Annotated in this window: 52 protein-coding genes (1 of these 52 running past the window's edge); 38 read left to right on the forward strand and 14 right to left on the reverse strand. The window is 71.3% G+C overall.

The features are described 5' to 3' along the window. The 6 genes from HQ603_RS15085 to HQ603_RS15110 form a co-directional block, all read left to right on the forward strand. Positions 1-293: hypothetical protein (locus tag HQ603_RS15085; protein WP_222685475.1), on the forward strand; the 293-nt coding region annotated here is incomplete at its 5' end. Positions 294-424: 131 nt separating this feature from the next. After that, complete coding sequence (locus HQ603_RS15090; protein WP_222685476.1) at positions 425-1,444, forward strand: hypothetical protein; 1,020 nt, start codon at positions 425-427, stop codon at positions 1,442-1,444. 255 nt (positions 1,445-1,699) lie between these two features. After that, entirely contained in the window at positions 1,700-2,857 is a 1,158-nt protein-coding gene (locus tag HQ603_RS15095) for a S1 family peptidase (protein ID WP_308126556.1), read from the forward strand. Then, positions 2,854-3,894 carry a S1 family peptidase gene (locus HQ603_RS19145; protein ID WP_222685478.1) on the forward strand — a complete coding sequence of 347 codons (1,041 nt, stop codon included), beginning with the start codon at positions 2,854-2,856 and terminating at the stop codon, positions 3,892-3,894. Before HQ603_RS15095 ends, HQ603_RS19145 begins: the two co-directional genes overlap by 4 nt. Then, positions 3,891-4,079: a hypothetical protein gene (locus HQ603_RS15105; RefSeq protein ID WP_222685479.1), complete on the forward strand. Its 189-nt coding sequence runs from the start codon at positions 3,891-3,893 to the stop codon at positions 4,077-4,079. The genes HQ603_RS19145 and HQ603_RS15105 overlap by 4 nt, the downstream gene beginning before the upstream one ends. 287 nt (positions 4,080-4,366) lie before the next feature. Then, the gene (locus HQ603_RS15110) at positions 4,367-4,735 is read left to right on the forward strand and encodes a hypothetical protein (protein ID WP_222685481.1); all 369 of its coding nucleotides are present in this window, start codon (positions 4,367-4,369) and stop codon (positions 4,733-4,735) included. 208 nt (positions 4,736-4,943) lie between these two features. Here the strand turns inward: HQ603_RS15110 and HQ603_RS15115 are convergent, their stop codons facing one another. After that, the gene (locus tag HQ603_RS15115; protein ID WP_222685483.1) at positions 4,944-5,615 is read right to left on the reverse strand and encodes an ammonium transporter; all 672 of its coding nucleotides are present in this window, start codon (positions 5,613-5,615) and stop codon (positions 4,944-4,946) included. A 454-nt stretch (positions 5,616-6,069) separates the two neighbouring features. Between HQ603_RS15115 and HQ603_RS15120 the strand changes: the two genes are divergently transcribed. Next, positions 6,070-9,324: a (Fe-S)-binding protein gene (locus HQ603_RS15120; RefSeq protein ID WP_222685484.1), complete on the forward strand. Its 3,255-nt coding sequence runs from the start codon at positions 6,070-6,072 to the stop codon at positions 9,322-9,324. Positions 9,325-9,456: 132 nt separating this feature from the next. Here the strand turns inward: HQ603_RS15120 and lhgO are convergent, their stop codons facing one another. From lhgO to HQ603_RS15140, 4 genes are read right to left on the reverse strand one after another with little or no spacing between them, the layout of a single operon-like run. Next, positions 9,457-10,635 carry an L-2-hydroxyglutarate oxidase gene (gene lhgO, locus HQ603_RS15125; RefSeq protein ID WP_222685486.1) on the reverse strand — a complete coding sequence of 393 codons (1,179 nt, stop codon included), beginning with the start codon at positions 10,633-10,635 and terminating at the stop codon, positions 9,457-9,459. Positions 10,636-10,649: 14 nt separating this feature from the next. Continuing rightward, positions 10,650-11,117 carry an SRPBCC family protein gene (locus HQ603_RS15130; protein WP_222685488.1) on the reverse strand — a complete coding sequence of 156 codons (468 nt, stop codon included), beginning with the start codon at positions 11,115-11,117 and terminating at the stop codon, positions 10,650-10,652. 55 nt (positions 11,118-11,172) lie between these two features. Beyond that, the gene (locus HQ603_RS15135; RefSeq protein WP_222685489.1) at positions 11,173-11,586 is read right to left on the reverse strand and encodes a hypothetical protein; all 414 of its coding nucleotides are present in this window, start codon (positions 11,584-11,586) and stop codon (positions 11,173-11,175) included. After that, the gene (locus tag HQ603_RS15140) at positions 11,583-12,263 is read right to left on the reverse strand and encodes an SOS response-associated peptidase (RefSeq protein WP_222685491.1); all 681 of its coding nucleotides are present in this window, start codon (positions 12,261-12,263) and stop codon (positions 11,583-11,585) included. The genes HQ603_RS15135 and HQ603_RS15140 overlap by 4 nt, the downstream gene beginning before the upstream one ends. Before the next feature lie 87 nt (positions 12,264-12,350). Here HQ603_RS15140 and HQ603_RS15145 point away from each other — a divergent pair, with 87 nt between their 5' ends. The 11 genes from HQ603_RS15145 to HQ603_RS15195 all read left to right on the forward strand — a co-directional run bounded on the left by HQ603_RS15145 (position 12,351) and on the right by HQ603_RS15195 (position 21,047). Then, the gene (locus HQ603_RS15145) at positions 12,351-12,788 is read left to right on the forward strand and encodes a phage holin family protein (RefSeq protein WP_222685493.1); all 438 of its coding nucleotides are present in this window, start codon (positions 12,351-12,353) and stop codon (positions 12,786-12,788) included. Continuing rightward, a complete protein-coding gene (locus HQ603_RS15150; RefSeq protein ID WP_222685494.1) occupies positions 12,785-13,093 on the forward strand; it encodes a DUF3618 domain-containing protein in 309 nt (102 codons plus the stop codon). Before HQ603_RS15145 ends, HQ603_RS15150 begins: the two co-directional genes overlap by 4 nt. Next, complete coding sequence (locus HQ603_RS15155; protein WP_222685495.1) at positions 13,090-13,362, forward strand: DUF4235 domain-containing protein; 273 nt, start codon at positions 13,090-13,092, stop codon at positions 13,360-13,362. The genes HQ603_RS15150 and HQ603_RS15155 overlap by 4 nt, the downstream gene beginning before the upstream one ends. Before the next feature lie 43 nt (positions 13,363-13,405). Continuing rightward, complete coding sequence (locus HQ603_RS15160; RefSeq protein WP_222685496.1) at positions 13,406-13,978, forward strand: hypothetical protein; 573 nt, start codon at positions 13,406-13,408, stop codon at positions 13,976-13,978. Further along, the gene (locus HQ603_RS15165) at positions 13,975-14,634 is read left to right on the forward strand and encodes a hypothetical protein (RefSeq protein WP_222685497.1); all 660 of its coding nucleotides are present in this window, start codon (positions 13,975-13,977) and stop codon (positions 14,632-14,634) included. Before HQ603_RS15160 ends, HQ603_RS15165 begins: the two co-directional genes overlap by 4 nt. 178 nt (positions 14,635-14,812) lie before the next feature. Beyond that, positions 14,813-16,003, forward strand: coding sequence for a pyridoxal phosphate-dependent aminotransferase (locus HQ603_RS15170; RefSeq protein WP_222685560.1), 1,191 nt, complete (start codon positions 14,813-14,815; stop codon positions 16,001-16,003). 3 nt (positions 16,004-16,006) lie between these two features. After that, positions 16,007-17,029 carry an adenosine deaminase gene (gene add, locus HQ603_RS15175; protein ID WP_222685498.1) on the forward strand — a complete coding sequence of 341 codons (1,023 nt, stop codon included), beginning with the start codon at positions 16,007-16,009 and terminating at the stop codon, positions 17,027-17,029. Positions 17,030-17,252: 223 nt separating this feature from the next. Then, positions 17,253-18,533, forward strand: a complete 1,281-nt coding sequence (locus HQ603_RS15180) for a YibE/F family protein (protein ID WP_308126557.1) — start codon at positions 17,253-17,255, stop codon at positions 18,531-18,533. A 130-nt stretch (positions 18,534-18,663) separates the two neighbouring features. Beyond that, positions 18,664-18,921, forward strand: a complete 258-nt coding sequence (locus HQ603_RS15185) for an acyl carrier protein (RefSeq protein ID WP_068145423.1) — start codon at positions 18,664-18,666, stop codon at positions 18,919-18,921. Between the two features lie 4 nt (positions 18,922-18,925). Further along, a complete protein-coding gene (locus tag HQ603_RS15190; RefSeq protein WP_222685499.1) occupies positions 18,926-20,098 on the forward strand; it encodes an acyl-CoA dehydrogenase family protein in 1,173 nt (390 codons plus the stop codon). Position 20,099: 1 nt separating this feature from the next. Continuing rightward, complete coding sequence (locus tag HQ603_RS15195) at positions 20,100-21,047, forward strand: amino acid--[acyl-carrier-protein] ligase (RefSeq protein ID WP_222685500.1); 948 nt, start codon at positions 20,100-20,102, stop codon at positions 21,045-21,047. Here HQ603_RS15195 and HQ603_RS19150 read toward each other — a convergent pair. From HQ603_RS19150 to HQ603_RS15210, 3 genes are all read right to left on the reverse strand, one after another. Then, on the reverse strand, positions 21,034-23,436 hold the full coding sequence (locus HQ603_RS19150) for a glycosyl hydrolase 2 galactose-binding domain-containing protein (protein WP_222685502.1): 2,403 nt from the start codon (positions 23,434-23,436) through the stop codon (positions 21,034-21,036). The genes HQ603_RS15195 and HQ603_RS19150 overlap by 14 nt on opposite strands. Further along, complete coding sequence (locus HQ603_RS15205; protein WP_308126558.1) at positions 23,433-24,413, reverse strand: DUF1839 family protein; 981 nt, start codon at positions 24,411-24,413, stop codon at positions 23,433-23,435. Before HQ603_RS15205 ends, HQ603_RS19150 begins: the two co-directional genes overlap by 4 nt. A gap of 84 nt (positions 24,414-24,497) precedes the next feature. Continuing rightward, positions 24,498-25,622 carry an Hsp70 family protein gene (locus HQ603_RS15210; RefSeq protein ID WP_222685503.1) on the reverse strand — a complete coding sequence of 375 codons (1,125 nt, stop codon included), beginning with the start codon at positions 25,620-25,622 and terminating at the stop codon, positions 24,498-24,500. A 495-nt stretch (positions 25,623-26,117) separates the two neighbouring features. Between HQ603_RS15210 and HQ603_RS15215 the strand changes: the two genes are divergently transcribed. The 8 genes from HQ603_RS15215 (at position 26,118) to HQ603_RS15250 (ending at position 37,113) form a co-directional block, all read left to right on the forward strand. Further along, positions 26,118-27,182, forward strand: coding sequence for a glycosyltransferase family 4 protein (locus tag HQ603_RS15215; protein ID WP_222685566.1), 1,065 nt, complete (start codon positions 26,118-26,120; stop codon positions 27,180-27,182). Continuing rightward, complete coding sequence (locus HQ603_RS15220; RefSeq protein WP_222685506.1) at positions 27,179-28,375, forward strand: glycosyltransferase family 4 protein; 1,197 nt, start codon at positions 27,179-27,181, stop codon at positions 28,373-28,375. The genes HQ603_RS15215 and HQ603_RS15220 overlap by 4 nt, the downstream gene beginning before the upstream one ends. 67 nt (positions 28,376-28,442) lie before the next feature. Then, a complete protein-coding gene (locus HQ603_RS15225; RefSeq protein ID WP_371831062.1) occupies positions 28,443-29,714 on the forward strand; it encodes a lipopolysaccharide biosynthesis protein in 1,272 nt (423 codons plus the stop codon). Beyond that, on the forward strand, positions 29,711-30,715 hold the full coding sequence (locus tag HQ603_RS15230) for a CgeB family protein (RefSeq protein WP_222685508.1): 1,005 nt from the start codon (positions 29,711-29,713) through the stop codon (positions 30,713-30,715). Before HQ603_RS15225 ends, HQ603_RS15230 begins: the two co-directional genes overlap by 4 nt. Then, positions 30,712-32,100, forward strand: coding sequence for a hypothetical protein (locus HQ603_RS15235; protein WP_222685509.1), 1,389 nt, complete (start codon positions 30,712-30,714; stop codon positions 32,098-32,100). The genes HQ603_RS15230 and HQ603_RS15235 overlap by 4 nt, the downstream gene beginning before the upstream one ends. Continuing rightward, complete coding sequence (locus HQ603_RS15240; protein ID WP_222685511.1) at positions 32,091-34,055, forward strand: Wzz/FepE/Etk N-terminal domain-containing protein; 1,965 nt, start codon at positions 32,091-32,093, stop codon at positions 34,053-34,055. The genes HQ603_RS15235 and HQ603_RS15240 overlap by 10 nt, the downstream gene beginning before the upstream one ends. Then, positions 34,052-35,758 carry an alpha/beta hydrolase gene (locus HQ603_RS15245; protein WP_222685513.1) on the forward strand — a complete coding sequence of 569 codons (1,707 nt, stop codon included), beginning with the start codon at positions 34,052-34,054 and terminating at the stop codon, positions 35,756-35,758. The genes HQ603_RS15240 and HQ603_RS15245 overlap by 4 nt, the downstream gene beginning before the upstream one ends. Beyond that, on the forward strand, positions 35,755-37,113 hold the full coding sequence (locus HQ603_RS15250; RefSeq protein WP_222685515.1) for a glycoside hydrolase family 55 protein: 1,359 nt from the start codon (positions 35,755-35,757) through the stop codon (positions 37,111-37,113). The genes HQ603_RS15245 and HQ603_RS15250 overlap by 4 nt, the downstream gene beginning before the upstream one ends. A gap of 7 nt (positions 37,114-37,120) precedes the next feature. On the opposite strand, the gene HQ603_RS15255 is transcribed toward HQ603_RS15250, so the two are convergent. Beyond that, the gene (locus HQ603_RS15255; RefSeq protein ID WP_261773904.1) at positions 37,121-38,341 is read right to left on the reverse strand and encodes a glycosyl hydrolase family 28-related protein; all 1,221 of its coding nucleotides are present in this window, start codon (positions 38,339-38,341) and stop codon (positions 37,121-37,123) included. Between the two features lie 258 nt (positions 38,342-38,599). Beyond that, positions 38,600-39,355: a GNAT family N-acetyltransferase gene (locus tag HQ603_RS15260; RefSeq protein WP_222685518.1), complete on the reverse strand. Its 756-nt coding sequence runs from the start codon at positions 39,353-39,355 to the stop codon at positions 38,600-38,602. A gap of 228 nt (positions 39,356-39,583) precedes the next feature. On the opposite strand from HQ603_RS15260, the gene HQ603_RS15265 reads away from it, so the two are divergent. Genes HQ603_RS15265 through HQ603_RS15275 form a run of 3 tightly spaced genes read left to right on the forward strand, consistent with a single transcriptional unit; the run spans position 39,584 to position 42,108 of the window. Then, positions 39,584-39,916 carry an acyl carrier protein gene (locus tag HQ603_RS15265; protein ID WP_308126559.1) on the forward strand — a complete coding sequence of 111 codons (333 nt, stop codon included), beginning with the start codon at positions 39,584-39,586 and terminating at the stop codon, positions 39,914-39,916. After that, positions 39,913-41,550, forward strand: coding sequence for a sugar transferase (locus HQ603_RS15270; RefSeq protein WP_222685519.1), 1,638 nt, complete (start codon positions 39,913-39,915; stop codon positions 41,548-41,550). Before HQ603_RS15265 ends, HQ603_RS15270 begins: the two co-directional genes overlap by 4 nt. Positions 41,551-41,556: 6 nt before the next feature. Next, the gene (locus HQ603_RS15275) at positions 41,557-42,108 is read left to right on the forward strand and encodes a YdcF family protein (protein WP_222685521.1); all 552 of its coding nucleotides are present in this window, start codon (positions 41,557-41,559) and stop codon (positions 42,106-42,108) included. 87 nt (positions 42,109-42,195) lie between these two features. Here HQ603_RS15275 and HQ603_RS15280 read toward each other — a convergent pair whose 3' ends face one another. Both HQ603_RS15280 and HQ603_RS15285 read right to left on the reverse strand, forming a co-directional pair. After that, a complete protein-coding gene (locus tag HQ603_RS15280) occupies positions 42,196-43,650 on the reverse strand; it encodes an Hsp70 family protein (RefSeq protein WP_222685523.1) in 1,455 nt (484 codons plus the stop codon). Positions 43,651-43,787: 137 nt separating this feature from the next. Then, positions 43,788-45,134 carry an NAD(P)/FAD-dependent oxidoreductase gene (locus HQ603_RS15285; RefSeq protein ID WP_308126560.1) on the reverse strand — a complete coding sequence of 449 codons (1,347 nt, stop codon included), beginning with the start codon at positions 45,132-45,134 and terminating at the stop codon, positions 43,788-43,790. A 192-nt stretch (positions 45,135-45,326) separates the two neighbouring features. Between HQ603_RS15285 and HQ603_RS15290 the strand changes: the two genes are divergently transcribed. The 6 genes from HQ603_RS15290 to HQ603_RS15315 all read left to right on the forward strand — a co-directional run bounded on the left by HQ603_RS15290 (position 45,327) and on the right by HQ603_RS15315 (position 52,501). Beyond that, positions 45,327-46,481: a GGDEF domain-containing protein gene (locus HQ603_RS15290; RefSeq protein ID WP_222685527.1), complete on the forward strand. Its 1,155-nt coding sequence runs from the start codon at positions 45,327-45,329 to the stop codon at positions 46,479-46,481. 22 nt (positions 46,482-46,503) lie between these two features. After that, on the forward strand, positions 46,504-47,019 hold the full coding sequence (locus HQ603_RS15295) for an arsenate reductase/protein-tyrosine-phosphatase family protein (RefSeq protein ID WP_222685529.1): 516 nt from the start codon (positions 46,504-46,506) through the stop codon (positions 47,017-47,019). A gap of 799 nt (positions 47,020-47,818) precedes the next feature. Then, positions 47,819-48,787 (forward strand): AurF N-oxygenase family protein, encoded by a 969-nt coding sequence (locus HQ603_RS15300; protein WP_222685531.1) that lies wholly within the window; start codon positions 47,819-47,821, stop codon positions 48,785-48,787. Further along, positions 48,787-50,400: an FAD-dependent oxidoreductase gene (locus HQ603_RS15305; protein WP_222685533.1), complete on the forward strand. Its 1,614-nt coding sequence runs from the start codon at positions 48,787-48,789 to the stop codon at positions 50,398-50,400. Before HQ603_RS15300 ends, HQ603_RS15305 begins: the two co-directional genes overlap by 1 nt. 15 nt (positions 50,401-50,415) lie before the next feature. Beyond that, positions 50,416-51,150 carry a TetR/AcrR family transcriptional regulator gene (locus tag HQ603_RS15310; protein ID WP_222685535.1) on the forward strand — a complete coding sequence of 245 codons (735 nt, stop codon included), beginning with the start codon at positions 50,416-50,418 and terminating at the stop codon, positions 51,148-51,150. A 43-nt stretch (positions 51,151-51,193) separates the two neighbouring features. Then, the gene (locus HQ603_RS15315; RefSeq protein ID WP_222685536.1) at positions 51,194-52,501 is read left to right on the forward strand and encodes an MCE family protein; all 1,308 of its coding nucleotides are present in this window, start codon (positions 51,194-51,196) and stop codon (positions 52,499-52,501) included. A 17-nt stretch (positions 52,502-52,518) separates the two neighbouring features. On the opposite strand, the gene HQ603_RS15320 is transcribed toward HQ603_RS15315, so the two are convergent. Beyond that, complete coding sequence (locus tag HQ603_RS15320) at positions 52,519-54,018, reverse strand: polysaccharide biosynthesis tyrosine autokinase (RefSeq protein WP_222685537.1); 1,500 nt, start codon at positions 54,016-54,018, stop codon at positions 52,519-52,521. 221 nt (positions 54,019-54,239) lie between these two features. Between HQ603_RS15320 and HQ603_RS15325 the strand changes: the two genes are divergently transcribed. The 3 genes from HQ603_RS15325 to HQ603_RS15335 are packed head-to-tail and all read left to right on the forward strand — an operon-like array spanning position 54,240 to position 56,971. Continuing rightward, positions 54,240-54,728, forward strand: coding sequence for an Lrp/AsnC family transcriptional regulator (locus HQ603_RS15325; RefSeq protein ID WP_068361101.1), 489 nt, complete (start codon positions 54,240-54,242; stop codon positions 54,726-54,728). Then, positions 54,725-55,834, forward strand: coding sequence for a GGDEF domain-containing protein (locus HQ603_RS15330; RefSeq protein ID WP_222685539.1), 1,110 nt, complete (start codon positions 54,725-54,727; stop codon positions 55,832-55,834). The genes HQ603_RS15325 and HQ603_RS15330 overlap by 4 nt, the downstream gene beginning before the upstream one ends. A gap of 9 nt (positions 55,835-55,843) precedes the next feature. Continuing rightward, positions 55,844-56,971 carry a hypothetical protein gene (locus HQ603_RS15335; RefSeq protein ID WP_222685541.1) on the forward strand — a complete coding sequence of 376 codons (1,128 nt, stop codon included), beginning with the start codon at positions 55,844-55,846 and terminating at the stop codon, positions 56,969-56,971. Here HQ603_RS15335 and HQ603_RS15340 read toward each other — a convergent pair. Then, positions 56,968-57,671, reverse strand: partial view of a GAF domain-containing protein gene (locus HQ603_RS15340; protein WP_222685543.1) — the 3' portion only. It continues 31 nt past the right edge of the window; 704 of the gene's 735 nt are visible here — the last part of the coding sequence; its start codon lies beyond the right edge, outside the window — the gene reads right to left on this strand; its stop codon occupies positions 56,968-56,970. The genes HQ603_RS15335 and HQ603_RS15340 overlap by 4 nt on opposite strands.

Genomic DNA, 57,671 nt, shown 5'->3' on the forward strand with positions numbered 1-57,671 from the left:
CCGCCCCGGCCGCACCGGCGCCTCCACCCGCGCCGGCTCCCGCCCCCGTCGTCCCCGCGCCGCCGCGGGTGTTCCCGGCGAGCCCGCCCGTCGACGCCTCGCCGCCGGACGAACCGGATCCCGTCGTGACCGATCCCGACACCGGCACCGGCACGGGCACGGGCACGGGCACCGGCACCGGCACGGACCCCGACAGCGACACCGATCCGGGCCCCGACGAGCCCGCGAATCCGGGCACCGAGACCGACGGCGAGTCCGAGACCGACGGCGGTTCGGGGGCGGCGGGCACCTGACGGCGAAGATCTCGGGAATGTTCCCGGGGCTGCCCCGTCGTTCGGCGGCTGTCGGTCCGAGCCGATAGGGTGGGCGTACCGGGCGTTCTGTTATCCCGGACCGAGACGACTCGCCGAGGGGGACGAGAGCTGTGACCAGGCGCCGAACCATCCACGAGGGCGGCGGCCTCGGCGCTTCCGCCCAACTGGCACTGGCGCTGGGTGAACCGGACACCGTGGTCGCGGCGCGGATCGACGGTGACGAGGCCCAGTTGTTCCGGTGCCCCACGGCGGCCGAGATCGACTCCGACGGCTCCGTGTCCGCCACATCGACGGGCCTCACCGGCTTTCTCTCGGACCTCGGCCGCGGCGCGGAATCCGTGCGTGGCCTGCGGGCGCGGCCGGAGGACGTCGCGGCGGGCTTCGTCGTCTCCGTCGTCGCCACGGTCACCGAACTGCACGTCCTCCCCCGCGACACCGCGGTCACCGTGCTGCACCCCGCATCCTTGCCGCCCGCCGCCGTCGACGCGTTGCGTGACGGCCTCGATCACTGGGGCTTCGTCGGAACGCTGCGTCCCGCGTCGTCCCCGATGCCCGAGATCGCGGCCCGATCCGCCCTGACCGCGCAGCCGCGCTCGTCGCGGTCCGCCGGGCGACGCCGCGCACCGGCGCCCACCCGCGCCGCCGTCGCCGCGGCGGCCGCCGCCCTGGTCGTCCTGATCGGTGGGGCCACGGCCGCGACGCACCTCGAGCAGTCGCGCGACGTCGAACCCGCCGGTGCCCGTGACGTCGTGCCGCCGGTCGACACCTCGCCCGTCGACGACGGCGCCGAGGTCGGCACCACCGACTCCACCGCACCGACCACGCAGCCCGGCCTCGTGCCCGAGCCCGCCCCCGACGCCGCGCCCGAGGAGACCCCGGAGCCGCAGGAGAGCACGACCGTCCCCGCGCCGCTGGGCCCGACGGATGTCCCGGCCCCCGTCGTACCGGACGTGCCCGAGCTGCCCGCGCTTCCCGACACGCAGTGGCCACCGCTCACCCTCCCGGAGCTGCCGGACCTGCCCGAGTTCCCGCTCCCGATCCCGCGGACGCCCGCCCCCAGCAGCAGCGCGACGCCGACCACCACGTCGGCGCCGGCCACCACCACGAGCCGGGTGACGGCCACACCCTGACCGACCTCACGGCTCACAGGGTTCGCTCATCTCGATGCCCTAGGCTCCTGTGCGCCCCGCGGCCGAGACCGGTCGCCGCGCGCACCCCCGAAAGGACTTCATGCGTCACTCTGCCCTGGTTCGGTTCTCCGCTCTGTTCGGCGCCTCCGTCGTCACGATGGGCCTCACCGGCGCTGTCTCGCCGGCGCGGCGCCCGCGAACGACGGGCCCGCCCAGCTGGAGGCGGATCGTCTCCCGGCGGAGTTGGTCGCGGCGGTGCAGCGCGACCTGAAGCTGAGTCCGCAGGAGTACCTGGACCGCGCGGCCGCGGCGCAGCAACTCCGCTCCTACGCCGACGATTTCCGTCGGCAGAACCCCGCCGACTTCGCGGGCGCGTGGATGGGTGACGACGGCGTCCCGGTGGTCGCGGTGACCACCACCGAGGCAGCGGCGCGGGTGGCCGACGACGGGTTCCGCAGCCGGCAGTCGCCCGTCTCCGCCGACAGCCTGGATGCGTCGCTGGCCGAGTTCGGTCGGTGGGTGTCGGCGTTGCCGCGCGAGGTGTCGTCGCAGATCAACTCCGCGGCGGTCGACGTGCTGCAGGGCAAGGTGGTGGTCGACATCGCCAACAGTCCCGTCGGGCGGGCGCTGAACCTCCCGACGGCCATCGCCAACCTGCAGGTGGTGCTCTCGCCGCCCGCACCGGCGCCCGGCGGCACTCCCGCGGTGACCGGCGGGGACGACTACGTCACCTCGTCGGAGAACCTGGCGACCGCTCCGCTCGAGAGCATCGAGATCTGCTCCTTCGGCTTCGGGGCCACCGACGCCGAGGGCCGCCCGGTCAGCCTCTCCGCCGGCCACTGCGATCCCGGACCCGGTCCGGACGGCGCAGCGCAGGTGTACCTCCCGTCCGGTACCGACGTGCGGGCGAGCGTGCCCGTGGGACGGTTCGACCGATCCGCCGTGGGCGGCCGCGACGGCCTGGACTGGTCGGTCATCGCGCTCGACGACGCGGGTGTGGCGGCGGGACTCGACCGGCCGGCCGTGCGCGGCGCCGGCGGTGCCACCCTCACCGTGACCGGTACCGCGGCACCGGTGATCGGGGCGCCCGTGTGCAAGTCGGGCCAGGCGTCCTCGTTCACGTGCGGCGTGATCGCGGCGGACCGGGTGGAGACGCAGCTCGTTCTCGGCGACGGCACCGAGGCCACCATCCGTGGATTCGCCAGCACCGCCTGCACTCTCGCGGGCGACAGCGGCGGCGCCATCGTCACCGGCACGCTCGCACTCGGCATCACCAGCGGCTCCAACAGCGGCGGTGCCCCAAGCTGCGGCGAGGCCAACCTTGCCCTCGCGCAGTACGGCGGCACGGCCAGCCTCGGCATTCCGATCGACGCGGTCGCCGCCGCCTCCGGCACCACGGTCCGGACGTCGTGACGGTGCGCGCCGCCGTCGTCGCGGCCGTCTTCGCGGGCGCGGCCCTCGTGTCCGCTCCCACCGCCGCCGCACAGGACGCGCCGCTGGCCGACGCCCTGCAGCGCGATCTCGGCCTGAGCGTCGCCGACTGGTCGCAGCGCTCCGCCGTGGCCGCGGACCTCGCCTCCTTCGCGGACCGCGCCCGCGCGGACTTCGCCGACAGCGTGGCCGGGGTGCATCTCGACCCGTCCGGCGTCGGGGTCGTGGACCTCGTTCCCGGTTCGGCTGCCGGTGCTGCGCGCGCCGCAGCGCAGCACGCGGGCTTCGCCGTGCGGGACGCCGTCACGGCCGCCGCCGCACCCGACACCCTCGCCGCCGGATCGATCGCCGACGCGGTGTCGTCGGGTGGCGACGGCATCGTCGCGTCGTCCGACACCGGTGGACTGCGGTGCTCGGTGGGCTTCAACGGCATCGACGCCTCCGGCGCTGCCGTGGTGGTGACGGCCGGGCACTGCGATCCGAACCTCGCCGCGGCGGGTACCGCCGGGGCCTCGCGGGTCGCCGGCCTCGACGGCTCCCCGGTGGGAACGGTCGCCCGAGGGTCGCTGGACGGGCACGACTGGTCGGTGATCCGCCTGGACGACGACGTCGCGGACCGGTTCCGCAACAACGACATTCGCGTGCCCGGCGCCGCACCGCTGGACGTCACGGGAGTGGTCGACCCCGTGGTGGGCATGCCGGTGTGCAAGGCCGGAGCCACCACGGGCTACACCTGCGGCACGGTGACCGCCGTCGGGCGGACCGTCGACGTCGGCTCGCGGGTGCTGCGCGACGCGTTCGTCACCGACATCTGCGCGCTGCAGGGCGACAGCGGTGGACCGCTGATGTCCGGCACGGCCGCCGTCGGCGTGGCCAGCGCCTCCAACGTCGGTCAGTACGGCCAGTGCGCGGTGGCCGACGCCGTGGCGTTCGTGTCCGGTACCGGGCCGCAACTCTTCGCGACGCCCGTGTCGAAGATTCTCGAGGACAATCCCGGGCTGCGCCTGCGCACATCGTGACCAAGCACGAGACCGATCGGAATGTGTTCGGTAAAGTACCGGCCCGAGGCACTCGCCTCCGCGCCCTCGGGGTGGTGCGCGACCGTTCGAGAGAAAGCGAATCCATGGGCGCCCTGTTAGGCCTCGGCTACACCGTCATCGCATACATCGTGCAGATCGTCAGCAACGCCGGCGTGCTGAGCTGATCGACGAACGCACAGCGGCCCCGCAACCACTCGGTTGCGGGGCCGCAGTCGTTTCGCGGTCAAAAACGTTGCGGCGCAGGGCTTACACTCCTCAACCGAGTCGAGGTGACCCGAACCACATCCGCCCCAGTGGTAACATCGAAATGCGCAGTCGCTCCGTCGTCCATCCGGCGTCGTCGAGCTTCGATTGTCCGCACACTCACGAGGAGGTGTTCTGCTGTGCTGCGCCGAGAACCACACCCGAGCCAGGTCGTCGGGTCGACCGTCACACCGGTCGGGGGTGCGTCGTGACCGTTGCCGACTCGGCCGTTCCGTTCGACCGCACCGTCTCCGACAGCGCCCCCACCGTCGACTACGCGCCGTCGCCGGACAGCGCCGCCGAGACGTCCGCCCAGCCGTCGACCCTCGTGCAGTGGTGGCGTCGACTCGACGGCCATCACGCCGACGCCTCGCTCCTGTTGGGCGCCCTGTCGGTGGTGACGTTCTGGGCGTTCGGACTCGGCCTCGTCCTGGGGGTCGGCGCCCTTGCTTTCGGCGCCGTCGCCCTGCGCACCGCGGACGCCGACCGAATGGACGCCGGTATCGGCGTCGCGGCGGGTACGGTGGGCATCGTCGCCGGCCTGATCTTCCTCAGCGCGACCCTGCCGTACTTCTGACCCTCCCACGCACCAACGATGCCCGGCCGCACGCGCGGCCGGGCATCGTCGTATCCGGACTCGTTCGATTGCGTCCGGCCGTCGACCGTGGTCGACCGTGGCCGTGGGCGAACACCCCGGAACGACGCGATCCCCGCACCTCCCGAAACCGGGCTGTGCGGGGATCGACGTGTCAGCCGTCAGACGACGGCCGGATGTGCTGGGTGAATCAGTTGGCGAACTTCGTGGTGCCGGGGGCAGCGTTGTAGGTGTTCAGCAGATCGAGACCCGCGACCACCAGGGTCGGTCCACCCGCAACGAGGGTGCCGATGAAGCCACCGGCAGCGCCGGCGATCGGGATCGTGATCACGGAGCCGGCGCCCAGCAGCGGCAGGCCGAGAACCGCACCGGCAACTGCACCGATGATCGTTCCGGTCAGACCACCGACGGCGGAGGCCAGTGCGAGCTGGCTCTGGAACGCCTGCTCGGCCTTGAGGTTCTCGGCCGGCGACGCGACGTTCTGCTCGAGGGCAGCAGGCTCGAGGCCGATCGGAGCCGCGAGGTTCGGGATCAGCTTCACGGTGCGGCCCTCGTCGGTGTACTCGACACCGTAGGGGAACTCGACACCGTTGAGGTTGAAGGACAGGGGCAGGCTCAGGACCTCGTTGCCCTCGTTGTCCTCGAGGACGACGGACTTGTCGTCGTCCGAGGCGCGGAAGAGACCGGCGTCGACCGTGGTGATCACGCCACCGTTTTCGACACGGGTGGCCCAGTTGATCGCCGAGTTCTCCTCGGTGGTGCTCGGAGCCGGAGTGGTGGGCTCTGCGTAGGCAGTTCCGGTCCACACCGCGAGGGAGGCAACAGCGATAGCGGAGGTCGCTACGAGTCGACGCAGGTTCATCTATGTTCCGTTCGTTCAAGGAGAGAGTGTCGGGCCCCGACCCGTGCACTGTAACCGTTACCGCCGACACAACCGAATCGACGGTTGGTTTCGAGCACATCAGCACGGCTGCAGTTCGAGCTTGGGAAGAATAACAACTAGTACGCGTCTGCGGCGTGTTTGTCCGCATTCGAGACCACATCCACTCTCGCGGGCGTGTTAGGTAGACCTTCGCACACCGCTGTCGTACCGCGCGCCTAACGTAGCCGTCGTCACACTCTCGTCGGCAACGGTCCACGGACCCCACCTGCGGGAACCCCTCTCGACCGAGAAGTTACCGGCCGGTAGCCTCGGGCTTGTTACTCTTCGGTAGCGAACGCCCACCGAACGCACGTCGCGAGACAGCCCCTCGCGTCGTCACGCGTCGGTCGGGAGAACACGACGGCGGCCACGCCGTCGAACGAAAGGCGGCGTCATGAACGCGTTGACGATCACGCTGGGCACCGTGGGTGCGCTGCTCAGCATCGTGTGTTGGGCGTACTTCTTCCGCGGCGCCATCCTCATGGTGCGCTCGATCGCGCTGGGCCAACCGGACCGCACACGCCTGCGGCCGTTCGTCCCGCGCTTCAAGCAGATGGTGGTGGAGTTCGCCGCACACACGCGGATGAACAAGTTCCGCTCCGTCGGCTGGGCGCACTGGCTGGTCATGGTCGGCTTCATGCTCGGCGCGATCGTCTGGTTCGAGGCCTACGGGCAGACGTTCGACCCGGAATTCCACTGGCCGCTCATCGGTGACACCGCCGTCTACCACCTGATCGACGAGCTGCTGGGCCTGGGCACCGTCATCGGCATCACCACCCTGATCGTCATCCGCCAGCGCAATCACCCGCGCTCCCCTGAGCGGCTGTCCCGCTTCTCCGGCTCGAACTTCCGTGCGGCGTACTTCGTCGAGGCCGTCGTCCTCATCGAGGGCCTCGGCATGATCTTCGTGAAGGCCGGCAAGATCGCCACCTACGGCCACTCGAACCCGTGGACCGACTTCTTCACCATGCGCCTCGCCGAGCTGCTGCCCGCGAGCCCGAACCTGGTGTCCGTCTTCGCTTTCGTCAAGCTGATGTCCGGCATGGTGTGGCTGCTCATCGTCGGCCGCAACATCACGTGGGGCGTCGCCTGGCACCGCTTCAGCGCCTTCTTCAACATCTACTTCAAGCGTGAGGACGACGGCGGCGTCGCACTCGGTGCCGCCAAGCCCATGATGTCCGGCGGCAAGGTCCTCGAGATGGAGGACGCCGATCCCGACGTCGACGCGTTCGGCGCGGGCAAGATCGAGGACTTCTCCTGGAAGGGCTGGCTCGACTTCACCACCTGCACCGAGTGCGGTCGCTGCCAGTCGCAGTGCCCCGCGTGGAACACCGGCAAGCCGCTGTCGCCGAAGCTGCTCATCACCTCGCTCCGCGACCACGGCAACGCCAAGGCCCCGTATCTGCTGGCCGGTGGCCGCAAGGACATGGGCGGCGACGAGGTCGGCCTGGTCGACGCCGACGGCACGCCGGACGAGGCCAAGCTGAACAAGATCCCGCAGTCCGCGCGGGACGAGGCCGAGCGTCCCCTGGTCGGCGAGACCTCCCTCGACGACGGCGGGCTCGGCGGCATCATCGACCCCGAGGTGCTGTGGAGCTGCACCAACTGCGGTGCGTGCGTGGAGCAGTGCCCCGTCGACATCGAGCACGTCGACCACATCCTCGACATGCGTCGCTACCAGGTGCTCATCGAGTCCGAGTTCCCGCAGGAGCTCGCCGGCCTGTTCAAGAACCTCGAGAACAAGGGCAACCCCTGGGGCCAGAACGCCTCCGCCCGCACCAACTGGATCTCCGAGCTCGAGTTCGACGTCCCCGTCTTCGGTCAGGACGCCGAGAGCTTCGAGGACTACGAGTACCTCTTCTGGGTCGGCTGCGCCGGCGCCTACGAGGACCGCGCCAAGAAGACCACCAAGGCCGTCGCCGAGCTGCTCGCGACCGCCGGGGTGAAGTTCATGGTGCTCGGCGCGGAAGAGACCTGCACCGGTGACTCCGCCCGTCGTGCCGGCAACGAGTTCCTGTTCCAGCAGCTCGCGATGCAGAACATCGAGACCCTGAACTCCGTGTTCGAGGGGGTCGAGGAGTCGCGCCGCAAGATCGTCGTCACCTGCGCGCACTGCTTCAACGCGCTCGGCAACGAGTACCCGCAGGTGGGCGGCAAGTACGAGGTGGTCCACCACACCCAGCTGCTCAACCGCCTGGTCCGGGCCAAGAAGCTGATCCCGGTCGCGACCGTCGAAGAGGACGTGACCTACCACGATCCGTGCTTCCTCGGCCGCCACAACAAGGTGTACGACGCGCCGCGCGAGCTCATGGCGGCGTCGGGCTCCACGCTCAAGGAGATGCCGCGTCACGGCGAGCGCTCCATGTGCTGTGGCGCCGGTGGTGCCCGCATGTGGATGGAAGAGAAGATCGGCAAGCGCATCAACATCGACCGTGTCGACGAGGCGCTGGACACCCTCGGCTCCAACGGCTCCGCGCCGTCGAAGATCGCCACGGGCTGCCCCTTCTGCCGCGTCATGCTCAACGACGGCGTCACCGCCCGCCAGGAGGGTGGCACCAACGAGAACGTCGAGGTCATCGATGTCTCGCAGATGCTGCTCAGCTCCATCACCCGCCTCGAGCCGCAGCAGCTCGGGGAGAACGTCAAGGTGATCCCGCGCGCCAAGCCGAAGGTCGTTCCCGCCGAGGAGCCGGTGGAGACCCCAAAGGCCGAGGCCGTGGCCACCGAGGACAAGGCCGCAGCCGAGGAGAAGGGCCGCGTGTCCGAGGTCGAGGCCGCCGCGGAGGGTGCGACGCCGCCCGCCACCGCCTCGGGCAAGGGCCTGAAGATGAAGGGGCTGGCCAAGGCGCCGGGGGCGAAGGCTCCGGGCGCGAAGGCCCCCGGTTCGGCCAAGCCCGCCGAATCGCCCAACGCCGACGGTGACGACGCCACCGATGCGTCTGCCGCACCGACCGCTCCCGCCGCCAAGCCCAAGGGGCTGGGGATGGCCGGGAAGGCCAAGGCTCCGGGGGCGAAGGGTCTGCAGGTCAAGGGTCGTCCGCCGGGTGCGAAGGCCGCGGCTGCGCCGGCAGAGTCCACACCTGCGGAAGCACCGGCCGAGTCCGCGGCACCCGCGGAGGCACCGGCCGAGTCGGGTGCCACCGAGGTCAAGCCGACCGTCAAGGCCAAGGGGCTCGCGGTGAAGTCCGGGTTCAAGAAGCCGGGCGCCAAGGCTCCGGGTTCGGCGGCGTCCGCTCCGGCACCGGCGGAGAAGCCGGCCGCCGAGGCTCCGGAGGCACCCGAGGCACCGGCTGCGTCGGAGGCACCGGCACCCGAGCCCTCCGCCGCCCCCGCCGAGGTCAAGCCCACGGTGAAGGCCAAGGGGCTCGCGGTGAAGTCGGGCTACAAGAAGCCCGGCGCGAAGGCTCCCGGTGCGCCTGCCGCACCCGAGCCCGAGCCGGAGCCCACCGCCGAGTCCGAGCCGGCCGCCGAGTCCGGGTCGGCCGCCGAGCCCGAGTCGGCCACCCCGTCCGCGGGCGCCGAATCCAACGGCGCGGAGTCGAACGGTGCGGCCGAGTCCAACGGCACCGAGCGCCCCGCTCCCCCGCAGCCCAAGGCCGGTGGCCTGGGCTTCAAGTCCGGCGCGAAGGCTCCGGGCCGCAAGTCCTGACCCTGCTCACCCGACACCCCCTCCCGCACGTCGGGCAGGGGGTGTTCGGCATTCAGGGCCTGCACCAGCGCACACAAGTGCCTCCAACTGGCGGGTTCCCGGCGATCCGACCGACTTGTGAACACTCAGGCATCACCCCACCTGCGCGGCGATCTCCTCCGCAATACCCAGGGCGGCGGTGGCGGCGGGGGACGGGGCGTTGAGCACATGCACCTGGCCGGGGCGCCGCTCGTAGTAGAAGTCGTCCACCATCGCGCCGGATCGATGCACCGCCTGAGCGCGGACGCCGGCGTGGGTGGGGACCAGGCTGTCGTCGGGGAGGTCGGGGACGAGCTCGCGCAGACTCGCGAGGAACCGGGCCCGCGACATCGAGCGGGCCACCTCGGCGACCCCGGTGCGCCAGTACCGCCGCCCCAGCCGCCAGAGGCCGGGCCAGGCGGCGGCGTCCGCGAGGTCGCGGGCGTTCACGGTCCGCCAGCGATACCCCTCCCGCGCGAGGGCGAGCACGGCGTTGGGGCCGGCGTGGACGCTGCCGTCGATCATGCGGGTGAGGTGGACACCGAGGAACGGCAGCGACGGATCCGGCACCGGGTAGATCAGCCCGCGCACCAGCGACCGGTACTGCGGCGCCAGTTCGAAGTACTCACCGCGGAACGGGAGGATGCGGACGGCGGGTCGGGCGCCGGCGAGCCGCGCGATCCGATCACTGTGCAGCCCAGCACAATTGAACAACACGTCCCCCCGCACCACCGGCCCGGACCGGACAACCACCTCGGCCCGCCCCTCGACCGCCACCACCTCGGCCCCGAACACCACCTCACCACCGGCGGCGAGAATGTCCGACCGCAACGCCTCGCAGACCGCGCGATAGTCCACGATGCCGGTGGTCTCCACCCGCAGGGCGCCGACGGCCCGAACGTGCGGCTCGTACTCCCGCGCCTCGGCGGGTGACACCAGCCGGCACGGCACACCGTTCACGGCGCCCCGCTCGGCGAGCGCGTGGAGGGCCGGCAGCTGGCCGGAATCAGTGGCCACCACCAGTTTTCCGCACACCTCGACGGGCAGCCCCCGCTCCCGCGCGAAGTCCCGCATGGTCGCCGCGCCCTGCACGGCCAGCGTCGCCTTGCGACTGCCCGGCGCGTAGTACAGGCCGGAGTGGATCACTCCGGAGTTGTTGCCCGTCTGATGGTCGGCGGCGCGAGACTCCTTCTCCAGTACGGTGACTCGCCAGCCGCGCTGCGCCAGCGCTCGACCCGTCGCCAACCCGACGATCCCGGCGCCCACCACCACCGCGTGCCGATCCCCCGTCATCGACCCGTGGCCCGTCAGGACTCGGCGATGCGCTTGATCGCGGCGAGCGTGCGCGGGATGCCGTTGAGTGCGGCGTCGCGGCGGGCCGCGATCTCCCGCTCGGCGTCGTCGCCGTACTTGTCGTGGAAGAACTCGATGCCCTCGGGCGTGAAGTGCCACGATTCCGTCAGCCGCGTCGCGCCGGACCCCACCGGCTCGAGGGTGTACGCCCACCGCACGACCTTCTCGGCCACCACCCACCCGAACTCGCGCCCCGGCTCGGCCGCCGTCACCGTCGACACGGTCTCCCAGGTGCGGTCCGGGGTGACGTTGCGCCCGGTGAACGTCGCCCCGACCCGGCCGGCCTCGGCGTCGTCGTTCCACCAGCAGGCCTGGCAGATCGGGCTCCACTCACCGGTTCTGGTGACGTCGGAGACCAGGGCGTACAGCGCGTCGGGTGTCGTCTCGACGACGACGGAATCGGAATGCTCGAACGAGGTCACGCCCCCGAGTATGCCCACCGGCGCCCCGTCGCGGCATCGCTCGACCGAACGGATCTCAGCCGAGGAACCACGCCAGCGCACACCCCGCGCACACGAGGGCCCCGACCAGCCGCACCACGTCGGCGACCAGCAACCTGCGCAGCGACGACGACGTCCGGCCCCGTCCCAGCCGACCGTGCGTGGGCGCGGCGACGGCCATCGTGGTGACGCCGGCGACGGCGGCACCGGCCACCGACGCGAGCAGCAGCGCGTCGTACGGTCCGGCAATCAGCACCCACAGGCACGCGGCCGCGAGGAGCAGATAGACCGGCGCGACGAGACGGGTGATGCGCCGCGAGTGCGCGTCGTGCGCCCGCGCCCAGTCGTCGTCGCCGACCTCCGCCAACGCGGGATACACGACGCCCGTGACGGTGGCCTGGAACCCGAGGTGCAGCATCCCGGCCACCAGGAGGGCCTCCCCGGCGGTCATACCGGCGCCAACAGCTCCGGGCCGTTGTTGCGCACGTTGTTGACGGCGGTGGACACCTCGTAGGGCGTCAGGTGCGGCTCGGGCAACGACGCGAGCAGGTCGGCGACGCCGCCGAGGTCGGTGAGCTCGGGGTCGAGCCAGTCCGCCCACTGCGCGTCGGGAACCACCACCGGCGATCGGTCGTGGATGTGGCCGAGGGCGTCGGTGGCCGTGGTGGTGAGGACGGTAGTTGACCAGAACCACTTGTTCGGATCGTCGTCGTCCAGGCTCGGGTCCGGCCAGAGTTCGTAGAGCCCGGCCATGGCCAGCACGCCGTCGGTGTGCAGGAAGTGCGGGACCTTGGCGCCCTCGCGCTTCTCCCACTCGTAGTAGCCGTCGGCGGGGATCAGGCACCGACGCCGCGCGGCCGCTTTCCGGAACGCCGGCTTCTCGGTGACCGTCTCCGACCGCGCGTTGATGAGGCGGCTGGCGATCTTCTTGTCCTTGGCCCACGACGGCACCAGGCCCCACCGCACCGTCCGCAGCTGTCGGTCGTCGTCGCGGTCGAGCACGATGCGCACGGGGTCGGTGGGGGCGACGTTGTACGACGGCTCGGGCGGATCGCCGAGCCGCACGACGGCGTCGAAGATGGAGGACAGGTCGTCGTCGGACCGGGTACTGGCGTAGCGACCGCACATGCCCCCGATTCTGCCCCCGCGACATCGTCGTACGCACGGGTGCTCAGCCGTCGTTTCACCCACCCGGGTCACGGGTAACTCGGGCAGATGCATCCAGCGCCCGATAATCGAACCCCACCCGATCGCTCCCCGGCGGACCTCTCCACGGTCCAGCTGGTGGAGCGGCTCACGACGCAGGTCAGCACCCTCGTCCGTACCGAGGTCGGCAACGCCCTCGACGAGGTCAAGTCCAAGGGCACCAAGCTCGGCGTCGGCATCGGCATCTCCGGTGTCGGCGCGCTGTTGTTGTTCCTGGGCACCGCCACCCTGGTCGCGACGGCCGTGCTGGGCCTCGCGACCGCGCTCGACCCCTGGCTGGCGGCGCTGATCGTCGCCGTCGTGCTCCTCGTCGTCGGGGGCCTGCTCGCCGCCGTCGGCGCGTCCAAGGCCAAGAAGGCCGTTCCGCCCGCGCCGGCCGCCACGGTGGCCAGCGTGCAGCGTGACGTCGACACCGTGAACGCCGCCCGGAAGGGACAGCTCTCGTGACCGAATCCAGGGAACCGAAACACGCACTGCCGGAGGACACTCCGCCCCCGGTGGAGCAGCAGCGCGAGGAACTCGCGCAGACCGTCGAGGCGCTCGCCGCCAAGGTCGACGTGCCCGCGCGGGTGTCCGCCGCGACCCGCGAGCAGACCGAGAAGGCGCAGGAGCTCGCCCGCGAGGGAGTCAGCGCCGTCAAGGAGAACCCGCAGACCGCGGGACTGTCGCTCGCCGGTGTCGCGGGCGCGCTGCTCCTGGTGTTCGTGATCCGCCGCCGACGCACCCGCAAGGAACGGAGGGTGCTCGCATGAGCGCGACGTCCAAGGCCTTCTACAAGCCGCTCTCCCTCGCCACCAGCATCCTGGGCGGCGTCCTGGCCGGGCAGCTGTTCAACCAGATCTACAAGCGCGTCGGCGAGAACGACGCCGAGATGCCCGATCCGAAGGACCTCTCTCGCACCAACCGGGAGGTGCTGATCGCCGCGGCCCTGCACGGGTTGGTGTTCGGCCTGGTCAAGGCCGGCGTCGATCGCGCGGGCGCCAAGGGTTTCCGCGCGCTGGCCAACACCGACCCCCGGTGATCGACCACCGTGCACGCATTTTCCTACCGACGAAGGGGAATCGATGAGTGACGACGACGGCGCCGCCTCGAGCGCACGACGTGATCTGGTGGACAAGGTGGCCGGCCGGGTGAAGGAGGTGGCCGGCGCGATCGTCGACAACGACGAGTTGGCCGACCGCGGACGCCTGCAGCAGGCCGAGGCCGAGAAGCGCCGGGAGGCGGAAGCCGACGAGACGGCCGCCTCGCTCGAGATCGAGGAGGCGGAGCAGGACATCGCCTCCACCGAAGCCGAGGCGGACGTGGCCCGCCAGGAGGTCGAGGACCGCACCGACGCCAACGAGGCTGCGGCGCAGAACGATCGGCTCCGTCAGCACCAGGAGGCGGAGGCCGACGCCATGCGGTGCGCCAAGGAGGCACGCATCGCGGCCGAGACGCAGGCCGAGCGCCGAATGGAGGAGGCCGACGCCTCGCGTCGCGCCGCGGAGAACGCTGCGGCGGACGAGATCTCGGCCGCTCGCGAGGACTACGACGAGTCGCTGGACAAGGCCGACGCGCTCGAGCGCGAGGCGGCCGAGGCCCGCGAACGCGCCGCGCAGGCGGAGCGCGACCTCGAGACGAACGGAGATCAGCAGTGAGCATGTCGTTGCCGCGCCGAGTGTTGCGGTTGCAGTACAACATCGCCCGCCTGCCCCTGCAGGTGTTCGAGGCGACGGTGGTCAGTCGGCTCGACGGCCAGGGTCAGGTGCGGTCGACCTACGAGCAGGTGGTCGGCAGCCTCGACGGCACGGTCGGCGCCCTGCTCGGCGATTCCGACCTCGCCCGTCGCGGCGAGAAGATGCGCACCGCGGCGGCCGAGCTGGCCAAGGCGACCGAGCTCGAGGCTCGCGCGCGCAAGGAACGGGCCGACGCGGCCCGGCGCACGCAGCAGCGCGTCGACACCGCCACCGCCGACGCCGCGAAGGCACGCGAGAAGGCCGAGGCCGACCTCGAGGAGGCCGCGGACCACGAGATCGACGCCAAGGTGCAGGCCGGCAAGCAGGCGGCGGCGCGGCTCGAGGATCGCAAGGAGCGGGCCGACGAGATCGCCGACCGCCGCATCGAGGCGGCCGAAGCCGAGCGCGAGGCCAAGCTCGACGAGGTCGAGCGGCGCGTCGAGGAGAAGAAGGCGCCTCGCAAGAAGGAGTTGGACGAGGCCGCCCGCAAGCTGGAGGAGGCCGAGGCCAAGCGCGAGGACGCCGAGCGCCTGGACGACGTCGCCGAGGCGAGCAAGGCCGCGTCCACGGACGACTGATCTCACCCGCCGGAAGTGGTCCACACCCGCGCAGTCCACTTCCGGCGGGAGCGGTGTCAAGATGGACGTCGTGAGCACAACGGAATCGCACGACGTCGACCTCGCTGCGCCGGCCGAGAGCCCGGCGACGGACCGGTCGTCGCGGCGCGCCACGCGTCGCCTCGACCAGTCGGTCAAGCTGCAGAACGTTCTCTACGAGATCCGCGGGCCCGTGCACGCCCACGCCGCCCGGCTCGAAGCCGAGGGTCACCGGATTCTCAAGCTCAACATCGGCAACCCGGCGCCGTTCGGCTTCGAGGCGCCCGACGTGATCGTCCGCGACATGATCGCCGCCCTCCCCTACGCCCAGGGTTACTCCGAGTCCAAGGGCATCATGTCCGCCCGGCGGGCGATCGTGACTCGCTACGAGCTGGTGGACGGCTTTCCCGAGTTGGACGTCGACGACATCTACCTGGGCAACGGCGTGTCCGAGCTCATCACCATGACGATGCAGGCCCTGCTCGACGACGGGGACGAGGTGCTCATCCCGGCGCCGGACTACCCCCTGTGGACCGCGATGACCACGCTGTCCGGCGGACGGGCGGTGCACTACCTGTGCGACGAGGAGAACGGGTGGAACCCCGACCTCGCCGACATCGAATCGAAGATCACTCCGCGCACCAAGGCGCTGCTGGTCATCAATCCCAACAACCCCACCGGCGCGGTGTACTCGCGAGAGGTGTTGCAGGGCATCGCCGCCCTGGCCCGCAAGCACAGTCTGCTGCTGCTCGCGGACGAGATCTACGACAAGATCCTCTACGACGACGCCCAGCACGTCTCGATGGCGTCGGTGGCGCCGGATCTGTTGTGCCTCACCTTCAACGGTCTGTCCAAGGCGTATCGGGTGGCGGGCTACCGCGCCGGGTGGCTCGCGATCACCGGCCCCAAGGATCACGCCGCGGGATTCCTCGAGGGCGTGAACCTGCTCGCCTCCACCCGCCTGTGCCCCAATGTGCCTGCGCAGCACGCCATTCAGGTGGCGCTCGGCGGCCATCAGAGCATCGAGGACCTCATCCTCCCCGGCGGTCGCCTGCTCGAGCAGCGTGACGTGGCCTGGTCCAAGCTCAACGAGATTCCCGGGGTGAGCTGCGTGAAGCCGCGGGGCGCGCTGTACGCGTTCCCCCGCCTCGACCCCGAGGTCCACCACATCCACAACGACGAGAAGTTGGTCCAGGACCTGTTGCTGCAGGAGAAGATCCTGGTGGTCCAGGGCACCGGCTTCAACTGGCCGGCGCACGATCACGTGCGGATCGTGACGCTGCCGTGGGCGCGGGATCTGTCGACGGCCATCGAGCGCTTCGGCAACTTCCTCTCCTCCTACCGGCAGTAGCGGATGACGGACGCGCCCCGCACGATCGAGGACTTCGTGCGGGCGTTGCCGACGGTGGAGTTGCACGTCCACCTCGAGGGGTCGATGTGGCCGAGCACGGCCAAGGCTCTGGCGGACCGGCACGACATTCCCGAGATCCCCCGCACCGAGGAGGATCTGCGGCGCTGGTTCACCTTTCGCGACTTCGCGCACTTCATCGAGGTGTACCTGACGTCGATCGGGGTGCTGCGGGACGCCGAGGACTTCGCCCGTCTGGCGTACGACAGCCTCATCGCGCTCGCGACCCACGGCGTGCCCTACACCGAGATGCACGTGAGCCTGTTCGGCCACCTCATGCGCGGCGTGGACGCGGCCGCGGTGTTCGAGGGCCTCGAGGAGGGACGACGACGCGCGGAGGCCGAGTCCGGCATCGTCGCGCGGTGGATCCCGGACTTTCCCGGCGACTTCGGCGTGGACGCGGCCGAGCGCACGTTGGACGCGGTGCTCGCGCACCGCACCGACTCCGTCGTCGGCTTCGGTATCGGCGGCGTCGAGGTTCCGCGGGCGGCGTTTCGCGACGTCTTCGCCCGCGCCCGTGCGCACGGCCTGCACTCGATTCCCCACGCCGGCGAGACGGGCGGGCCGGAGCAGGTGTGGTCGGCGCTGCACGATCTCGGGGCCGAGCGCATCGGGCACGGCATCGCCGCGGCCGCCGATCCCGCCCTCATGGCGTATCTGGCCGAGCGAGACATCGCGGTCGACGTGTCGCCGACGTCGAACCTCTGCACGCGGGTGGTCGCGCGGCTCGAGGACCACCCGCTGCCGTTGCTGGTGGAGGCGGGTGTCCCGGTGACGATCAACAGCGACGATCCGTCGATGTTCGGCACCGACCTCACCCGGGAGTACCTCGCCGCCCATGCGCTGGGACTCGACGCGGAGGCGCTGCGGGCCGCCGCCCGCACGGCCGTGGACGCGTCGTTCGCCGATGCGGCCACCCGCGACCGCATTCGTGCCGACATCACGGCCGTCCCCGCACCCGTTGTGTGACACATCACAACGCGCGGCGAATTCTTTGCACCCCCGTGACGATTGATGTCGGACCGCAGGGGTAGATTGTGGAGCGAGTCCTTCGGGATTCCGAAAGCGCCGCTCGGCCCCCCACCCCCCCGGCGGGTCGCACGGTTCGGTGGCGGGAGACACCCCCCCCTGCTCTCCCGCCACCTGCTTTCGTCCGCACGTCGGCCGACCGATCACCAGTAGGCTCCCCCCGGTGAGCCACGATCACTTCTCCGGCCCGGCCCCCATCGGGCGCACCGCCGCTCGGGTCGTCATCGGACTGCTCACCGTCATCGGACTCGCCGCCGTCGTCGGCATGATCCTGCTGTGGCCGAGCGGACGTGAGGTCGCCGTCCCCGCCCCGTTCCAGAGTTCCACCGGCGGCGCCGTGAGCACCGAGTACGGCACCGTGGTGTCCCAGGACATCGGCCCGTGCGGCAGCCCGTCGAACGGCCGCGTGTTCGCCGGCTCCCCCACCCCGCCGACGGTGTCCGGCTTCGAGTGCCGCCGCAGCATCGTCACCATCGACACCGGCACCAACGAGGGCACCCGCACGCTGCTCGAGATCACGCCCGGCCCGGGCACCCCGGATCTGCGGGTCGGCGAGGAGATCCGCCTGGTCCGCGGTACCGACGACACCGGCACCGCGATCTACGCCTTCGACGACTACTCGCGCACCCTGCCGCTCGCCCTGGTCGCCGCGATCTTCGCCGTCGTCATCTGCGTCGTCGCACGCTGGCGCGGACTGCGCGCGCTGATCGGTCTGGGCGTCGCGCTGGGCGTGCTCGTCGTCTTCGTCCTGCCGGCCATCCTCGACGGGCAGTCGGCCATCCTCGTCGCCCTCGTCGGCGGCACCGTCATCCTGTACGGGGTGCTGTACCTGGCGCACGGACCGAATCTGCGGACGTCGTCGGCGCTGCTCGGCACCGTCGTCTCGATGGGCATCGCCGCCGTCCTGTCCGAGGGCGCGATCCGTCTGACGTCGGTCACCGGGTTGTCGGAGGAGCAGAACACCGACGTCCAGGCGTACCTCGACCACGTCTCGATCACCGGATTGCTGTTGGCGGGCTTCATCATCGGGTCGCTGGGCGTGCTGAACGACGTCACGATCACCCAGGCGTCCGCGGCGTTCGAGCTGGCCTCGCTCGATCCCGACGCGTCCCGGCGGTCGATCTTCGCCTCCGCGATGCGGGTGGGCCGCGACCACATCGCAAGCACCGTCTACACCCTGGTGCTCGCGTACGCGGGCGGCGCGCTGCCGCTGCTCCTGCTGTTCTCGGTGGCCGGACGGTCGATTCACGACGTCATCACCGGCGACGCGGTGGCCATCGAGATCGTCCGATCGTGCGTCGGCGGTACCGCGTTGGCGCTGTCGGTCCCGCTGACCACGGCCATCGCCGTGGTGCTCGCCCGGCCGCCGCGCCGGGCCGGGAGCGGCGTGCCGGGCCGCGCGCCGGGAGCCAAGCGGACGACGGGCCGTCACGCGGCCGAGTGAGCGGTGTGGTATCCGTCTCGTGGTTCGCCATAGGGACCGAAACAAACTCGTGTATTGTTTCCCGAGGGTTTGGGGACCCTGCGCGACGGATTCCGTCCGCAGAAACCATCGACACGTGAAGGACCGACGCATGAGCACTACCGCCGCACTGGACGTCGACCGTATCCGGCAGATCCTCGCCACCCACGGCAAGCTCCCGGTGGCGGTCGACGCCGTGGCCGACGACGACGATCTGTACGACGCCGGTCTCACCTCGCACGCCAGCGTGAACGTCATGATCGCCCTCGAGGACGAGTTCGACGTGGAGTTCCCCGACGAGCTGCTGCAGAAGGCCACGTTCTCCTCCATCACCGCCATCGCCGACGCGCTCGCGACGCTGGAGCAGTAGGCCCGTGACCACCCTCGAACGCCCCACTCACGCGCTGTCCGTCGAGGACGTCGTCGCCGTCGCCGCGGAGCACGCCGACGCCGTCGACCGTGACGCCCGCTTCCCTGCGGAGTCCGTCGCGGCGATGCGCTCCGCCGGCCTGCTGTCCGCGTCGATCCCGGCCTCGCTGGGCGGCGGCGGTTACTCGCTGACCGACCTCGCGCGGGTCGCCCGCGCTCTCGGCGGCGCCTGCGCCTCGACCGCCATGATCTTCGCGATGCACCACACGCAGGTGCTGAGCCTGTCGCGCCACGGGCTGACCTCGCCCGCCCTCGCCGACCTGCTGCGTCGCATCGTCAGCGAGCAGTTGTTGGTCGCGTCGGCCACCACCGAGATCAACATCGGCGGCGACGTCCGCACCAGCGGCTGCGCCGTGGAGTACGACGGTGACCGGTACCGGCTCACCAAGAACGCGCCCGTGATCTCCTACGGCGAGTACGCCGACGTCGTACTGGTCACCGCGCGCCGCTCCGTCGACAGTGCCCCCAGCGATCAGGTGCTCGTGGCCGCGCTGCGGGAGGACCTGACGCTGGAGAAGACCGGCACCTGGGACACCATGGGCTTCCGCGGCACCTGCAGCCCCGGCTTCATGCTGCACGCGACGGGATCGGCGGAGCACGTGGTCCCCGCGCCCTACGCCGACATCTCGGCGCAGTCGATGCTGCCGTCGGCTCACGTCCTGTGGGGCGGCGCGTGGACGGGCATCGCCGACGCCGCCGTGCGCAAAGCTCGGACGTCGGTGCAGAAGGCCGCCCGCAAGACGCCGGGCGTCACGCCGCCCGCGGCGGCCCGCCTGGCCGAGCTCATGGTGGTACACCAGCAGTTGCACGACACCGTGCACACGGCGGCGACCACCTTCGACGCGCACGCCGACGACGCCCGGTTCCTGGGCTCCATCGGGTTCGCGCTGTCGATCAACTCGGTCAAGGTCACCGCGTCGAACCTGCTCATCGACATCGTGGCCCGCGCGCTGCTCATCTGCGGCATCGCCGGCTACCGGGAGGACAGTGACCTGCGGATGAGCCGTCACCTCCGCGACTCGCACGGCTCGGCCATCATGGTCAGCAACGAGCGCATCCTGGCCCACAACGCCCAGCTCACGCTGGTGCACAAGGGCGTGCCGGGCGGGGGGCTGTGACATGACCTCCACCCTCGACCGCGAGACCGCACTGTCCGATCTCGATCTCGCCCGCGCGGAGTTCCGCGACCGGCTGGTCGACGCCGGCTTGCTGGTGCGCAGCTCGCTCGACGGCCTCTACGGACGTTCCGGGGTGTTCGAGGACGTCATCGACGTCATCGACACCGCCGTCCGCGCCGCCGGACGCGCAGCCCACGGCAGCTCCGCGCAGCGCTTCCGGTTCCCGCCCGTCTTCCCCCGCGAGTCCTTCGAGAAGACGGACTACATCGCGTCGTTCCCCAACCTCACCGGAGCCATCACCACGTTCTCCGGCGACAACCGCGCGCACGCGGAGTTGCTGGCGGCGCGCTCGGCCGGGGAGGACTGGGATCACTTCCTGGACTCCGCCGGCACCATGCTGGTGTCCGCGGCATGCCACCCGGCGTACTCCATGCTCACCGGTGATCTCCCCGCCGGCGGCACCACGTTGGACGTCTACGGCTACTGCTTCCGGCACGAGCCCGCGGTGGACCCGGCACGCATGCAGGCGTTCCGGATGCACGAGTTCGTCCAGGTCGGCACCCCCGATCAGGCCGTGGAACACCGGGAGTCGTGGATCGAGCGGGGACAGGCCGTCCTCGAGCAGCTCGGTCTCGACGCCTCACCGGTGATCGCCAACGATCCGTTCTTCGGTCGCGCAGGCCGCATGCTGGCGGCGAACCAGCGCAACGAGAACCTCAAGACCGAGCTGGTGGTGCGGCTCTACGGCGACCTCGACGAGGGCACGGCCGTGGTGTCCTGCAACTGCCACCGTGAGCACTTCGGCCACACCTTCGACATCCGCACCGCGGAGGGCGGGGAAGCCCACAGTGCCTGCGTCGGGTTCGGCATGGAGCGCATCGCGCTGGCCATGTTCCGCACCCACGGGCTCGACGTCACCCGGTGGCCGGAGGCCCTCAGGCCGGCTTGATCGCCGCTCGCGTCAGACTGTTGATCGCCCGGACGTGCCCCCGCGGTGCGGAGGCACGTCCGGTCGGCACCAGCGTCACGGTGTGCGGAACACCGGGCGCCAGGTGGAACCAGTTGTCGGACGGCCGGAAACCGTCGACGTCGACGCACACGTGCTGTGCGGCCGACTCGGCCGTGATCTCCAGCCGCCACGCGCCGTCCTCGGACGGCTCCACCGCGGCGGACAGCCCCACCGAGTTCTGCACGGGCAGGGCTGGTGCGCCCACCAGCGTGACCGAGCGTGCGAGAGTGCGTCCGTCCTGCACCAGATTCACCACCACCGCGTCCGCCACCGGCGGACCGAAGCGATGCGCGTGCGTCGCGTCGGTGAAGCGGCCCAGGATCGCGTCGACCGACGTGCCGGCACTGCCGTGCCCGGGCAGGTCCACCGGCCACGTCCCGTCGGCCACCACCGTGCCCGTGCGCCCCACCGCGCGGACCTCCACCGCGGCGCGCAACGGATCGGGCCCGTCGTGGACGACGTGCACGGTGAGCCCGTCCATCCCCTCGTCGGACACCAGCACGGTGGTGGGCGCGTGCACTCGGCGCAGCACGTACCAGGGGGCCTTCACTCCCCCGTCGGAGTCGATGAACCCCCAACCCGCGCCGGGCATGAGATCCCGCAGCGTGAGCACCAGCGCCCCGCCGCACTCGGAATCCGGGCGGCGCCAGTGCCCCAGCACCGCCGCCGTGGCCTCGCAGACGGCGGCCCGTCCGTAGTCGAGGTACCGCTCCGGATCGTCGCGGCGCACCAGCGACGGCTCGACGCCGAACAGGGTGCGTACGTAGTGATCCCGCACGTCCTCGAAGTCCCACGACGATCCCCGGTCGCGCGGCACCGCGGCCTTCCACCGGGGATCGTGCCCGGCGGGGTGGGCGGAGCCGAAGTGCGTGTCCACCGCGCGTCGCTCGGGCGGAATCGCGAAGGCGAGCGACTCGGCCGCGAAGCGCACCCCGGCCGTCCGGACGTCGGACAGCGGCCGGAGGTAGCCGCCCACCCCGAACCAGTGCGCGACGCCCGCGCGCCCGTGCGTGGGCAGGTCCCCACCGGACGGTGACGACGGGACGTACGCCAGATCGGGATACGACGACGCCAGCAGGTCGGGTATCACCGTGTCCAGCAGGGGGATACGGGCATCGTCGGCGGCGAGACCCAGCATGGTCGGCTGCTGGTAGGTCTCGCTCCCCCCGCTGACGACGACGGTGGCGGGCCCGGACGACGCCAGGGCCGCATGGATCTCGGCGACAACCTGCGCGGCGTGGTCGTCGTCGTCCGGCGGGTCGACGGTGGCGAGCATGACGTCCTGCCAGACCATGACGCCGCGCTCGGCGCACCGCGCGTGGAATTCCGGCGTCTCGTACAGCATGGTGCCGGTCAGTCGAATCAGGTTGGTGCCGGACGCGATCGCGTCGTCCAGTGTGGCCTCGAGGGCGGCGGAGTCGGTGCGCAGCGAGACGGGGTCCAGCGGGACCCAGCAGCCGCCGCGCGCGTGGACGACAATGCCGTTGACGCGCAATGCCTCTCCGGCGCGGGGCGGGTCGAACTCGACGGAGCGGAACCCCACGCGCGTCGTGACGCGGGTACCGGCGGACTCCACGGTGACGTCGTGCAGCACGGGCCGACCGTGGGTGTGGGGCCACCAACGCTCGCGCTCCCCGACCTCGACCACGGCGTCGACCGCGCCGGACGGGTTCACGGCCACCGGGTAGCGGTCGCCCCCGATCGCGACGGTCACGTCGGCCTCCGCGTGGCCGGTCACGTGAATCTCGCAGCGGCCGTCCACCACACGACCCCGGACGTGCAGGCGGGGAGTCGCCGGGACCAAGTGCACGTCGCGGACGATGCCCACCGGAACCGGCGCACCGGCGAACACCGGCGCCCGTCCCAGCATCGTCGTCCGCACCCAGCGCAACCCCTGCTGCGCGATCATCGACGAGCGCCACCGCCCGCGCGGACGCCGGCGCAGGGACGGGGTGAGCGCTCGACAGCATACCGCCACCGACACCGTGCGGCCGGCGAACTCGCGGAGATCGACGACGACGGGGACGAACATCGAGGTGCTCGACGCCCGCCGCTCACCGTCCACCAGAACCTCCGCGACGGTGGCGACGGAGTCGAACTCCAGCCGCGTCGCCTCCGCGGTCACGGTCAGCGTGGTCTCGAACCACCAGTCGGCGCCGTCGAGGTCGTCGGCCGCGGGAACCGGGTGGCCGGCGTCGCGCAGGGCCTCGGCGACCGTCCCCGGCACGCGCGCCGGGTATCGCACCACTTCGGGGCCGGGCGGCACGTCGACCGCGCCGGCGTCCGTCCGGCAGACGGTCCACTCCGCCGCGACGAGCCCGGTGGTCACAGCGCGGCGCGCAGCGTGTCGACGGCCTGCTGCCACTGTGCGGCCATGGCGTCCAACGGCTCTCGCGGGTCGACGGCGCGGCCACGCGCCGCGCGGGCCATGCGGAACTGCACCGACTTCGCGCCCGTCGCCACGGCCCGGAACGGCTCCGCCGCGGCGCCGGCGCCGTGGACGCCACGACCCTCGAGGTACGTCGCCACATCGGCCGCGAGTTCCGCGGTGGCCCCGCACTGCCGCAGGGTGCCGAAGGACCAGAGATGGAACGCGTCGGGACCGGCCTCGCGGATCCACTCCACGTCGTCGACCACCCGCTGCGCCAGCCCCGCCACCGGGTTGTCCGTCCCGGCGCGTCGGAGGTGCGTGCGGGCGACGTCGAGATCGCGATCGTCCTCGGTGGGATCGGTGCGAATCTCCCCGTCCTCGGCGGTGATCCGCTCGAGGTACGGCGGAAGGGCGACGGCCCCGTCCGGGACGGCGAGGCCGAGCACCCCGTCGAAGTCGTCACCGGACAGGTGGAACAGCCCGGCGTTGTGGAAGTAGTCCATCTCGCGCGCCGCCCGGTCGATGCGGGTGGGCACCACGGTGGTCTTGGTGTGCTGCAGCCGATACGAGACGCCCGCGGTGTCCGGCAGATGGAAGGCGTCCACCTCCACCGTGCTGGCCACCCCGTCCTCGATGTTCTCGATCAGGTGCTCCGCGAACGGCTTCCACACGTTCATCTCGTTCACCTCGATGCCGTGCAGCCGCCGCAGGTCCTCCGGCTGGTACTTCACGAAGTCCCACTGGCGACCGTCGAAACCCGCGCCGAGGACGAACGACGCCGCCGGGACGGGATCGACGTCCGACGCGTGCAGCACCTCGATCCACAGATCGACGTAGCAGTTGGTCTCCGACCAGATGCGGTCCGTCGTGTGCACGGCGTGCGGTCGGTACGTCCGCGGGTCGAGACCGGCCAGGAGGGGGGTCGTGGTGTGCACCGTCTGTCCTCGTTCCTCTGTCGTGTCCCCCGACACTCGTCGTTCGGCATGCGCGGTTCGGCTTGCGCGGTTCGGCTGTGAGCCCTAGTTGAGCGTGTCCGTCCGGGGCACGATCGCATCGCCCCAACTGTCCGGGTAGCCGTCCCCGTCGGCGTCCTCGGCGTCCTCGTCGTCCGGCGCGCCGGTGGTGGCCGCCGTGGACCCGGACGGCGCCGCCGACTCCGACAGCGACGGCGGCGCGGGCGCGGTGCCGTCGCTCCCGTCTGCCGGCGCGGCCGTGCCCAGGTACGCCCACGCGGCCGCACCGACCGCGACCACGATCAACGCCAGCACCAGGGCGACGGTCAGCAGCCGCCGTCGTTCCGGCGCGGGCGCCGGCTCGTCGAGCAGGTCCCAGGAGGCGTCGTCGGGCGAAACGCGGTCGCCGGGGGCGACAGGCTCGACACGCTCGACGGCCGAGTACGCGGCCGAAGTCGGCTCCGGCTCCGGTTCGTGAGGCGCCGGTTCGTGCGGCGCCGGCTCGGTCTTCTCGACAGTCTCGTCCGGCGCACTCCCCCCGACCAGCTCCAGCGCCCCCGAGTCCCCCGACTCCCCCGACGCCCGCAGGGCCTCCGACGACCCCACTGCTTCCGACGCCTCCGGAAGAATCGGACCGAGCCGGTCCTCCACCAACGCACGGATCAGGGGCACGGTCGCACCGCCGCCGGTGAGCACCACGGCCTCGGGCTCCCGACCGGCCCCGCGCACCAGCGCGTCCACCCCGTCCAGCAGGTCCTCGACGGTCGGTCGGAGAGCGGCCTCGAAGTCCGCGCGCGTGATGAGGGTGACGGGCCCGTCGGGACCGGACGCGGGCGTCCTCGCCGCGGTGGCCGTCGACAGGGACTCCTTGACCGAGCGGCAGAACGTGAGGATCTCCGGGGATTCGTGGTCGCCCTCGCGCGGTCCCAGGATGCCCTGCGCGCGGAGATGGTCGAGCACGATCAGGTCGGACGCGTCGCCGCTGGGTGCGGTCCACCGCGCCTCGTCGACCACGCGGTCCTCGTCCACCCCGACGACGGTCACGTCGGTTCCGGTGCGTCCGAAGTCGAGGACCACCACCGTGGCGCAGTCGAGCCGGTCGGATCCCGCACCCGCCGGGACGGCAGAGCTCTCGGAGAGCGCCGGGGCATCGGCCGATGCGTCGATCGGTGCGTCGACCGTCTCTCGCATCAGCGCGACTCCACTCGCGTTGTCATCTCTCACAACTCTCCCGGACCGGTGCTCGGCGGGCGACCGGCAAAGCGGTCTCTCCGAGCGTCATGGCGGACAAAAGATTCTTCCGGTATGTTAAAGCCAGCAATAGGGTACTGCGACGTCGTTTTCGGTCACAAACACGACCGGATCACACCTTACTGCCTGGTAGTGCGTAGCGCGACCGGGTCGTCGAGGCCGTGACAGCGGCGACGTCGTCGATCACACGCCCCGAACGTGCTGCTCCGAGCGGGGCCGGAGCAGCGGGTCACGGGCGGGGCGCACCCCGTTGCCGGCACTGCCCGCATCCGACCCCGGAATCGGACTCGTTCTGGTTCCACGTCACAGAAACCGCGGTGCAGGCGACCACGCCGTGTGCGTCCGAGCAAGGACGCACACCGACGACAGACAGGAAGGCTATGGACCCCGATGACCTCCGCATCCGTGACGGCCACACCGACGGTGCAGGTACACATGACCGGTGCGGACTGGTTCGCCACCAGCCCGGGCGGACTGAACCGCTACTTCACCGACCTGTTCCAGGCGTTGCACAGCCGGTCGGACGTCCGCGTCAGCGCCTCGGCCTTCGGGAGCGCGGCCGCTGGTGGGCACTCGTGGGGGCCCAGCTCCGGCTCCACGGTGGCTCGCGTGTGGACATCGCTCCGCGATGATCGCGGCCTGAGCTCGTCCACCGTCGTCGACCGCCACTTCAGTCTGTTCGGCCGCCCGGCCGTCGGCCGTCGCGGTCGGCTGCCGTCGGTCGCCCACTTCCACGGCCCGTGGGCCGCGGAGAGCGCGGCGTCCGGCGAGAGCCCGGCGGCGGTGCGCGCCAAGTACTGGGTCGAGCGGCTGCGCTTCCTCGACATCGACCGGTTCGTGGTCCTCTCCGATCACTCGGCGCGCCTGCTGCGGACCGACTACGGCGTCGACGACGCCCGTATCCGCGTGATCGCACCGGGCGTCGACCTGGATCGCTTCACCGTCCCGGCCGAACGCCGGTCCGATCGCCCCACGGTGCTGTGCGTGCGGCGGCTCGAGAACCGCATGGGCATCGACCGCCTGATCGACGCCTGGCCCGCGGTCGTCGCGGCGCATCCCGACGCGCAGCTACTGATCGTCGGCGAGGGCACGCAGGACGCGGCGCTGCGCACGCGCGCACAGGCGTCCCCCGCGTCGTCGTCCGTCGAGTTCCTCGGCCGGGTCGACGACGCTCGGCTGAGCGCGCTGTACGCCGCCGCCACCGTCTCCGTGGTCCCCACGGTCGCGCTCGAGGGGTTCGGCCTGATCGCCCTCGAGTCGTGCGCCGTCGGCTGCCCGCCCGTGGTCACCGACTGCGGCGGCCTGCCCGACGCCGTCGCCGGTCTCGACCCCTCGCTGGTGGTTCCCGCCGGGGACGCGGACGCACTCGCGGCCCGGCTCGTCACCGCTCTCGACGGCGTCGTCCCGAGCGCCGAGGCCTGCCGCGCGCACGCCGAGCGCTTCTCCTGGGACGCCGCCGCCGCTGCCCACGTCGATCTCTACCGGGAGGTGGCGTCGTGACCCGAGCACTGTTCCTCGCCCACACCGCGGCCCCGTCGGGCGCCGAGATCGCCCTGCACCGACTGGTCCGCTCCATGCGGGACACCGATGTCACGGTGGCCTTCACCGAGTACGGCCCCATGGTCGAGCGCGTGCGCGCCGACGGCATCGACACCGTCGTCGTCGACGGCGCCTTCGACAGCCGCACCGTCACCATCGGCGGCCTGTCGCCGGCGCGGGTGCTGCGCGGCGTGACCGGACTGGTCCGGCTCGGCTGGGATGTCGGCGGCGTCGCGCGCGATCGCGGCGCCGACGTCCTCGTCGCCGAGTCCACCAAGGCGCTGCTGATGGGCACCGTCGCGTCGCGACGCGCTCGTATCCCCCTGGTGTGGCATTCGCACGATCGCATCTCGGCCGAGTACTTCGGCACCGTGCTGTCTGCGGTGCTGCGTCTGCTGGGTCGGGTGGTGTGCGCGGGCTTCGTCGCCAACAGCCTGTCCACCCTGGAGTCGCTGCCCGCGCGCGGTCGCCCGTCCGTGGTGGCGTACCCCGGCATCGACCCCGCCGAGCGCAGTCCGCTGCGCCGCGCGCAGGCGACGCCGGAGCGCACCGTGCTGTGTCTCGTCGCCCGGCTCACGCCGTGGAAGGGCCACGTGGTGCTGCTGAACGCGCTGGCGCGCATGACCGTTCGGCCCGAGCGGGTCTACCTGGTCGGCGGCACGTTCTTCGGCGAGGAGCCCTACCGCGCGGAGCTCGAGGACCTCGCGGCGACGCTCGACGTCCCCGTCGTGTTCACCGGGCACGTCGACGATCCGACCGAGTACATGAGTCGGTCCGACGTGCTGGTGCACTGCACCCTCACGGCCGAGCCGTTCGGTCAGGTGATCGTCGAGGGCATGCTGGCCGGCTGCGCCGTCGTGGCGTCCGGTCCCGGTGGGCCCGCGGAGATCGTCCGAGACGGCGTCGACGGCGTGCTGGTGCCCGCCGGCGATCCGGCCGTGCTGGCCGAGGCCCTGGACCGCCTCGTCGCCGATCGCGGTCTGCGCACCCGGCTCGCGGAGGCGGCGCCGGCGCGGGCCGCCCGGTTCGACGTGGCCGAATCCGCCCGTGCCGTCGAGGATTTCCTCGCCCGCATCGTCGGCGAGCCCGCGCCCGTGCGCGCGCTGCCGGGGCGTTCGACACCCGACGCGGAAGGGGAGTCCCGTGTGGGATGACGCCACCGACCGCATCGTCACCGATCCGACCGGCCGGGCCGAGCCCGCAGCGCGTCGTCGGCTGCGCGTGCCGCCGCGCCTCGCCGCGGTGCGCGACATCGCTTTCGTCAGCTTCGGCAAGTACGGGCAGTACCTGGTCACGATCGTCACGCTGCCCCTGACCGCGCGCATCCTCGGCACCGAGGGTCTGGGCCTGCTCGCCATCGGCATGTCGGCGTACTTCATCGGCGCGCTGCTGGTGGACATGGGCATCACCACGTTCCTCGCCGCGATGATGAACGGCGACAACGTCAATCGCCTCCGCGGCAACTACCTGGCGCTGCGGGCCGGGGTGCTGACCACCATGGGGGTCGCGCTGCTGCTCGGCATGCTCGTCGACGCGCACGTGCACCTGCACATGGTGCTGCTCGGCCTGTTCGCGGGCGGCGTCTCGTCGTTCGGCGACGACTGGGTTCTGGTGGCGGAGGCCAGGTTCGGCATCGGCGTGGTGTACCAGTCGATCGGCCGCGTGCTCTACCTCGTGCTGCTGGTCGGTCTGCTGCCCCACTTCCCCAGCGCGTCCGTCGCCATGATCTGCCTGCTGCTCTCGACGCTGGTCAACGTGGTGCTCACCTGGCGCTTGACGCTCAGCGAGCACGGTCGACCGTCGCGTCCCGACGGCGTCCTGGCCATGGTGCGCATGGGTGCGCCCGTGCTGACCTCGCGGCTGCTCATCACCAGCTACGGACAGGGCGCGGCCAGCTTCTACTCGGTGGCCCTCTCCGCGGCGTCGCTCGGCCTGTTCTCCGCGAGCGACCGGCTGGTGCGGGCGTTCCAGTCGCTGCTCGACGCCATCGGCTACGGACTGTTGCCGCGGCTCGCGCGGGGACGCGAGGATCAGTTCTGGGGCAACGCGTTCCGTGGTCTCGGCGCCACCGTCGCCATCGCCGCGGCGGTGTCCGTCGCCCTGTGGATCGCCGCCCCGTGGGTGATCCCGCTGATCTTCGGCGACGAGTTCACCGACGCCGTGCACATCATGCGGGTGCAGGTGTTCATCCTCCCCTTCACCGCGCTCACGTCGTTCGTCACGACGGCCGTTCTCCCGGTGCAGCAGGACACCCGCGGCACGCTGATCGGCGCCGTCGTCGGGGCGATCTTCGCCGGCGGTGCGCTGCTCGCCGCCATCGCGACCGGGTCGGTGTGGGCGCTGGTCCTCGGCACCTTCATCTGCGAGATCGCCGTGGCCACCTGGTATCTGGTGCGCGTGCGGATGCTGCGGCGCCGCGGCGAACTCCGCCTGAAGGCGGCGAGCGACGCCGTCACCGAGCCGCTCGCCGTCCGGCAGGGGGTCGAGCGATGAGGATTCTCTTCCTGGGGGACGACTGGGTGGGCAGCAACGCCCGCTCGATGGCCGACGGGTTCCGCGAGGCGGGTCACGACGTCCTGGTGATCGACACGACGCCCGTCGCCCTGCCGACCCGGCTGACCCCGCCGTGGGTGTACGCCAAGCTCGGTCGGGGCCGCGCGCCGTGGGTGCTCGCGGACCTGCACCGCCGCATCGACGCCGCGGCGGCGGAGTTCCGTCCGGACATGCTGTTCTGCTTCCGCACGGTCCATCTGGACCAGGACCGTCTGCTGGCGCTGCCCGCCGCGCTGCACGTGCACTACAGCCCGGACGACGTCGCCAACCCGTACAACACCACGCCGGACTACCTGCGGCGCGAGCGGGACTGGGACCTGGTGATCACCACCAAGGAGCACAACGTTCCCGAGCTCGCCGAGCGCGGCGCGCGGGAGACGCTGTTCGTCCTCAGTGCCTACGACCCGGCGTGGCACCGGCCCACCGCGCGCCGGTCCCCGCAGGAGTTCACCGTCGGGTTCGTTGGCGCGTGCCGACCCGACCGGCGGGACTTCGTCACCGACCTCGCCCGCACCCACGGCTCGCGCATGGCCGTGCTGGGGCCGGGTTGGCGGCGCGTGCCCGCGCTGCGGGCCACCGCGGCGCACCTCGGCGGCCCCGTCTACGGCGAGGAGTTCTCCAACGCGGTCGCCGCGATCGGCGCCAATCTGGTGCTGCTCAACTCCGACAACCGCGACACCCACACCTGCCGCACCTTCGAGGTGCCCGCGGCGGGCGGACTGTTCGTCGGCGAGCGCACGCACGAGCACGCCCGGCTGCTCGACGACGGCACCGAATGCCGGCTGTTCTCCACCCCGGACGAGCTCGCCGAGATCCTGGCGTGGACCGCGACCGAGCCGGACAAGGCCCGCGACATGGCCGAGCGCGGCCGCGCCCGCATCGTCGCCGACGGTCACGCGTACGTCGACCGGGCCCGGCAGATCGTCGAGGCACTCCGATGACCGCCGCGACGTCCGTCGTGGTGACGGCACTCGCCCTGGTGGCCCTGCTGATCGCGGGCCTGCACCTGCGCGGCGTCGCGCGGGTCTTCGTGGTCGCGCAGGTCGCGTACTGGTCGCTGAGCTACGTCGCCCGCCCGATCGTGCTGCTCTGGGTGCTGCCGGAACCGCAGTTCGCCGACAGTCTGGCCGATCCGCGCCTGGCCACCATGGGCTACGACAAGGGCATCGCCGAGGTGCTGAAGCCGGTGATGTTCGGGCTCTGGTTCTACGTCGCCCTGGTGGTGGCGTACGTGATCTGGCAGCGCTCGCGGGGCGCGGTTCCGCGGTCCCCGCTGGCGCCGACGGCGGACCCGGACTTCTTCCGCGGCCTCGCCGTCGTCTACGTCCTGGGCCTCGGCGGGCGTTTCGTCTCCTGGGCCACCGGCAGCGCCGGATCGGCGGGCGAGGTCACCAGCGCCAACCCCTTGCTCGACTTCGCCGCCACCATGGCCACCGTCGGCGCGCTCGGAATCATCGTGTTCGCGCGGCCCGCGACGTGGCAGCGGACCACCGTTCTGCTCGGCTTCCTGCTCGGCATGGAGTTGGTGTGGACGGTGATCGTGGAGTCGAAGACTCCGGTCATGGGCGCGGCGCTCGCCGTCGCGGTGCGCTTCGCGTTCATCGGGTGGACCCGCGCGACGGTGCTCGGCGTCGCCGGCATCTCCGTCACCGCCATCGGCGCGTTCGGACTGCTGCAGGCGCTGAAGGTCGACCCCGAGACCGAGGCCATCAGCGCCCTCGCCGAGGCCAGCTACCCCGCGTCGGTGCAGCCGTTCCTGCCGATCCTGCGCCGGTTCGACCTCCTCGAGGCGGCCACCGACGCGTACTTCATGAACGGGCGGGAGTGGATCTCGCACCTCGACGTGGTGCGCAACGCCGTCCTCAACTTCATCCCCTCCCAGATCCTGGGTGCGGAGAAGTTCCAGTCCGGAACCGCCTGGGCACAACAGGTTCGCGGATCCTCGGTGGACATGCGGACCGTCTCGGTCTCGCTCGCCGAGGGCAACGTCAGCGAGGGCTTCGTCCTCGGCGGCTACACCGGGGTCGCGGTCTCCATGACCTTCACCTTCGTCATGGTGTTGGTCGCGGTGCGCATGCTGACGGCGCGCCACTTCGTCCTGGTGGTCCTCGGGCTGACGCTCATCGAGTACCCGGTGCTCTTCGAGCGCGGAATCCTCGGCACCACCGAATCTCTCGGCAAATCGCTCCAACTCGCGATCCTGGTCTGGATCGTGACGCTCGTGGTCGGGGAGTACGGCAGACAGTCGCGGGCGGTACCACCGCCCACCCGATTCGACTACCCCGACATCGACAGTCGACGCAAAGGATCGCCATCATGGGTCTGAACGATTACCTCGACATCGCCAAACGACGCTGGATGATCATCCTCGCGTGCGTCGTTGCCGGCATCGTCGCCGGAGCGGCCTACACGTCGTCGCTCACCTACTCGTACACCGCGCAGAGCCGCATGTACGTGACCATGGCGACGGGCACGTCGGTCGCCGACTCCTACCAGGGCGGAATGGCTGCGCAGCAACGCATCACGTCGTACGTCGACCTGGTCACCAGCGATCGCGTGATGAACGACGTCATCACCGAGCTCTCGCTGGACACGACGCCGGAGGAACTCGCCTCCCGCACCACGGCGACCTTCGCACCCGCCACGGTCATCATGACCGTCGACGTCTCGGCCGACACTCCCGACCAGGCGCGCGTGATCAACGACCTCGTCGTCGCCAAGTTCCGCGACCTCGTCGGTGAGCTCGAGAGCACCCAGGCGGGCGCCGCGCCCGCCGCGAAGGTCACCGTGATCGACCCGGCCACCACGCCGTCGGCGTCCGCCGGGCCCGCCCCCACCAAGAACCTCGCCGCGGGCATGATCGTCGGCCTGCTGCTCGGCTGCGGTGTGGCGTTCCTGCGCGACCGGCTGGACAAGCGCATCCGCACCACCGGCCAGGTCGCGGCGCTGAGCACCACGCACTTCCTCGGCGGCGTCGAGGCGTCCTCCCGCACCACCGACACCCGACGGGTCGCGCTCCGGCTCGAGGGTGTGCTCGCCGAGTCCATTCCGCGCGTCGTGGTGTTCGTCGGGTCGACGGCCGCGTCGTCGCGCCCGCGCTCGGCGGGGGCGTCCGACACCGTGCTCCCCGTGGCCCGCGCGCTCGCCGTGCTCGGCAAGTCGACCCTGATGGTCGACGCCAGCACCTCCGGCGGCGGCATCTCGTCCCGGATGCGTCCGTCTCCGATGCCCGGCGTCGCGGACCTCGCGCACCACCGCCGCTCGGCCGCGGACCTCATCCGCCCGACGCAGGTCGACGCGCTGCGCGTGCTGCCGCTCGGCCGGGTGGACGACGACACCGCCACCTTCGTCGTCTCCCCCCGCTTCGCCACGATCCTGCAGGACCTCGGCGGCGATCACGACTACGTGCTGGTCGACGCCACCGGAACCGCCGACGGCACCGAGGCTCTCGCGCTCGCCGCCCACGCCGACCACGCCGTCGTCGTCGTCGAGGCCGGCACCACCACGGTCGCCGACCTCGAAGAGGTGCTCACCGAGCTGCGCGACATCGGCGCGTCCGTGGCCGGCACCATCCTGGTGCCCCACCGCCCGACCAGCCGTTTCTCGCCGTCGCTGCTGCGTCGTCGTGGACCGGACGCCGCGGCCGAGACCTTGTCCCCCGCGACGCCGGCGGCCCCGCCCGCACCGGCCGTGCGCCGACCGGCCACGCCCGCGCCCGACTCCACGCCCGACGAGAACGCCTACAGCACCGAGCGGTACGACGGCGGGTCGGACACCGACCACTACCGGGACCACCGGTACGACCAGCGCGACGACGAGTGGGACGGTGACCGCGACTACCGCGACGCCGGGTCGCCCGCCGACGCCGTGACGGATCGACTGACCGTCGTCGATCACGGGCGTGACGACGTGGAGCGCGCAGCCGGTTCGGACGAGCCGGTCGCGCCCGAGGCCTCGGCGTCGGATCCCGACGGGACGCCGGGGACCGCCGACACTGCCGAGACTTCCGGGACCCCCGACGCCGCGACCGACGACGAGCCGGCCGGCGCGAGCGAGGTCGACGAGCCCGAGGAGTCGGCCCCCACCCGCGTGGCACCCAAGCGGACCGCGCCGTCGTCGACGTCGCTGCAGCGGATGCGCTCGCGCGGAGTCGGAGGGCGGGACAAGGCGGACCGCGGCTCCGGCTCGAGAAGCACCACCGCAACCACCGACACCACCACCGACACCGACACCGACACCACGGACAGCCGGGCGCACCACGAAGGAGTCTTCCGTCCATGAGCACGTCACCGACCTGGTTCGGCGGAGCGGATCGCCCCCTCTTCGGGGTGGTGCACCTCCCGGACGACGGACGCGCACGCGCCGGGGTGCTGCTGTGCCCGCCGATGGGCAAGGAACACGTGGACACCTACCGCGGGATGAAGTTCCTCGCGCAGGAGCTGACGGCGGCCGGGTTCGCCGTACTGCGGTTCGACTATGCGGGCGTGGGTGATTCGGCGGGCGAGCAGGACGCGCCCGACGCGCTCGCGCGGTGGTCGTCGAGCATCGTCGAGGGCGTCGAGCTGCTCCGCGGTCTCGGGTGCCCCGTGGTGTCGGCCGTCGGTCTGCGGGCGGGATCGCTGCTGCTCGATCACGTCGCCGCCGACCTCGGACCCCTGCACGCGGTGGTGCTGTGGGATCCGATCGCGCGCGGGCGCGGGTACGTCCGCGAGCAGCAGGCTCTCTACCGCCTGGGCGTCGGGTCGGATTCGGATCCGACGTCGAGCGAGAGCAGCGACCTCCACACCATCGGCCAGACCCTCGCGCGGGAAGCCGCCGCGGACCTGTCCGCGCTGAGCCTGACCGCGAGTGCCCCGAACGTCGGCACCTGGATCGCGGCCGTGCGGGAGGGGGGCGCCGGAACGCGGCTGTCCTCGATCCTCGCGGCGGCCGACGCCCGCGTGCTCGACGTGGGTCCGATGGCCGACTTCGTCTCGCCCGCGAGCTTTCTCGTGCCGATCCCGGCCGAGGCCGTGCGCCTGGTCGTCACCGCCCTCGACGAGGTGCACGACGCCGAGCCGTCCGCGGCCGTGTCCTTCACCCCGCGCCGCACCGCCACCGTGCCGACGGACCGAGGCAGCGTCGTCGAGACCATCGAGTCGCTCGGCGAGCACGGCCTGTTCGCCATCCGGACCACACCGGACGGGGCCGGCGACGGCCGCGACGCCGAGTCGGCCGTCGTGTTCTGCGCGACGGCCAACGACACCCGCATCGGGCCGGCGCGCCTGTGGGTCGACTCCGCCCGTCGCGCAGCCTCGTCCGGCCGCACCGCGCTGCGCTACGACCGCCGCGGCGCCGGCGAGACGGGTCCGGTGACCGCGAACGAGCACACCCCGATCTACTCCCCGGAGGGTGCCGACGACGTCGTGACCGCGACCCGCGCGGCGCACGACGACGCCCGCCGCGTGGTGCTGTCGGGCATCTGCTCGGGGTCGTGGAACGCGGCGTACGCGGCGAGTCGCACGGGGGCCGGGTCCGTGGTCCTGGTCAACGCCATCGGGTGGAGCTGGCGGCAGAAGAAATCGGCGGTCGGCGCCGTCGATCCGGCGACGATGGGGGTGCCCCGCACCGATCCGGAGTGGCAGAAGACGCCGCGGGCGCGCGTGAAGTTCGCGCTGCAGAAGCATCTTCCGTACCCGGCGTGGTTGCTGCTCGGTCGCCGCGGCATCACCCAGGTGCCCGAGGTGCTGCTGCGCACGCTCGTCGCCCGCGGGGTGGACACCACCGTGGTGCTCGCGCCCGCGGACCATCGGTGGTTCGTCGACCAGCGCGGCGAGGAGGGGATGCGCCGGCTCGCGCGCCGTGGCCGGGTTCCGTCCGTCGTCGCCGTGGGGGTCGGGGACCATTCCGGCTTCCACCACACGTTCCGGGGGGCGGTGACCGATGCCGTACTGCGGGCGCTGTCGGTCACCGAGGACCAGCGGGACGGGGCGCTCTCCGCATGACCGACTCCGGATTCGATCGCCGGCGGTTGCTGCTCGGCGGCCTCGGAGCCGCGTCGCTGCCGTTGGTGGCCGCGGCGTGTGCGCGGGACGACGGCGCCGGCGGGTCCGACCCGGCGGAATTCGCCAACGCCTCCATCGGCGACGCCCCCGCGGCCCGCAACGTCCGTGACTTCGGCGCCACCGGCGACGGCACCACCGACGACACCGCCGCGATCGCGCGGGCGTTCGACGGGCTGACCGGGCCGACCGCCGTGTACCTGCCGACGGGCACGTACCGCGTGACGTCGTGGCCGGCCATGCCCGATTACGCCACCCTGTCCGGGGACGGCGCCGACGTCACCACCGTGCTGTACGAGCAGAACGGCACGTTGATCGAGCTGCGCGACGCCCAGCGGGTGAACTTCCGCCGGATGGGGTTCTTCCTGACCGGTCCGACGGCCACCGGCATCGTCCTGGCCGGGTGCTTCCGCTGTTCCTTCGACTCGGTGACCATCCGGGGCAACCACTCGTCGGCGACGTTCCCGCAGTTCGTCGAGCAGCGGGGAATCGTGTTGTCCGACAACACCGGCGGCACCACGTTGACCAACTGCGACATCAACAACTTCGGGATCGGCCTGACCACCCGGACCATCCAGAACTACGTCACGGCGTCGAAGTTCACCAGCAACCGGGTCGGCGTCCTCGGCACGGGCGGGGACTTCACGGCCGGGCTGGCGCTGACCAACGTCGAGTTCGTCTCCGACAACGATCGGAACACCACCGACAAGCACCTGGTGGTGGACGGACCCGCCAACGACTGGTGGCTCACCAACGTCTGGTTCGAGGGTTCCGACGTCGCCGTCTCGGTCGGGTCCCCGGACGTCGGCGGGCCGTCGCAGTTCGGCATGGTCAACTGCAAGGTGGCCGCGCGCACCACGTGCATCGAGCTGCGCTACTGCCGACAGCCGTACCTGGCCAACGTGATTCTCGATCCCGATCCGAACAGCACGCCCGCCGAGGTGGTGATCGACCCGGTGCACACCCCCACCGGGACGGCGATCAACCTGATCTCCGGCGCGAACGACGACGTCGACTTCGCGGCGTTCCCGCCCGACTGGACGGTGATCGGACGCGGCGCCGCCGCGGGAGCGACGTACAGCGGCACCGTCGTCGCGCGCGCCACCGGCACCGACGATCTGATCCGCACCGAGCGGGACGGACGCACCACCGCGGTGGTCCGTCCCGACGGCACGTGGGTGTCCGACGACCCCGAAGCCGGTGTGGTGCTGAAGGATTCGGACGGCGGGTACTGGCGCCTGGTCGTCGGGACGGACGGGGCGCTGCGCACCGATTCCCTCGGCCGCACCCGGCCGTAGGTTCGGCTCAGATGACCCCGAGATTCTGCCCCGTCACCTGACCGGAGTTGGAGATGGTGAGCCGCCAGCTCTTGCCGTCCGGGGAGGTCACGATCGGTCCCCCGCCGGCGGACACCGTCTTGCCGCGGCCCTGCACCGACCACCCCCGCGGGAAGGTGTTGAGCGGGAAGTCCGCGCCCTGACTGGTGATGAGGTTGACGGCGGTGCCCTCCGGGACGTTGGTCGGGTCGATGCGGATCAGGCGGGGTGTCGACTGCTGATCCGGGTCGAAGGCCACGTTGGCCAGGTAGGGCTGGCGGCAGTGCAGCAGGTCCAGCCCGACGGTGCGGGCGGCCACCTTGCAGTTGACCATGCCGAACTGCGACGGCCCGCCCACGCCGGACTTGCCGATCTGCAGCGCCGTGGCCGCACCCTCGAACCAGACGTTGGTGAGCCACCAGTCGTTCGCGCGCCCGTCGACCAACAGGTGTACCGACGTCGTCTTCGGGTTGATGTCGGAGGTGAATTCGACGTTGGTGAGCGACATTCCGGACGCGAAGTTGTTGCCCGTCCCCAGCAGGGAGACCCAGTTGGTCGTGAACTTGCAGTTGGTGATGTAGGACTGGATCGCGGTCGTGGACATCGCGGTGCCGTAGTTGTTGAAGTCGCAGTTGACGAACGACGTTCCGCCCGTGTTGTTGATCAGCGACAGGCCGCGCTGCGGCAGGAACTTCGGGTGGCTGCCCGAGGTGTGGTTGCCGCGGAAGACCACCGAGTCGAACGAGCACCGGAAGCAGTGGTCGAGGACCACGGCCGTCGAGTTGGGGTCCAGCGAGAAGATGCCGAGGTTCTTGATCGCCACCCGCTGCTTGTCCTCGAGCGTCAGCAGCGCGCCGGACGAGGCGTGGATGATCGTCGTCAGATCCGCGCCGGCCCCGAAGACGGTGGCGTAGTTGTCGAACTGCGGGAGCGAGCGCACCCGGTACTCGCCCGGCGGGAAGTACAGCGGCCGCCGCTGTTGCTGCGCTGCGGAATACGCCGCCGCGATGGCAGCCGTGTCGTCCGCCTGGTCGTTGCCCTGCGCGTTGAACGGTGCCGCCTTGACGCTGACCCAGCCGAGCAGCGAGCCGGGATCGGTCTCGCCCGCGGTCATCTCGACGGCCACCGGATCGCGCGACGCGCCGCCGACCAGGGCGGCCGCGCCCACCCCCGCCGCCACGCCGCCGACGAGCAGCGACCGACGCCCCATCCTGTCCGTACGCCCTGCACCCACCATGGAATCTCCTCGCTCACCCGATCGGGATGCCACAGCCCCCGTTCACCCCGGGCACAGACAAGCACCGGGCGGACGGCGTCGGCGCGCGACTCGCCGAACGCGCTATGAGCGAAAACACATGCGGCGCAAACAGACCGACCGCCGCGATCGACAACTCGCGCTGCGCCGGACCTGCGCCCCGTTTCGGCCGGGGCGAGCCGGAAACTTACCGAGATCGGCCGAGGCGGGCGGTCAGGACGCTCCGAGCATCCAGCGGGGCCGCGTCCACACCTGCCAGTGCTCGAGACGCTCGAATCCGATGTGCTCGTAGAGCGGTGCACCGGGAATCGACGCCAGGCACAGATCCTCGGTGGGACCGCGTACGCCGGCATCGAGGTGCTTGACGCCCGCGACCAGCCGGGTGGCGTGACCGTGCCGCTGACGCGACGGCTCCGTCGCCAGCGTCCATCCCACCGAGATGCCCTCGGCCCGGCACAGCAGACCGCAGCACACCATCGCGTCGTCCTCCCACAGTCCGCCGAACACGACGTCGTCGCGGGCGAGCAGATCCTCGGTGAAGACGGCCCCGGCCAGATCGCGGCCGAGCCCGAAGGCGTCGGCGGCCAGTTCGCGCGTTCGGGGCAGGTCCGCCGGCGTGATCTCGCGCACGCTGTCGGCGGCGACACCCGCGTTGGCGGCGCGCCGCATGAGCGGCATCGCGCGCGCGGCGACCCACCCCGCGTCGGCCAACACCTGGGCGCCGGACAGGCCTTCGCCGGCGAGCATGATCAGACCGGGAACGCCCAGGCTCGCGAGCGCGTCCTTGGCCTCGGTGACCAGAACGCGCACGTCACCGCCGTGCACCAGCGCAATGTTGTAGTCGATCTGCTGCGCACCGCTGAACGCGAGCCAGTGGTGATCGCCCATCTCGTGCGACGCGACGGCCCACGGAGCGGCTGACTCGCCGAAGGCGCGGCGGATGCGGTGAAGATCGGACACAACGGACACCTCGACAGCGTATCGGTTCCTTCTCGGGGCCGGAAACCTTCGTGCGGTATGGAAACGACTCGTATATAGTTCCCCGTGACGACCGAGGCGCTCCGCAGCAGCGGACCGCATCAGTTTCTCACCGGTCGTCGACGGGTGTCGCCGCGGGGCGCAGACGGCCGTCGGCGGGCGGATCCGATCAGCGGACCTTCACGGTCCCAGGTACTTCGCAGGCAAGGAGTGAGCCCCGTGACGCAGTCGGCGCCCGCACCGAACGACGCCCCCGCTGCCTCCCACGATCACCTCGTGCGGAGTTCGCTGCAGCGCGCGGGTCGACTTCCCGTCGACGCCTGGACGCTCGCGGACACCGACGATCTGTTCGACGCCGGTCTCACCTCGCACGCCAGCGTCGCCCTGCTGGTCGACCTCGAGGACGCCATCGGCGTCGAGTTCCCGGACGCGCTGCTCCGCAAGTCCACCTTCTCCTCGATCGCCACCATTCGCGCTGCACTCGCTCGCGTGCAGGAAGGCCGCGGCGGCCTGGACACCTCGGCCGTCGCCGTGCCGGGAAGCCGTCGATGACCACGTCGCACTCCGACACCACGCCCATCCGTCTCTCCGACTCCGCCGCCGACGCCGAGTCAGAGACCGGCCGCGCCACCTTCGAGCCGGACAACCTGTTGCCGCGCTTCGCCCGTCGTGCCGAGGAAGCCCGGTACGAGAGCGCCGCACCCGGCGCACCCACCACGCGTACCGATCCCGCCGGCCGGGACCGCGCGACGCACCGGCTCGGCTCACCCCTGCCGGAGATCGGCGAGGGCGAGGACCGTCGGGTCGCGGAGCCCATCCCCCTGCGCCCGGGCATGCCCGCGCCGCGCAGCCGGTGGACGCGGTGGTTCGCCCTCCATCTCAACGGCGTGCTCGGGGTGCTGCTCGAGACGGCCGCGCTGACGGCCACGCTCGCGGTGGTGCCGTTCGCGGGCAACAACCTTCTTCTCGCCTTCCTGGTGGTGCTGGCCGTGGTGTTCCCGCACCAGCGTCGCCAGCGACTGACGCTGTCGGCCCTCGACGATCTCCCGCGGATGGCCACGACGGTCGCCGTGGTCACGCTCATCGCCGTCGTCATCACCGCCCCGAGCACGTCGGTCGGCGGCGCCGCCGGCGTCGCGGGCGCCGTGCTCGCCGCGATGGTCGTGGCGCGGCAGCTCTCCTACGTGGTCACCCGGCGCCTGCGCCGGTCGGCACGCTTCCAGCGCCGGACCGTCGTGATCGGCAGCGGCATGGTGGCCGGCCAGTTGGTCGAGAGCATGCAGGCCTACCCCGAGCACGGTCTCGCTCCCCATGCGCTGCTGGACGATTCGCCGATGCCGGCCATCGTCGCCAGCCACATTCCGGTGGAGCCGCTGGCCAACCAGCTGCGCGCCTACATCTCGGTGCGCCAGATCGACACCGTCGTCATCGCGTTCTCGGCCATGCGCGAGTCCGCGCTGCTCACCCTGCTGCGCGAGTGCGACCGGATGGACTGCGAGATCTTCGTCGTCCCCCGGCTCTTCGAGTTCGTGTCGGTCACCGGCGACATGGATCGCCTCCACGCCATTCCCCTCGTGCGCATCCGGCGGGACGTCCACCGGTCCCTCGCGTGGGGCGTCAAGCGCGTGCTCAGCAGCATCCTCGCCGCCCTCGCGATGGTGGTGCTGGCGCCCGTGCTGATCGCGGTGGCGCTGGCCGTACGGATCAGCGATCCCTCGGCGCCCGTGCTGTTTCGGCAGATCCGCGTCACGGCGGACGGCCGCGTGTTCGAGTGCCTGAAGTTCCGCTCGATGAAGCCGGAGTCCCGCGAGGAGTCCGACACCACGTGGAACATCTCGCAGGACCAGCGCATCGGTCGACTGGGCCGGTACCTGCGCAAGACGTCGCTGGACGAGCTCCCGCAGTTGTGGAACGTGGTCAAGGGCGACATGGACCTGGTCGGTCCGCGTCCGGAGCGCCCGCACTTCGTGAACAAGTTCGCCACCGAGATCCCCGGTTACAGTGCGCGGCACCGTGTTCCGGGTGGTCTGACCGGCTGGGCGGCCGTCCACGGATTGCGCGGCGACACGTCGCTGAAGGACCGCGCCCTCTACGACAACTACTACATCGAGAACTGGTCGCTCTGGCTGGACGTGAAGATTCTCCTGCGCACGGTCATGGCCGTGCTCCGGCGGACCGGTGGTTGATCGGCCATGACATTTCGCCGCCTCGTGGTGGCGTGCACGGCTCTGCTCGCGCTGCTGGTTCTCGCGGGTTGGCCCGTCTACGTCCACCCTCAAGTCGACTCCCCCGAGCCCGCCGACGCCGTCGTCGTTCTCGGCGGTGAGCCCTACGCCCGCTTCCACTACGGCATCGATCTCGCCGAGAGCGGCTACGCGCCGCAGGTGGTGCTGTCCAACTCCGTCGGGCCGGACGACGTTCGCATGCAACAGATCTGCGACGGCGACTACTCCGTGAAGGTCAGCTGCTTCCTCCCGGACCCCTACTCCACCAAGGGTGAGGCCGAGGAGATCGCGACGCTGGCCGCGGAGAACGACTGGCACCACATCATCGTCGTCACCTACATCCCGCACCTGTCCCGCGCGCGCTACATCGTGGAGCAGTGCTTCTCCGGTCGCGTCACCATGGTGGCCAACCCCACCTCGCAGAATGTCGCCGAGTGGGCGTGGAGCTACGTCTACCAGACCGCCGGATACCTCAAGGCCGCACTCGACAGCGAGTGCACACCGGCGCGAACGCCGTAGCAGCGGCGCCACCTCGTCGGTGGCGTCGTCGGGGGGCTACGGCGCTCGCGTCGGATGACACGATCGCAGCGACTGCGCCCAGTCGCGTCAGAACCGCGGAAGCACCAACGGGGGCAACTGAATCGGCGGCGGCAGCTGGAACTGCGGCAGACCCGGAATCAGCGGCGGCGGAGCCGGCGCGGGCGCCGGAGCCGGAGCGGGCTCGTCGTACACCGGCGCCGAGTCCTCGACGACGGGCGGCGGCGTGGTCGTCGACGACGGGGGCGGCGACGTGGTGGTGGTCGTCGTGGGCCGCGGGGTGGTGGTCACGGCCGTCGTGGTCGACGTCGTGTCGGACCCACTGGACGCGTCGTCCACCGGCTGCGCGGTGGTGCCGCCGTAGCCGAGGATGAGACCGGCCGCAGCCGCGATCGCGAGGCCCAGCGCGGCGATCAACGGCACCTTGGACCGTCGTCGATACCCGTCCGACGACGTCACCCCGCTGTCCCCGGACAACCAGGCCGGCGTCTCCGCCGAGCGCGGGTCGGCGACCTCGCTGTAGGCCATCTCGTTCGGCCGGGGCACCTCAGCGGTCGGCTCGACCGGCGCCGGATCCTGCGGGGGCGCAACCAAATCGGGGACGGGAGCCGACGCCGGCGGGACGGGGGCGGGAGCCGAGACCGGCGGGGCGGCGAGCGTCGGGGCGTTCTCCACCGGCGTCGCCGACAGGGCCGCGCCCTTGGCGGCCACCAGCTCGGGCTCGTCGGGCGTGATGGTGCGCAGCCCCACCCACGACGCGAGGGTCTCCTGCACCAGCGGGATCCGCGCGCCGCCGCCCACGAGGACCAGGGCGTCGACCGGCCGTCCGGCGCGCGCGACGACGTCGCGGGTCAGCCGCGCCGACGATTCGACGGGCACCGCCGCCATCGCGTCGAACGCCTCGCGGGACAGCAGGATCAGGCCGCCCATCCCGGGGATGCACACGGCGCCGTTGGCGGACAGTTGCTCCTTGGCCACCCGGCAGCGGGCCTCGAACTCCCGCTCGTCGACGCCGTCGGCACCTGGTTGCTGGCGACCGATCTGGTTGTCGCGGATTAGGGCGTCGAACAGGTTGCCGCTGACGACGAAGCTGCGCTCGGACGCCAGCACCGCGCCGGTGTCGAGGTCGACGACGGTGACCGACAGGCCGGAACTGCCGAGGTCGTACAACGCGACGGTGTGCAGACCGTCCAGGTCACCGGTGGTGCGGAGGAAGTTGATCGCGGCGTGGACCTCGGGCACCAGGCGGTAGTTCGCGATGTGCTGGCGGGCCATCGCCTTGGCCACGGCGCCGGCCTGCGCGTCGTCGCGGTAGGCGACGCCGGTGGCGGCGATGGGATCGGGAATGCCCGGATCGGCGAGCACCTCGCCGATGGACTGGGCCGCGAGCTGCTCGGCCGGGTCGAAGGTGGTGTCGATGACCCGGTGCCGGAAGCGCGCGGCCGCGCCCGCGTGCACCTCGCGCACGGGACTGGCCATGCGCACCGCACTGGTGCCCACGGACACACCGAGAACCGAGCTCATCAGCCGCCTTCAGCAGTTCGCGTGCAGCGGACCCGACCGCGGGCGCTGCTTACCGGTCGAGAGTGTAACGAAACTCCCGCCTGAGCGTCACCCGGACGGTTTTCGGCCCACCCGGCGAACCGCTGACCCGGTTCGGCTCAGGTGTACGGCTGGCGTGCGGTCTCGGGATCGCCGAAGGTCACCGCGCGTTCCCGACGCGTCCCGGACGCCAGCGTCGCCGCCCAGTTGATCAAGGTGCCGGCCCGGTTGCGTCGGCCCGAGAGGAACGCGATGTGGATCGCGCCCCACGCCGCCCACCCGGCGAAACCGGACAGCTGGATCGGGCCGGCCTGCAGCAGGGCGTGGCGACGCGCGATGTACGCGGCCGAGCCCAGGTCCCGGTACTTGAAGGGGGTCGAGTAGCGACGCTCGCCCTGCAGCGACTTGGCGATCATCGCGCCGGCGTGGTGGCCGCCCTGCATCGCGACCTCGGCGACGCCCGGCAGATCGTTGAGCGCACTGACGTCGCCCACGACGTAGATGTTCGGATGACCGGCGACGGACAGGTCGGGCTGGACGGGGATGCGGCCGCTGCGGTCCTGCTGCACGCCGAGCGCGCGGGCGAGAGTGGCGGCGAAGGGCACGGCCTCGACGCCCGCGGTCCACAGCACGGTGCGGGTGTCGTAGGTGGTGACCTTCTTGTCCTTCTTGGTGGTCACCTCGACGGCGTCGGCACGCACGTCGGTGACGTGGACGCCCAGGTGCGTCTCGACGCCCACCGCGTCGAGAGTCTTCTGCGCCTTGGCCGAGAGCCGCGCGTCGAACGATTCGAGCACCCGGTCACCGCCGTGGAACAGCAGCACCCGCGCCTCACCGGGGTCGATCGCGCGGAACTCGTTCTCGAGCGCGCGGGTGGCGAGCTCACGGATCTGCCCGGCGATCTCCACGCCGGTGGGGCCGCCGCCGGACACCGCGAACGTCAGCCACGGGCGTCGTTCCTCGGGGGTGGGGAGCGATTCCGCCATCTCGAACGCGCTGATGAGCTTGCGACGGATCGCCAGGGCGTCGTCGACCGTCTTCATGCCGGGCGCGTACTGCGCGAACTCGTCGTGACCGTGGTAGCTCTGCCGCATGCCGGCGGCGACCACCAGGTGGTCGTAGCGCAGCTCGAACGTCGACCCGTCGATGCGCGTCGCGGTGACGGTGCGGTTCTCCGGGTCGATGCCCGACGCCTCCCCCAGCGCCACGTGAGTGTTCTTCTGCTTGCGCAGCAGGTGCCGCAGCGGCGAGGTGATGGCGCCCTCGGACAGCAGGCCCGTCGCGCACTGGTAGAGCAGCGGCTGGAACACGTGCGAGGTGCCGCGGTCGAGCAGGGTGACGTCGCCGTCGATCCGGCGCAGGCGGCGGGCGGCGTACAGCCCGCCGAATCCGCCCCCGACGACGACGACGGACGGGCGACGACGTGGGAGCCGGTCGGCCTCGGGATCGGTCTGCTGGGCGGTCACCCTGGTCATCCTCCTCGGTTTCGCGGACGGTGCGTGGGTGTGTACCCCGCCCGCGGGCGGTTGCACCACGACCGCGTGCGCGCGTGTAACGCTTTTCCCCGATTAGCGATCCAACTGTCAGGTTTCGGTACGCTTCGGGCGGAGTCGGGTTACTCGTCGCGCTGTGCGCACCCTGGGTTCGGGAGTTCTGCCATGTTCCGTCTGCTGGCTCGCTGGCGACGTCTGCCGTTCGATTACGCAGCGCTCCCCGAGTACATGCAGCGCCACGGCCTCCTGGATCCGTACCGCCGGTGCATCGCCGGTCTCGTCGCCATCATGGTGGCGTCGGGCGGCCTGTTGTTCTTCAGTCCGATCGGCCCCACCGGTCCCCTCGAGTCGGCCGTGATGATCGCGTGCATGATCGGCGGCGCCGTGGTGTGCGCGCTGTGGCTGCTGCGGCCGTGGCCGACGTATCGCCAGTCGGTGCTCTTCGTGATCGGTGCCGACGCCCTGATCCTCGGGGCGCTGATCTCCATCGCCGACGCCCCCACGGCGTTGACCCTGTCCACCGCGTTCCTCGTCGTGGGCGTCTACTGCGGACACTTCCTCCCGATGCGCGCGCTGCTGCTGCACGTCGGCGGCACCGTGGGCGCGTCGACGCTCCTGCTGATCATCGCGGCCACCAGTCCGGGCGCGGACCTGGCGCTGCTGATCGTGCAGTTGCTGGTGCAGTCGGCGCTGTTCTTCTTCATGCCGCTGATGTCGCAGGTGCCGCTCTTCCACCTGCGTGACGACGCGTACCGGTCCGCCGCCGACCCCCTCACCGGCGTCCTCAACCGTCGCGGCCTGCACCAGGTGGTCACCGCGCACAGTCACATGCCGCTCGCCGAGGACGACGTCGTCGCCGCTCTCGTCATCGACCTCGACGGCTTCAAGCACGTCAACGACACTCTCGGCCACGCCGGGGGCGACGACGTCCTCCGCCGCGTCGGCAACCGGTTGCGGGCCGCCACCGACGGATGGGCTGTGGTCGCGCGCCTCGGCGGCGAGGAGTTCGGGGTGATCGCCGCCGTCCCCGCGTCGTCGTTCCCCGATCGGTTCGCCGCGGTGCACGACGCGGTGCACAGCGTCGCCGACACCGTCCCGATCACCGCCAGTTCCGGCGTCGCCTGGCAGAGCGCCGCCGAGTTCCGGCGCGACCATCGGGACGTCGAGAACCTCTTCCGCCGAGCCGACCGCGTGATGTACGACGTCAAACGCGGCGGCGGCGACCGCATGGGCGTCGTGCACTGCCCGCCCGGTCCGAACCGTGCCGTCGTTCCCCCGGCCCGAGCGGCGCACCCGCGGTCGTACGACGACGTCGCCTGACCCGGAGCCCTACACTCCGGGCATGCGCGTGCTCTTCGTCTGCACCGGCAACATCTGCCGCTCCCCCACCGCCGAGCGGCTCACCACGGCCTGGGCGGACGAACTCGGCGTCGACGTCACCGCCTCGAGCGCGGGGGTGCGAGCCGTCGTCGGCCACGGGGTCGAGTCCCACGCCGCGGCCGTTCTCGAATCGCTCGGCGGTGACCCCACCGGCTTCGCCGCCCGACGCCTCACCCCCGCCATCGCGACGGACGCCGACGTCGTCATCACCATGACCGCCGGCCACCGCGACGAGGTGCTGACCGTCGCGCCGCGCACCCTCCGCCGCACCTACACCCTCCGTGAGGCCGCGGAGTTCGCCCGCCGCACCGGGGTGGTCGACCCGACGGCCTGGTTCTCCGCCCGCGCCGCCTCCCCGGTCACCGACCTCGACATCGACGACCCCATCGGCCAGGACACCGCCGTCTTCGAGGCCGTGGGTGAGGCCATTGCCGACAATCTGCAGCCGCTGTTCGAGGCGTGGTACCGGGGGCGGTAGGGCGGGGCTGCGGGGATGGGCTGCGCAGCGCAGCCGGATCCGCGCGAGCTCCAGGGATCCGCGTCGGCTACAACACCAGCGGATCCCTGGAACTGCAGCGGATCGGGCGGCGCACCCACCCGGAGGCCTGATACCGGGGCGGAGTGCCGCCGGGCTGCGGGTGGGCTGCGCAGCGCGGGTGGATCCGCGCGAGCTCCAGGGATCCGCGTCGACTGCAACACCAGCGGACCCCTGGAACTGCAGCGGATCGGGCGGCGCACCCACCCGGAGGCCTGATACCGGGGGCGGAGTGCCGCCGGGCTGCGGGGGCGGGCGGCGCAGCGCAGCCGGATCCGCGCGACCTCCAGGGATCCGCGTCTGCTGCAACACCAGCGGACCACTGGAACTGCAGCGGATCGTGGCCCGGCCTGCCGGCAGCCGCCCGATCGGCACCCCGCCGCGCGGCTCCAGCGGGTGGGCGGGCGCGAGGGTCCACAACTCGGCCGACGGGACGGGATCCCGTCGATCGGGTGCACTTGTGGACGGTTCCGCCCGGTCAGGGCCGGGGGTCGACCCGGCGACCGCCCGCGGCGCAGCGCAGCCGGATCCGCGCGACTTTCAGTGATTCGCGTCGACTGCAACACCAGCGGACCCCTGGAACTGCAGCGGATCGACGGGCGATCACCCCTGCTCACAGCACCGCACCACCCCGAACCGCGGCCGAATCCCACCCCACCCCTTGTCTGCAACAGGCAGTTGCACTAACTTTGTCTGCAACACGCTGTTGCACACACCCCAGCTGCCCGCGGAGGACCCCACCATGACCGCTCTGCACGAGCCGACCGCCTACCAGGACACGCTGCGCATCCTGTCCGAGGCGTCCGTCGAGCGACACTTCGACGCCTTCACCGACATCCCCTGGGACGACCCCGAGTACGCGGTGATCCCGAACGATCCGCGCTGGATCCTCCCCGGAGCGGACCCCCTCGGCGCCACGGACTGGTACCGGTCGCAGAGCGTCGAGCGGCAGATCGAGATCGGGATGTACCGGCAGGCGAACATCATGAAGGTGGGCCTGCAGTTCGAGCAGATCCTCATCGCGGGGCTGATGAACTACGCGTTCCGCCTCCCCAACGGACAGGCCGAGTTCCGCTACTCCACGCACGAAGCGACGGAGGAGTGCCACCACACGCAGATGTTCCAGGAGCTGGTGAACCGCATCGGCATCGAGGTGGACGGCGGCCCTCGCTGGTTCCGCGCCCTCGCGCCGATCATGCCGCTGGCGGCGGGTCCGCTGTCGTTCGGCTTCTTCGTCGGTGTGCTCGCGGGCGAGGAGCCGATCGACCACGTGCAGAAGGCGATCCTGCGCAGCGGGGAGAACCGGCACCCGCTGATCACCCGCATCATGCAGATCCACGTGGCGGAGGAGGCGCGGCACATCGGCTTCGCGCACCAGTACCTGCGTCACAAGGCCCCGCGCCTCAACCGCGCGCAGCGCGGGCTGATCTCCGTGGTCATGCCCGTGATCATGCGGGTGCTGTGCGACGCCATCATCAAGCCGTCGCCCGCCATGCGCCGCGATCTGCAGATCCCCGATCACGTGGTCGACGAGGTGTGGTGGGACGGCGAGGAGTCGCGAAAGATGTTGCGCGACATGTTCGGCGACGTCCGCATGCTGGCCGACGACCTCGAGCTCATGAACCCCGTGTCCCGACGCGTGTGGCGCGCGCTGGGTATCGACGGCCGGCCCTCGCGGTTCCGCAGCGAGCCCGCGTCCGCGGCGGCCTGATGCCGCACGTCGTCACGCAGTCGTGCTGCGCCGACGCCTCGTGCGTGGTGGCGTGCCCGGTCAACTGCATTCATCCCGCACCCGGTGAGCCGGGGTTCGGCACCGCGGAGATGCTGTTCGTCGACCCGGCCACCTGCGTCGGCTGCAGTGCGTGCGTGACGGCGTGCCCGGTGGGGGCGATCAAGCCGGACACCACCCTGACCGATGCCGAGCTGCCGTTCCTCGAGCTCAACGCCCAGTACTACCACCGGAATCCGCACGAGGACCGCACCCCGCTCGCGCTGGTGCCGACGCAGCGCCGGTTGCGCCGGCCGGGCCCGTTCCGCATCGCCGTGATCGGCGCCGGCCCGGCCGGCCTCTACACCGCCGACGAGTTGCTCCGCCATCCGGAGATCACCACCGTCGACGTGTACGACCGCCTTCGCACGCCGTACGGGCTGGTCCGCCACGGTGTCGCGCCCGATCACGGATCGACCAAGCGGGTGACGGAACTGTTCGCCGCCATCGAGTCGCAGCCCGGGTTCCGCTACCGCCTCGGGGTCGACGTCGGCACGGATGTCACTCTCGCGCAACTGCGTTCGGAGTACCACGGGGTGGTGTACGCCGTCGGCGCCTCGCACGACCGGACGCTCGGCATCCCGGGCGAGCACCTCGCCGGGTCGCTCGGCGCCACCGACCTGGTCGGCTGGTACAACGGGCACCCGGATCGGCGCGAGCTCACCGTCCCGCTCCACCACGAGCGCGCGGTGGTGATCGGCAACGGGAACGTGGCCCTCGACGTCGCCCGCATGCTCACCCGCGACCCGCAGTGGCTGGCCGAGCACACCGACATCGCCCCGCACGCCCTGAACCAGTTACGACACAGCAATATCCGCGAGGTTCGCATCCTCGGCCGCCGCGGCCCCGCCAACGCCGCGTTCACCGTGCCGGAGCTGCTGGGACTGAAACAGGCCACCCACGTCGACGTCGTCGTCGACGCGGATCCGAGCACCCTCACAGGCACCGACCGCCACACCCTCATCCTGCGCGAGTTGGCCGAGCGACCGACACCCACCGGCACCCGCCCGCGCATCGTCCTCGAGTTCCACGCCGCCCCCGTCGAGATCATCGGCGACCGCCGCACCGTCGCCCTCGAAATCGCCCGCACCGGTGCCGACGGCGTCCCGACGGGCACCACCCGCGTCGTCGACACCGGTCTCGTCGTGCGCGCGATCGGCTTCCGCGGATCGGGAACCACCGGCCTCCCCACCGATCCCGCGACCGGGATCGCCCGCCACGATCGCGGCCGCGTCGAACCCGGCCTCTACGTGGCGGGGTGGGTCAAGCGCGGGCCGCGCGGATTCATCGGGACCAACAAGACGTGCGCGCAGGAGACCGTGGAGTCGATCCTCGACGACCTCGACGGCACAGACACCACCGACACCCCGGCCACCCCACCCACCCGAGGCGTCGGCCTCGACGCCTGGCGCCGACTCGACGCGGCCGAGATCGCACGCGGAGCCACCGAGGGTCGCCCACGCGTGAAGCTCACCGACCCGCACGAGCAGGCACGGGCCCAGGCACCCCGCGAGGCGCCGCGCCGGAAGCGAGCATGGGGCGTCGTCCCGGCGTGAGACACTTCTGGCCACATGAGCCAGAAGACGCCTCCGCCTGCCGACCCTCCCCGCGACGGTCGCAAACGGCGCTGGGAGCAGCACAACGCTGACCGGCGCGCGCAGGTGATCGACGCTGCGCTGGCGGTGCTCGACCGCAACGACGATCCGGGCGGGTCGGTGACCGCCCAGCAGATCGCGGACCAGGCCGGCATCCACCGCACGGGTATCTACCGCTACTTCGAGGACAAGACCGACCTCGACGTGGCCATTCAGCGGGAGATCTGCGACCGGTTGCAGGCGGAGCTGAGCCGCGCGGTGGTCCTCGAGGGCCAGGCCCGCACCGCCGTGCATCGGGTGGTCGAGACGTACGTGCGGTGGTCGGTGGCGCACCCGTCGTGGACGCGCTTCGCCGAGCGTGCGGTGCCGGGCGCGACGGAGAACCCGATGGCCGACGTGATCGCCCGCATCGCGGAGCTGATCGAGTTCGCCGTCGACGGATTCCTCGCGCTGGTGGGCGCCGAACTCGACACCGACGATCAGCGGCTCACCGGCCCCTGGGTGGCGGGCCTGATCTCCGGCTGTATGGCGTCGGTGCGCGCGTGGGAAGCGCAGGGGCCGAACAGCGTGAGCCTGGAGCAGGTGATCGAATTCCTGGCCGACACCGTGTGGATCCAGATCCTGGGATTGGCGGCGTCGCGCGGCATCACCATGCCGGAAACGCCGTTGGAGGCATTGTTCACCGACCCGGAATCCAGCACTCCGCGCTGACATTTAGCCCTTTTCCCGAGCCCCCTCGGGCTACCATTCCGCAATGGTGAAACGTCGCCTCGCGGGCTTGGCGTTCTTCCTGGCGGTGGCGGGCTTCGTGGGCTTCACCACCGCCCAGTACGCGCGTGCGTTCGACGATTCGATCCGGGTGCGTCTGGTGCTCGACAACGCCGGCAACGCCCTCCCGCAGAACGCCGACGTCAAGGTGCGCGGCGTCCTGGTGGGCGACGTCCGCGAGACGACGACGGAGAACGGCCGGGTGGTCGCGTCCCTCGCCCTGAATCCCTTTGAGGCGGAACGTATTCCGTCGTCGGTGACGGCACGGCTGTTGCCCAAGACGCTGTTCGGCGAACGCTATGTCGCCCTGCAGATTCCCGAGAACCCCGGGTCGACCGGCCTGACCGACGGCGCGGAGATCGAGCAGGACCGCAGCGGCAACGCCGTCGAGGTGGGCCGCGTCCTCGATTCGGTGCTGCCGTTGCTCGAGGCGATTCCGCCGGAGGACCTGTCCTCGACGCTGGGCGCGCTGGCGTCGGCGCTGGACGGCAACGGCGAGAAGCTCGGCCGCACCCTGGATCGGCTCGACACGATCGTCACCGAGCTGGCGGCCGAGGTGCCGACCATTCGCGCCGATCTGCGCGGCCTGGCCGATCTGTCGCAGACCTATTCCACGGCGGCCCCGGATCTGGTGGCCGCCCTGGACGATCTGCGCATTCCGACGGGAACGGTGGTGGAACGGCAGGCCGAGGTGGACACCCTGCTGCGCAGCGCAGCATCGTCGTCGGGATCGCTGGCCGACCTGGTGGCCGCCAACGCCGAGTCCGTCGTCTCGTTCGCCGCGGACTCGCGGCAGGCGGTGGAACTGTTGGCGGAGTTCTCCCCCACCATCGGGTGCGTGCTGCCGAAGTTCGCGGCCCTGTACCCGGAGGCGCAGCGCATTCTCGGCGTGAACGAGGCGTATCCGGGCGCGCGCGGCACCATCAATTTCGTCAACCCCCGCGGCCGCTACCTGCCGAACCAGGACGAGCCGCGGCTCTTCGACGACCGCCCCGGCGCCTGCTACGAGGACGTCACCACCCCGGGGAAGTTCTTTCCCCAGTACCCGGGCAGCGGCATCAACGACGGCTCGTACGCAGTGCCGTCTCGCAACCCGGGGCCGGCGACCGTGGCCACCGTGACCGCCCCGCAGCTCTCCCCGCTGCCCGCGTCTTACGCGGGATCACAGATCGAGCGCGACACCCTCGCCGTCGTCTACGGCGAGGGCAGCGGCCTCGACCCGCGGGACGTGCCGGGCTGGACCACCCTCGTCGGCGCACCCGCGTTGCGGGGCAGCGACATCCGGATCAGATGACGCAAACAGCCAATCCGTCAGGACCGATCGCGCGGCACCGACGCTCCACGGCGAAAACGCGGACCGGGCTCGGAGCGCGGCGCAGGCGGCGGCGTGACCGGCGGCGGGGTCTGGGTGGCGGGGGCCTGCGGACGCAGGGGCGCTTCCTGACGCGCGAGGGTGGTGTCGGTCTCGTAGTAGTGCCGGTACTCGTAGTCCTTGCGCCCCTTGTTGGGAGTCATCGTGAGGATGACGCCGAGCACGGGCGCGCCGACCTGCGCGAGGTTGCCCAGCGCGCGGATGATCTCCTCGCGCTTGGTGTGGCCGTGGCGGGCGACCACCAGGGCGCCGTCGGCGTGGGCGGTGATGACGGACGCGTCGGTAACGGGCAGCAGCGGCGGCGCGTCGACCACCACGTAGTCGAATCGGCTGCGCAGCGTGGCCATGACCGTGCGGGACGCCTCGGATCCGAGCAGCTCGGACGGGTTGGGCGGCAGGGGTCCGGACGCGAGCACGTCGACGCCGGGGAACTTGGTGGGCTGCAGGACGTCGTCCACGTCGGCCTGTCCGGACAGGACGGTGGACAGTCCGACCGATCCCACCAGGCCGAGGTACTTGGAGACGCGGGGCCGACGGAGATCGCCCTCGACGAGCACGACGCGGTGCCCGGCCTCGGCGAGGACGAGCGCGAGGTTGACGGCCGTCGTCGTCTTGCCCTCGCCGGGAACGGCGGAAGTGACCACGAGCACGCGCGGCGGCGAATCCACCTCGAGGAACTGCAGATTGGTGCGGAGCTCGCGGAACGACTCGGCGGTGCCGGAGGAGGATTCGGCGAACGAAAGGGCGTTCTCCTCCTTGATGGTCTTGTCGAAGGGCACGACGCCCACCACGGGACTGTCGCTGAGGCCCGCGAGCGTCTCGCGATCCTTGACCGTGTTGTCGAGCCGGTCGCGGATCACCGCGAGGGCGATGCCCAGCAGCAGACCGACGGCGATACCGAGCGCGAGGTTGCGGGTGGTCTTCGGCGAGATCGGCGCGGCGGGCACCTGCGCCGGTTCGACGACGCTGACCTGGGCCAGTGCGGCGCCGCCACCGGGCGGCGTCTCGAGATCGTCGACGAAGTCCACGAACGTGGTGCCGATGCCGTTGGCGAGATCGCGGGCGGTGACGGCGTTCGCATCGGATACGCACGTGTCGATCAGGACGGTGTCGGGCGAGGAGGTGGTGCGCACCTTCGACGCCAGCTGCGCCGGGGTGAGCGAGAGTCCGAGAGCGTCGACCGTGCGGGCCGCGACCGCTTCGCCGCCGAGCAGCTGGGTGTAGGACGCGACGCGCTGCTGCGAGGCCAGGTTGCCCTGGTAGACCTCGGTGACCGAGGACGACGACGATCCGGTGGAGACGTAGAGCCGAGTGCAGGCCTCGTAGACGGGCGTCGAGACCAACGAGAACACGAGGGACGCGGCGGCGGCGACGACCGTCGTCAGGGCGATGACGATCCAGCGCGCGCGCAGGATCCTGACGTAATCCGATATCTCCACCGACTGCTCCTCGTCCGGGTCTCCCCACCGCGTCGAGGACGGGCGTGACGCCGCGGAACTCGATCGTGTTCGGCTCACCCTATCGACTGCGCGGGGTGAGGGCACCTCGAGCACACCGGTCGGTACCCGGCCCCGAGACCCGCATCGATAACCGGAAACTGCCCTGTTTTCCCGCCGCATTACCCCCGAGCACGGGCGTCCGCTGTGAGACAGTTTTCCCCGTGAGCAAGCTGGACCGTACCGATGCGCGGCTGTTGTTGACCCTGTGCGACGTGCCGCGCGCGACGGGCGTCCATCTGGCGTCGTTGCTCGGTCTCGCGCGAAACACGGTGCAGGCCAGACTCGCACGCTGGGATCAATCACAGGTGCTGGGCCGCATCGATCGGTTGGTCTCACCGCGGGATCTGGGATATCCCCTGCGCGCCTACGTCGGAGCCGTCACCGATCAACACCGACTCGAAGCCGTCATCGATCGATTGCGCGACATTCCCGAGGTGACCGAAGTGGTGGGGGTGTCCGGCGAGGCGGATCTCCACATCGGGGTGTCCGCGACCGACGCGGACGATCTCTATCGCGTCGCCGGCCTCATTCTGGCGGTGCCCGGCATCGAACGCACCACCGTCTCGGTGATCATGCGGGAGGCCATTCCCTATCGCACCAAGCCTCTCATCGAGCGTCTCGCCGACGACGACGGGAGGACCTCGCGATGACCCCGCCGGCGGATCGCCGGTTCACCAAGGACACTCCCGACCAACCCGCGATCGTCGACCTGGTGCGTCGGCGCATCGCCGTGCTCATCACCGCGTTCGCGCTCCCCGGTGCGTTGCTGATTCTCGGCTCTCCGGCCGGGCCTGCGCCCGGCGCGCCGCGCATCGCCGCCGTCGGCATCCTGCTCAGCACCGTGCCGGTGTCCCTGATCGTCTACCGCACGCGCACCGCCTTCCTCTGGTTCAACAGACCCAGCCGTCAGGCGGCCCTGGCCCTGGCCTTCACCGTCTACGCCGACCTCGGGACCGCCGCCTTCCTGCTGCTCTTCCGGGACCAGGGCACGGCACTCTTCGGCTGCGCGTTGTTCGCCGTCGTCTCGTCGTTCGTCGCGTTCTTCGGAACGTCCGTCGCCGTCGGCTTCCACGTCGTGGCGACGACCGCGGTCATCCTGATCATCACGCTGCGCGCCGCGATGGACCCGGCGGCGGACACCCTGGCCCTCGCCGCCGCGGGCGTGTCGTTGTGGCTGGCCGTCAACGGCACGATGACGGTGATCAGTCAGACGTCCGCCACGTTGCACAGCAACCTGCGCACCCAGATCGGGCGCGCACAGACCGACCCGCTGACCGGCCTGCTCAACCTGCGCGGCCTCGAGCAGATGGTCCTGCGGCGGGTCGACGACGACGTAACCCTGGGGTTCCTGCTCGTCGATCTCGACCACTTCAAACGGGTCAACGATCGGCACGGCCACCTCGTCGGCGACGACGTGTTGGCGCTGGCCGCGTCCCGGCTGGCGACGTTCGTCGGCGACGACGGCCTGGTCGCGCGGCGAGGCGGGGAAGAATTCCTGGTGGTGATCACCACGGACGTCGACGCGGGCGAGCTGGTCGACCGCGCCGAGTCCGCCCGGCACCACCTGCACGTCCCCGCCGACGAGGTACCCATCACCGCCAGCGTGGGCGCGTCGTTGGTGACGCCGGGTGACGTCGCCGAGCAGGACGTCCGGTCCACCATCCGCCTCGGGATGCACCGCGCCGACATCGCGATGTACCGGGCCAAGAGCGCGGGACGAGACAACGTCCAGTTTCACGGCAGTCGGCGGGGGTAGCCGACGCGGGTGAGCACGGCGGAAGCACGGACGACGACGGACGACGACCTCGGCACCGTCAGGGTGGCCGCGGATCAGGGTCTGGCCGACGCCGTCGCCGACAAGATCTGCGCCCGTCTGGACGGGCATCGCCTGACGTCGGGCACCGTCCTGCATGCCGAGTCGGTCTCGCTGCCCCTGCCGCCCGTCGAGAGCGGGCGTCCGGACATGGAAACGTGGGCGTCGCTTCTCGACACCGGCTCCACGAAATCCGGGGAATCCGAGAACGCGAACACGATCACCCTGTGCGTCTCGGAGATTCCGCGGCGAGTGGGGTCGCGCCCCGTGCTCGCCGAGATCGTCGGCACCTCGATGGTGGTGATCTACGTGCCGTCGTTCGGGGCGCGGGCGGTGGCGCGGCGCGCCGGCGCGGTCGCGCTCACCGCGATCGAGTCGATGCGACGACGTGACGACGACACCGACGACGGCAGTTCCGTCGCTCCCGATCACCCCACGCCCGCGACGGGTCTCGCGCACTGGTCCGTCGATTCGGGTCACGACATTCTGCTCGCCCCGGCACTGTTGGGCCGAACGCGCATGGTGGCAGGCATGATTCGCACCAACCGACCGTGGCGGCTGGTGCCCGCACTGTCGGGTGCGCTGGCGGCGGCGACGGCAACGTCCGCGTTCGGTGTCTTCTACTCGAGCATCTGGCAGATGGCGGCGTCGATGTCGGTGCTGCGGCTGTGCTGCGTCTCGGTGATCGCGGTCGCCCTCATCACGGCGTGGCTGATCCTGCCGAACGGGTTGTGGGAGCGGCGGACTCGCCGTCAGACCGGCGTCGACCGCGCGATGTACAACATGGCGACGCTCGCCACCGTCCTCGCCGGGGTGGTGATCATGTACGCCGCGCTGTTCGTCGTGGTGGGCGCGGCGTCGGCCGTCGTCATCTCCCCCGAGTTCCTCTCGATGCAGCTGGACCGCGACGCCGAGGCCCTCGACTACGTGCGGCTCGCGTGGCTGGCGGCGTCGCTCGGCACCGTCGCGGGGGCCGTCGGGTCCACCGTGGCCGACCAGGAGCAGATCCTCGGCGCCACCTTCGGACACCGCGAAGCGGCGCGGCGCCGAGCCGCGAAAAGCCGGCTCGCGACCGACTAGCCTTCGTCGAACAGCGGGTTCCCGGCCAACCGCTCCGGCATCCGGTCGAGCAACTCCACCAGGGCGCCGGCGTAGGCCGCGTCGGACAGTCCCCGCGCACGGGCCAGCGTGCGCAGGCGCGCCCGGGCGTCGCCGACGTCGTCGCCGAACACCTCCGCGACGACGCCCGTGGCCGCGGCGAGGCGGGCGGCGGTGCTGAGCACCTCACGGATCGCCGCCGCCGGACGACGCCGGCGATCGTCGTCGGTACCGATGGTGAGGGCCAACGCGGCGAGGTCGGCCAGCGTCGCCCCGACGTCGTCGGGTCGGTCGGTGTCCCACGGCTGCGCCGCGTGGACGGCGAGCGAGCCCAGGCCCACCCCCAGCGACGTGATGGGGTAGGCACGGACGGCGCCGACGCCCGCCGCGCGCGCGGTCTCCGCGAAGGTGCGCCAGCGTCCCTGCACCGTCGAGCCGGTGTCGGCGAGCACGGCGACGGCGGTCTCCCGCGCGCTCTCGAGGATCGGGCCCTCGGTCAGCAGCGGGCCGTGCACGGCGGCCTGCGCGACGGGGGTGGTGACGGCGGTGTGCAGCTCGCCGCCGTCGTCGAGCAGTCCGATGACGACGCCGCGGGCGCCGTACGCGTCGTGCGCGGTGGTGGCGATCTTCTCGAGCAGCATCAGCACGTCGAACCGGGTGCACAGCGTGGCGGTGATGTCGG

The sequence above is a fragment of the Rhodococcoides corynebacterioides genome, from assembly GCF_019834675.1.
Taxonomy (GTDB): domain Bacteria; phylum Actinomycetota; class Actinomycetes; order Mycobacteriales; family Mycobacteriaceae; genus Rhodococcoides; species Rhodococcoides corynebacterioides_A.

What these genes read in the sequence shown, in the direction of transcription:
- HQ603_RS15330 (WP_222685539.1), top strand. Translation starts at nt 54,725, where the DNA reads ATGACCCCGCCGGCGGATCGCCGGTTCACCAAGGACACTCCCGACCAA.
- HQ603_RS15215 (WP_222685566.1), top strand. Translation starts at nt 26,118, where the DNA reads ATGACCGGTGCGGACTGGTTCGCCACCAGCCCGGGCGGACTGAACCGC.
- HQ603_RS15240 (WP_222685511.1), top strand. Translation starts at nt 32,091, where the DNA reads ATGGGTCTGAACGATTACCTCGACATCGCCAAACGACGCTGGATGATC.
- HQ603_RS15270 (WP_222685519.1), top strand. Translation starts at nt 39,913, where the DNA reads ATGACCACGTCGCACTCCGACACCACGCCCATCCGTCTCTCCGACTCC.
- HQ603_RS15235 (WP_222685509.1), top strand. Translation starts at nt 30,712, where the DNA reads ATGACCGCCGCGACGTCCGTCGTGGTGACGGCACTCGCCCTGGTGGCC.
- HQ603_RS15280 (WP_222685523.1), bottom strand. Translation starts at nt 43,650, where the DNA reads ATGAGCTCGGTTCTCGGTGTGTCCGTGGGCACCAGTGCGGTGCGCATG.
- HQ603_RS15155 (WP_222685495.1), top strand. Translation starts at nt 13,090, where the DNA reads ATGAGCGCGACGTCCAAGGCCTTCTACAAGCCGCTCTCCCTCGCCACC.
- HQ603_RS15115 (WP_222685483.1), bottom strand. Translation starts at nt 5,615, where the DNA reads ATGAACCTGCGTCGACTCGTAGCGACCTCCGCTATCGCTGTTGCCTCC.
- HQ603_RS15230 (WP_222685508.1), top strand. Translation starts at nt 29,711, where the DNA reads ATGAGGATTCTCTTCCTGGGGGACGACTGGGTGGGCAGCAACGCCCGC.
- HQ603_RS15210 (WP_222685503.1), bottom strand. Translation starts at nt 25,622, where the DNA reads ATGCGAGAGACGGTCGACGCACCGATCGACGCATCGGCCGATGCCCCG.
- HQ603_RS15145 (WP_222685493.1), top strand. Translation starts at nt 12,351, where the DNA reads ATGCATCCAGCGCCCGATAATCGAACCCCACCCGATCGCTCCCCGGCG.
- HQ603_RS15290 (WP_222685527.1), top strand. Translation starts at nt 45,327, where the DNA reads ATGTTCCGTCTGCTGGCTCGCTGGCGACGTCTGCCGTTCGATTACGCA.
- HQ603_RS15300 (WP_222685531.1), top strand. Translation starts at nt 47,819, where the DNA reads ATGACCGCTCTGCACGAGCCGACCGCCTACCAGGACACGCTGCGCATC.
- HQ603_RS15185 (WP_068145423.1), top strand. Translation starts at nt 18,664, where the DNA reads ATGAGCACTACCGCCGCACTGGACGTCGACCGTATCCGGCAGATCCTC.
- HQ603_RS15250 (WP_222685515.1), top strand. Translation starts at nt 35,755, where the DNA reads ATGACCGACTCCGGATTCGATCGCCGGCGGTTGCTGCTCGGCGGCCTC.
- HQ603_RS15120 (WP_222685484.1), top strand. Translation starts at nt 6,070, where the DNA reads ATGAACGCGTTGACGATCACGCTGGGCACCGTGGGTGCGCTGCTCAGC.
- HQ603_RS15295 (WP_222685529.1), top strand. Translation starts at nt 46,504, where the DNA reads ATGCGCGTGCTCTTCGTCTGCACCGGCAACATCTGCCGCTCCCCCACC.
- HQ603_RS15305 (WP_222685533.1), top strand. Translation starts at nt 48,787, where the DNA reads ATGCCGCACGTCGTCACGCAGTCGTGCTGCGCCGACGCCTCGTGCGTG.
- add (WP_222685498.1), top strand. Translation starts at nt 16,007, where the DNA reads ATGACGGACGCGCCCCGCACGATCGAGGACTTCGTGCGGGCGTTGCCG.
- lhgO (WP_222685486.1), bottom strand. Translation starts at nt 10,635, where the DNA reads ATGACGGGGGATCGGCACGCGGTGGTGGTGGGCGCCGGGATCGTCGGG.
- HQ603_RS15310 (WP_222685535.1), top strand. Translation starts at nt 50,416, where the DNA reads ATGAGCCAGAAGACGCCTCCGCCTGCCGACCCTCCCCGCGACGGTCGC.
- HQ603_RS15140 (WP_222685491.1), bottom strand. Translation starts at nt 12,263, where the DNA reads ATGTGCGGTCGCTACGCCAGTACCCGGTCCGACGACGACCTGTCCTCC.
- HQ603_RS15275 (WP_222685521.1), top strand. Translation starts at nt 41,557, where the DNA reads ATGACATTTCGCCGCCTCGTGGTGGCGTGCACGGCTCTGCTCGCGCTG.
- HQ603_RS15135 (WP_222685489.1), bottom strand. Translation starts at nt 11,586, where the DNA reads ATGACCGCCGGGGAGGCCCTCCTGGTGGCCGGGATGCTGCACCTCGGG.
- HQ603_RS15245 (WP_222685513.1), top strand. Translation starts at nt 34,052, where the DNA reads ATGAGCACGTCACCGACCTGGTTCGGCGGAGCGGATCGCCCCCTCTTC.
- HQ603_RS15195 (WP_222685500.1), top strand. Translation starts at nt 20,100, where the DNA reads ATGACCTCCACCCTCGACCGCGAGACCGCACTGTCCGATCTCGATCTC.
- HQ603_RS15255 (WP_261773904.1), bottom strand. Translation starts at nt 38,341, where the DNA reads ATGGGGCGTCGGTCGCTGCTCGTCGGCGGCGTGGCGGCGGGGGTGGGC.
- HQ603_RS15315 (WP_222685536.1), top strand. Translation starts at nt 51,194, where the DNA reads ATGGTGAAACGTCGCCTCGCGGGCTTGGCGTTCTTCCTGGCGGTGGCG.
- HQ603_RS15160 (WP_222685496.1), top strand. Translation starts at nt 13,406, where the DNA reads ATGAGTGACGACGACGGCGCCGCCTCGAGCGCACGACGTGATCTGGTG.